The organism is Deltaproteobacteria bacterium, from assembly GCA_028818775.1.
In the GTDB taxonomy this organism is placed as follows: domain Bacteria; phylum Desulfobacterota; class Binatia; order UBA9968; family JAJDTQ01; genus JAJDTQ01.
Genome location: JAPPNE010000033.1, coordinates 1 through 55504 on the forward strand (window position 1 = coordinate 1; position 55504 = coordinate 55504).

Annotated in this window: 56 protein-coding genes, 1 tRNA gene and 3 pseudogenes (1 of these 60 cut by a window edge); 27 read left to right on the plus strand and 33 right to left on the minus strand. The window is 67.2% G+C overall.

The window, feature by feature from the left end; genetic code table 11:
* The first annotated feature begins 126 nt into the window (after positions 1-126).
* Together OXU42_02355 and OXU42_02360 are read left to right on the plus strand one after the other, a co-directional pair.
* Complete coding sequence (locus OXU42_02355) at positions 127-507, plus strand: hypothetical protein (protein ID MDE0028233.1); 381 nt, start codon at positions 127-129, stop codon at positions 505-507.
* A 164-nt stretch (positions 508-671) separates the two neighbouring features.
* Positions 672-2114: a UbiD family decarboxylase gene (locus OXU42_02360; GenBank protein MDE0028234.1), complete on the plus strand. Its 1443-nt coding sequence runs from the start codon at positions 672-674 to the stop codon at positions 2112-2114.
* 22 nt (positions 2115-2136) lie between these two features.
* Here OXU42_02360 and OXU42_02365 read toward each other — a convergent pair whose 3' ends face one another.
* The 8 genes and pseudogenes from OXU42_02365 to OXU42_02400 all read right to left on the minus strand — a co-directional run bounded on the left by OXU42_02365 (position 2137) and on the right by OXU42_02400 (position 11053).
* Complete coding sequence (locus OXU42_02365) at positions 2137-2919, minus strand: DUF151 domain-containing protein (protein ID MDE0028235.1); 783 nt, start codon at positions 2917-2919, stop codon at positions 2137-2139.
* A gap of 90 nt (positions 2920-3009) precedes the next feature.
* On the minus strand, positions 3010-3942 hold the full coding sequence (locus OXU42_02370; protein MDE0028236.1) for a DUF6282 family protein: 933 nt from the start codon (positions 3940-3942) through the stop codon (positions 3010-3012).
* Between the two features lie 118 nt (positions 3943-4060).
* Positions 4061-4717: pseudogene (locus OXU42_02375) on the minus strand (peptidase dimerization domain-containing protein).
* A 567-nt stretch (positions 4718-5284) separates the two neighbouring features.
* A complete protein-coding gene (locus tag OXU42_02380) occupies positions 5285-6526 on the minus strand; it encodes an amidohydrolase (protein ID MDE0028237.1) in 1242 nt (413 codons plus the stop codon).
* A gap of 97 nt (positions 6527-6623) precedes the next feature.
* Complete coding sequence (locus tag OXU42_02385; protein ID MDE0028238.1) at positions 6624-7586, minus strand: LLM class flavin-dependent oxidoreductase; 963 nt, start codon at positions 7584-7586, stop codon at positions 6624-6626.
* 69 nt (positions 7587-7655) lie between these two features.
* Complete coding sequence (locus tag OXU42_02390; GenBank protein ID MDE0028239.1) at positions 7656-8765, minus strand: NAD/NADP octopine/nopaline dehydrogenase family protein; 1110 nt, start codon at positions 8763-8765, stop codon at positions 7656-7658.
* A gap of 7 nt (positions 8766-8772) precedes the next feature.
* Positions 8773-9930 (minus strand): mandelate racemase, encoded by a 1158-nt coding sequence (locus OXU42_02395; GenBank protein MDE0028240.1) that lies wholly within the window; start codon positions 9928-9930, stop codon positions 8773-8775.
* 10 nt (positions 9931-9940) lie between these two features.
* Positions 9941-11053, minus strand: coding sequence for a Xaa-Pro peptidase family protein (locus tag OXU42_02400; GenBank protein MDE0028241.1), 1113 nt, complete (start codon positions 11051-11053; stop codon positions 9941-9943).
* A 233-nt stretch (positions 11054-11286) separates the two neighbouring features.
* Here OXU42_02400 and OXU42_02405 point away from each other — a divergent pair, with 233 nt between their 5' ends.
* The 3 genes from OXU42_02405 (at position 11287) to OXU42_02415 (ending at position 14744) form a co-directional block, all read left to right on the plus strand.
* The gene (locus OXU42_02405) at positions 11287-12375 is read left to right on the plus strand and encodes an ornithine cyclodeaminase family protein (GenBank protein MDE0028242.1); all 1089 of its coding nucleotides are present in this window, start codon (positions 11287-11289) and stop codon (positions 12373-12375) included.
* A 115-nt stretch (positions 12376-12490) separates the two neighbouring features.
* Positions 12491-13612: an MltA domain-containing protein gene (locus OXU42_02410; GenBank protein MDE0028243.1), complete on the plus strand. Its 1122-nt coding sequence runs from the start codon at positions 12491-12493 to the stop codon at positions 13610-13612.
* Between the two features lie 70 nt (positions 13613-13682).
* Positions 13683-14744, plus strand: a complete 1062-nt coding sequence (locus tag OXU42_02415; GenBank protein MDE0028244.1) for an ornithine cyclodeaminase family protein — start codon at positions 13683-13685, stop codon at positions 14742-14744.
* Positions 14745-14793: 49 nt separating this feature from the next.
* On the opposite strand, the gene OXU42_02420 is transcribed toward OXU42_02415, so the two are convergent.
* Positions 14794-15192 carry a VOC family protein gene (locus tag OXU42_02420; protein ID MDE0028245.1) on the minus strand — a complete coding sequence of 133 codons (399 nt, stop codon included), beginning with the start codon at positions 15190-15192 and terminating at the stop codon, positions 14794-14796.
* A gap of 97 nt (positions 15193-15289) precedes the next feature.
* Positions 15290-16537, minus strand: coding sequence for an MFS transporter (locus OXU42_02425; GenBank protein MDE0028246.1), 1248 nt, complete (start codon positions 16535-16537; stop codon positions 15290-15292).
* A gap of 155 nt (positions 16538-16692) precedes the next feature.
* On the opposite strand from OXU42_02425, the gene OXU42_02430 reads away from it, so the two are divergent.
* The 4 genes from OXU42_02430 to lgt are packed head-to-tail and all read left to right on the plus strand — an operon-like array spanning position 16693 to position 19702.
* The gene (locus tag OXU42_02430) at positions 16693-17058 is read left to right on the plus strand and encodes a hypothetical protein (GenBank protein ID MDE0028247.1); all 366 of its coding nucleotides are present in this window, start codon (positions 16693-16695) and stop codon (positions 17056-17058) included.
* A complete protein-coding gene (locus tag OXU42_02435; protein ID MDE0028248.1) occupies positions 17055-18122 on the plus strand; it encodes a cytochrome c oxidase assembly protein in 1068 nt (355 codons plus the stop codon). Before OXU42_02430 ends, OXU42_02435 begins: the two co-directional genes overlap by 4 nt.
* A 19-nt stretch (positions 18123-18141) precedes the next feature.
* Positions 18142-18822, plus strand: coding sequence for a TlpA disulfide reductase family protein (locus OXU42_02440; GenBank protein ID MDE0028249.1), 681 nt, complete (start codon positions 18142-18144; stop codon positions 18820-18822).
* 31 nt (positions 18823-18853) lie between these two features.
* Positions 18854-19702: a prolipoprotein diacylglyceryl transferase gene (gene lgt, locus OXU42_02445; GenBank protein ID MDE0028250.1), complete on the plus strand. Its 849-nt coding sequence runs from the start codon at positions 18854-18856 to the stop codon at positions 19700-19702.
* Here the strand turns inward: lgt and OXU42_02450 are convergent.
* Positions 19671-19916 (minus strand): hypothetical protein, encoded by a 246-nt coding sequence (locus tag OXU42_02450; protein MDE0028251.1) that lies wholly within the window; start codon positions 19914-19916, stop codon positions 19671-19673. The genes lgt and OXU42_02450 overlap by 32 nt on opposite strands.
* Positions 19917-20080: 164 nt before the next feature.
* Positions 20081-21352, minus strand: coding sequence for a class I SAM-dependent RNA methyltransferase (locus OXU42_02455; GenBank protein MDE0028252.1), 1272 nt, complete (start codon positions 21350-21352; stop codon positions 20081-20083).
* Positions 21353-21472: 120 nt separating this feature from the next.
* Between OXU42_02455 and OXU42_02460 the strand changes: the two genes are divergently transcribed.
* Together OXU42_02460 and OXU42_02465 are read left to right on the plus strand one after the other, a co-directional pair.
* A complete protein-coding gene (locus OXU42_02460) occupies positions 21473-21838 on the plus strand; it encodes a DUF309 domain-containing protein (protein ID MDE0028253.1) in 366 nt (121 codons plus the stop codon).
* Between the two features lie 42 nt (positions 21839-21880).
* A complete protein-coding gene (locus OXU42_02465; GenBank protein MDE0028254.1) occupies positions 21881-22744 on the plus strand; it encodes an EamA family transporter in 864 nt (287 codons plus the stop codon).
* Positions 22745-22759: 15 nt separating this feature from the next.
* On the opposite strand, the gene OXU42_02470 is transcribed toward OXU42_02465, so the two are convergent.
* Genes OXU42_02470 through OXU42_02485 form a run of 4 tightly spaced genes read right to left on the minus strand, consistent with a single transcriptional unit; the run spans position 22760 to position 26067 of the window.
* Positions 22760-24061, minus strand: coding sequence for an MFS transporter (locus tag OXU42_02470; protein MDE0028255.1), 1302 nt, complete (start codon positions 24059-24061; stop codon positions 22760-22762).
* A 23-nt stretch (positions 24062-24084) separates the two neighbouring features.
* Positions 24085-24540 carry an outer membrane lipid asymmetry maintenance protein MlaD gene (locus OXU42_02475; protein ID MDE0028256.1) on the minus strand — a complete coding sequence of 152 codons (456 nt, stop codon included), beginning with the start codon at positions 24538-24540 and terminating at the stop codon, positions 24085-24087.
* Positions 24537-25277: an ATP-binding cassette domain-containing protein gene (locus OXU42_02480; protein MDE0028257.1), complete on the minus strand. Its 741-nt coding sequence runs from the start codon at positions 25275-25277 to the stop codon at positions 24537-24539. The genes OXU42_02475 and OXU42_02480 overlap by 4 nt, the downstream gene beginning before the upstream one ends.
* Before the next feature lie 19 nt (positions 25278-25296).
* Entirely contained in the window at positions 25297-26067 is a 771-nt protein-coding gene (locus tag OXU42_02485; protein ID MDE0028258.1) for an MlaE family lipid ABC transporter permease subunit, read from the minus strand.
* Positions 26068-26083: 16 nt separating this feature from the next.
* Here OXU42_02485 and OXU42_02490 point away from each other — a divergent pair, with 16 nt between their 5' ends.
* Positions 26084-26866: a tRNA1(Val) (adenine(37)-N6)-methyltransferase gene (locus OXU42_02490; GenBank protein MDE0028259.1), complete on the plus strand. Its 783-nt coding sequence runs from the start codon at positions 26084-26086 to the stop codon at positions 26864-26866.
* A gap of 27 nt (positions 26867-26893) precedes the next feature.
* On the opposite strand, the gene OXU42_02495 is transcribed toward OXU42_02490, so the two are convergent.
* Positions 26894-27391, minus strand: a complete 498-nt coding sequence (locus OXU42_02495; GenBank protein ID MDE0028260.1) for a DUF721 domain-containing protein — start codon at positions 27389-27391, stop codon at positions 26894-26896.
* Between the two features lie 176 nt (positions 27392-27567).
* On the opposite strand from OXU42_02495, the gene OXU42_02500 reads away from it, so the two are divergent.
* Complete coding sequence (locus OXU42_02500; protein MDE0028261.1) at positions 27568-30315, plus strand: vitamin B12-dependent ribonucleotide reductase; 2748 nt, start codon at positions 27568-27570, stop codon at positions 30313-30315.
* A gap of 95 nt (positions 30316-30410) precedes the next feature.
* Here OXU42_02500 and OXU42_02505 read toward each other — a convergent pair whose 3' ends face one another.
* Both OXU42_02505 and OXU42_02510 read right to left on the minus strand, forming a co-directional pair.
* Positions 30411-30746, minus strand: coding sequence for a helix-turn-helix domain-containing protein (locus OXU42_02505; GenBank protein ID MDE0028262.1), 336 nt, complete (start codon positions 30744-30746; stop codon positions 30411-30413).
* Positions 30721-30873 (minus strand): annotated as a pseudogene (locus tag OXU42_02510) (BrnT family toxin). The gene OXU42_02505 and the pseudogene OXU42_02510 overlap by 26 nt, the downstream one beginning before the upstream one ends.
* Positions 30874-30976: 103 nt before the next feature.
* Here OXU42_02510 and OXU42_02515 point away from each other — a divergent pair.
* Positions 30977-31219: a HigA family addiction module antitoxin gene (locus OXU42_02515; GenBank protein ID MDE0028263.1), complete on the plus strand. Its 243-nt coding sequence runs from the start codon at positions 30977-30979 to the stop codon at positions 31217-31219.
* Between the two features lie 18 nt (positions 31220-31237).
* Here the strand turns inward: OXU42_02515 and OXU42_02520 are convergent, their stop codons facing one another.
* Positions 31238-32818 (minus strand): hypothetical protein, encoded by a 1581-nt coding sequence (locus tag OXU42_02520; GenBank protein MDE0028264.1) that lies wholly within the window; start codon positions 32816-32818, stop codon positions 31238-31240.
* Between the two features lie 224 nt (positions 32819-33042).
* Positions 33043-35469: a penicillin acylase family protein gene (locus tag OXU42_02525; GenBank protein MDE0028265.1), complete on the minus strand. Its 2427-nt coding sequence runs from the start codon at positions 35467-35469 to the stop codon at positions 33043-33045.
* On the opposite strand from OXU42_02525, the gene OXU42_02530 reads away from it, so the two are divergent.
* Complete coding sequence (locus tag OXU42_02530; GenBank protein MDE0028266.1) at positions 35468-35944, plus strand: phosphatidylglycerophosphatase A; 477 nt, start codon at positions 35468-35470, stop codon at positions 35942-35944. The genes OXU42_02525 and OXU42_02530 overlap by 2 nt on opposite strands.
* Positions 35945-35960: 16 nt before the next feature.
* On the opposite strand, the gene OXU42_02535 is transcribed toward OXU42_02530, so the two are convergent.
* A complete protein-coding gene (locus OXU42_02535; GenBank protein MDE0028267.1) occupies positions 35961-36929 on the minus strand; it encodes an amidohydrolase family protein in 969 nt (322 codons plus the stop codon).
* Here OXU42_02535 and OXU42_02540 point away from each other — a divergent pair.
* The 3 genes from OXU42_02540 to OXU42_02550 all read left to right on the plus strand — a co-directional run bounded on the left by OXU42_02540 (position 36928) and on the right by OXU42_02550 (position 38766).
* Positions 36928-37926, plus strand: coding sequence for an LLM class flavin-dependent oxidoreductase (locus OXU42_02540; protein MDE0028268.1), 999 nt, complete (start codon positions 36928-36930; stop codon positions 37924-37926). The two genes, OXU42_02535 and OXU42_02540, sit on opposite strands and share 2 nt — an antisense overlap.
* 178 nt (positions 37927-38104) lie before the next feature.
* Positions 38105-38464 carry a RidA family protein gene (locus OXU42_02545; GenBank protein ID MDE0028269.1) on the plus strand — a complete coding sequence of 120 codons (360 nt, stop codon included), beginning with the start codon at positions 38105-38107 and terminating at the stop codon, positions 38462-38464.
* Positions 38465-38559: 95 nt separating this feature from the next.
* Positions 38560-38766: a hypothetical protein gene (locus OXU42_02550; GenBank protein ID MDE0028270.1), complete on the plus strand. Its 207-nt coding sequence runs from the start codon at positions 38560-38562 to the stop codon at positions 38764-38766.
* Positions 38767-38812: 46 nt separating this feature from the next.
* On the opposite strand, the gene OXU42_02555 is transcribed toward OXU42_02550, so the two are convergent.
* The gene (locus OXU42_02555) at positions 38813-39292 is read right to left on the minus strand and encodes a hypothetical protein (GenBank protein MDE0028271.1); all 480 of its coding nucleotides are present in this window, start codon (positions 39290-39292) and stop codon (positions 38813-38815) included.
* Between the two features lie 91 nt (positions 39293-39383).
* On the opposite strand from OXU42_02555, the gene OXU42_02560 reads away from it, so the two are divergent.
* Genes OXU42_02560 through OXU42_02575 form a run of 4 tightly spaced genes read left to right on the plus strand, consistent with a single transcriptional unit; the run spans position 39384 to position 42285 of the window.
* Positions 39384-40373: an RNA polymerase factor sigma-32 gene (locus tag OXU42_02560; protein ID MDE0028272.1), complete on the plus strand. Its 990-nt coding sequence runs from the start codon at positions 39384-39386 to the stop codon at positions 40371-40373.
* A gap of 33 nt (positions 40374-40406) precedes the next feature.
* On the plus strand, positions 40407-40859 hold the full coding sequence (locus OXU42_02565) for an SRPBCC domain-containing protein (protein MDE0028273.1): 453 nt from the start codon (positions 40407-40409) through the stop codon (positions 40857-40859).
* A 3-nt stretch (positions 40860-40862) separates the two neighbouring features.
* Positions 40863-41732 carry a xanthine dehydrogenase family protein subunit M gene (locus OXU42_02570; protein ID MDE0028274.1) on the plus strand — a complete coding sequence of 290 codons (870 nt, stop codon included), beginning with the start codon at positions 40863-40865 and terminating at the stop codon, positions 41730-41732.
* 58 nt (positions 41733-41790) lie between these two features.
* Positions 41791-42285, plus strand: a complete 495-nt coding sequence (locus tag OXU42_02575; protein ID MDE0028275.1) for a (2Fe-2S)-binding protein — start codon at positions 41791-41793, stop codon at positions 42283-42285.
* 96 nt (positions 42286-42381) lie between these two features.
* On the opposite strand, the gene OXU42_02580 is transcribed toward OXU42_02575, so the two are convergent.
* The 5 genes from OXU42_02580 to dtd form a co-directional block, all read right to left on the minus strand.
* Positions 42382-43311, minus strand: coding sequence for an ABC transporter permease subunit (locus OXU42_02580; protein ID MDE0028276.1), 930 nt, complete (start codon positions 43309-43311; stop codon positions 42382-42384).
* Between the two features lie 2 nt (positions 43312-43313).
* Complete coding sequence (locus tag OXU42_02585) at positions 43314-44246, minus strand: ABC transporter ATP-binding protein (GenBank protein MDE0028277.1); 933 nt, start codon at positions 44244-44246, stop codon at positions 43314-43316.
* Entirely contained in the window at positions 44243-45475 is a 1233-nt protein-coding gene (locus OXU42_02590; GenBank protein MDE0028278.1) for an NEW3 domain-containing protein, read from the minus strand. The genes OXU42_02585 and OXU42_02590 overlap by 4 nt, the downstream gene beginning before the upstream one ends.
* A gap of 102 nt (positions 45476-45577) precedes the next feature.
* Positions 45578-46030, minus strand: coding sequence for a tRNA (cytidine(34)-2'-O)-methyltransferase (locus OXU42_02595; GenBank protein MDE0028279.1), 453 nt, complete (start codon positions 46028-46030; stop codon positions 45578-45580).
* Between the two features lie 16 nt (positions 46031-46046).
* A complete protein-coding gene (gene dtd / locus OXU42_02600; GenBank protein ID MDE0028280.1) occupies positions 46047-46505 on the minus strand; it encodes a D-aminoacyl-tRNA deacylase in 459 nt (152 codons plus the stop codon).
* 122 nt (positions 46506-46627) lie between these two features.
* On the opposite strand from dtd, the gene OXU42_02605 reads away from it, so the two are divergent.
* From OXU42_02605 to OXU42_02620, 4 genes are all read left to right on the plus strand, one after another.
* Positions 46628-47614, plus strand: a complete 987-nt coding sequence (locus tag OXU42_02605) for an SDR family NAD(P)-dependent oxidoreductase (GenBank protein ID MDE0028281.1) — start codon at positions 46628-46630, stop codon at positions 47612-47614.
* A gap of 167 nt (positions 47615-47781) precedes the next feature.
* Positions 47782-47874: transfer RNA gene (locus OXU42_02610), tRNA-Ser, on the plus strand.
* 88 nt (positions 47875-47962) lie between these two features.
* On the plus strand, positions 47963-49147 hold the full coding sequence (locus tag OXU42_02615; GenBank protein MDE0028282.1) for an MFS transporter: 1185 nt from the start codon (positions 47963-47965) through the stop codon (positions 49145-49147).
* Between the two features lie 5 nt (positions 49148-49152).
* The gene (locus OXU42_02620; protein ID MDE0028283.1) at positions 49153-50061 is read left to right on the plus strand and encodes a tRNA (adenine-N1)-methyltransferase; all 909 of its coding nucleotides are present in this window, start codon (positions 49153-49155) and stop codon (positions 50059-50061) included.
* A gap of 33 nt (positions 50062-50094) precedes the next feature.
* Here OXU42_02620 and OXU42_02625 read toward each other — a convergent pair whose 3' ends face one another.
* From OXU42_02625 to OXU42_02640, 4 genes and pseudogenes are all read right to left on the minus strand, one after another.
* Positions 50095-50451: a hypothetical protein gene (locus tag OXU42_02625; protein ID MDE0028284.1), complete on the minus strand. Its 357-nt coding sequence runs from the start codon at positions 50449-50451 to the stop codon at positions 50095-50097.
* Between the two features lie 76 nt (positions 50452-50527).
* On the minus strand, positions 50528-50992 hold the full coding sequence (locus tag OXU42_02630) for a hypothetical protein (GenBank protein ID MDE0028285.1): 465 nt from the start codon (positions 50990-50992) through the stop codon (positions 50528-50530).
* Between the two features lie 671 nt (positions 50993-51663).
* Positions 51664-51879: pseudogene (locus OXU42_02635) on the minus strand (YfhL family 4Fe-4S dicluster ferredoxin).
* A gap of 113 nt (positions 51880-51992) precedes the next feature.
* On the minus strand, positions 51993-54218 hold the full coding sequence (locus OXU42_02640) for a xanthine dehydrogenase family protein molybdopterin-binding subunit (protein ID MDE0028286.1): 2226 nt from the start codon (positions 54216-54218) through the stop codon (positions 51993-51995).
* A 342-nt stretch (positions 54219-54560) separates the two neighbouring features.
* On the opposite strand from OXU42_02640, the gene OXU42_02645 reads away from it, so the two are divergent.
* Positions 54561-55262 (plus strand): hypothetical protein, encoded by a 702-nt coding sequence (locus OXU42_02645; protein ID MDE0028287.1) that lies wholly within the window; start codon positions 54561-54563, stop codon positions 55260-55262.
* A 28-nt stretch (positions 55263-55290) separates the two neighbouring features.
* On the opposite strand, the gene OXU42_02650 is transcribed toward OXU42_02645, so the two are convergent.
* Positions 55291-55504 carry the end of a DMT family transporter gene (locus tag OXU42_02650; protein ID MDE0028288.1) on the minus strand. 659 nt of this gene lie beyond the right edge of the window, so only the last 214 of its 873 coding nucleotides appear in the window; its start codon lies off the right edge, out of view; its stop codon occupies positions 55291-55293.

Below are 55504 nucleotides of genomic sequence, written 5' to 3' on the forward strand. Positions count from 1 at the left end.
GGGGACATCTTAGCTTTGTTGAAAAGGGGACATTATCGCTTTGCGCTAACACCGGTGACTTGCGCGTTGTGTTTTGCTCCGGGCCATGTTAAGGCGTAGGAAACAATTCAGTCACGGGGGAGTCAAATGGCGTTGGACTTGCGAGACAGCGTTCGGAAGCAGATCGACCTACTGAAGAAGGAACTGGCCTCGGCCAGCGAGCGCGTGAACAGCTTGAACGATGAGATCAAGCGGCATGAGGTTATCTACGGAATGCTGACCGGCGACGCCAAGCCGGCGGCGCGTCGAGGCCGTCCCCGCGGGCCGCAAAAGCGCGGTCCGAGCGGTTCCATGATCGACTGGAACGCCATTTTCGCAACGCTGCCCAACGAGTTTACCCTCGACACCATCGGCGCCAACGAGACCGCCCGGGAGAAGCCCCGCGCCTACCTCAGGCAGGTGGTCGTGCGCTGGTCCAAGGAAGGCCGTATCAGCCGTACAGGCAGAGGGCAGTACCGGAAGGCCTGATTCCCGCTTTTCAAGCGCGTCATGCGCACGCCGGCCCGAGGCCTTTCCCGTTTGCGCCTCGCGCCCGCGCCGGCTGGGCCGCCGGCCGGGACTCGCTCCCGGCCGCATGCTTTCCGGCGAACGGCAACAACCAACGTAATCTACCGTCAGGGATTGGAGGTCCTATGCAGTTCAATGATTGTCGTGAATGGATCGAGAAGGCGGACGCCATGGGCGAGCTCAAGACCCTCAAGGGGTGCAACTGGGACCTTGAGATCGGCGCCATCACCGAAATGGTCATGCGCAGGGAGGACGGCCCGGCCGTATTGTTCGACGAGATCAAGGACTATCCCGCGGGCTACCGGGTTCTGTCCAACACCTTGACCTCGCGCAAGCGTATCGGCCTTACTCTGAATCTGCCGCCGGGCGACAGCAAGATGGAGTTCGTCAATACCTGGCGCAATCACTACAAGAACATCAAGCCCGTCCCCGCCAAGGTGCTCAAGGACAGTCCCCTGTTCGAGAACGTCTTCGAGGAGGGCAACATCGACCTGCTCAAGTTCCCCACGCCCCGCTGGCATGAACGGGACGGCGGCCGCTACATCGGCACCGGCAGCATCGACATCACCTCCGACCGTGACGAGGGCTGGACCAACTGGGGTACGTACCGGGTGATGGTGCACGACTCGGATACGGTGGGTTTCTACATTTCACCGGGCAAGCACGGTCGCATTCACCGGGACAAGTATCAACAGACGGGCGAATCCTTCAAGATGGCCATGTCCTTCGGGCACGATCCGCTGGTCTTCCTGGGGGGCAGCATCGAGGTCCCTTACGGGGTGCCCGAGTACGACTTTCTGGGCGGAATCCGCGGCGAGCCGCTGGAGGTGGTGAAGGCGCCGTACTCCGGCCTGATGGTCCCGGCCAACGCCGAGATCGTGGTGGAAGGCGACGTGGTCTTCGGCGAGGACCGCGTGGAAGGTCCCTTCGGCGAGTGGACCGGCTACTACGCCAGCGCCGAGCGGAACGAGCCCATCGTCAAGATCAAGCGGCTCTACCACCGCAACGATCCCATCATCCTGGGGTCGCCTCCGGGCAGGCCTCCGGCCGAGTTGGGCTGGTACCGCTCGTACCTGCGTTCCGCGCTGATCTGGGACGAGATGGAGAAGGCGGGGGTGCCGGACGTGAGGGGCGTGTGGCTGATGGTGGCCGGCGGCAGCCGCCTGGTCATGGTGGTTTCCATCAAGCAGCGCTACCCGGGACACGCGCGCCAGGCCGCGGTGGTGGCGTCGCAGTGCCATGCCGGCGCCTATCTCGGCCGTTATGTCATCGTCGTGGACGACGACATCGATCCCTCCAACACGGACGACGTCATCTGGGCCATGGCCACGCGTTCGGATCCCGACGCCGACATCGACATCATCCGGCGCTGTTGGAGCGGTCCCCTGGACCCGATCGTGCATCCCACGAAGAAGGGTTTCAACTCGCGCGCCATCATCGACGCGTGCCGTCCCTACGAGTGGATGGACCAATTCCCGCCGGTGGCGGAATCGCCCCGGGAAGTGCTCGATGCCACCGAAAAGAAGTGGGGCAAGGTCCTGTTCAGCACCAACGGCACGGGCGCATAGCCCGATATCGAAGGTTCCGCGTTCATCGAGACGGCGGGTTCGTCACAATGGTGACGAACTTGCCGTCTCTTTGTATGTTCAAGAGGCGGAACCGCTTCGTCGCCGGGGCGCGCAGCTTGTCCAGCAGATCGCGGGAATTCTTGACGGGCGCGCCGTCCACCTGGATGACCACATCGCCGCGCCGGAGCCCAAGCTCGGCGGCGGGGCCGCCGGGCTCCACGTGCGCCACCAGGGCGCCGGCGTCGACGGTCGCGGCAAACAATGTCGCCAAGTCCGGGGTGAGGTCCTGCACCTGCATGCCCAGGGTCCGCGAAACCCGGTTCCGCAGTTCCGATTGCCGCCCGCCCAGGGGCATGCCCTGTTCCAGGACCTCGGGCGTCGCATAAATCGGCGCGCCCGTCCGTAGCGCCACGGCGATAGCGTCGCTCGGGCGCGCGTCGAGGCGAACGCGCCGCCTGTTCCGTCTCAGGGTGACCTCCGCGAAAAAGGTGTGTTCGCGCAACTCCGTGATGGTCACCTGTTCCAACTCGGCCTTGAGGCCCCGCAACACCTTTTGGATCAGGTCGTGCGTATCGGGTCTGGAGAGCCTTTCTCCGGCCAGCGCACGGGCGATGGAGTTGGCTTCGGCTTCGCCGATCCAGATGGGCAGCAGCCGTCCGCCGCCGGCCAGCAGCACCACCGGCGTCCCCCGCGTCGGGTCCACGATGACTTGCCGGACCTCCATGCGGACGGGTTCCGCACGCGCGCTCCCGTCCTCGAGCACCGGTCCCAGGAGCGCCCCGAACAGCAGGGTGCGCGTGAGCACCCTCGTGATACGGCGGCTCCGGAACCCGCGCCGCTCGGCTGGCCAAACGCCCCGCATGCCGCGGAGCTTAGTCACCGGCGTCGCGCGGTGTCAACAACGTTCCACCAGGAACCGCGGGTTGCCTTTCATGGCGGTGTCGATGTCTTCGCGCGGGATCCCCTCGGCGAGCAGCCCCGCGCCAAGCCGCGCCAGTCCCTCCGCCGGGGCCGCCCGGTCCACTTGACCCACGTCCGTGGACAGGATCGTCCGCTCCGCGCCCGCCTGCGTCAGGATCGACGCGGTTTCCTTGAACGATACCAACCCCATGTCCACCAGGATGAAGCTCAGCTCGACGTAGGCCCCGGCGCCGGCAAGCTCGACCAGCTCGGGGACGCCGATGGCCGGAGGATCGTAGCACGGGTGCGTGACAATGACCTTCCGGACGCCCAGGGCGCGAGCCCGTTCCATCACGTAGAACACCTCGTCCCGGCCCACGTGGCCGGTGGCGAGCACCAGGTCGTGATCGGCGGCGATGCGCAGGATCTCGTCCAGCGGCGGGCGGAGGTGGGCGGCGAGTATGTTGATGGGTTCCACCTCGCCGAGCCGCCGGGCCAAGGGGGAGACGGTGCCGCCGCACCACTCGGGCGGGATATCGTACCGCTCCCCTTCGTGGTGCCGCGCGGTGAGATGCGCGGCCGCATGGACGGTGGGCAACCACACCACCTTGAGATAGGGCTCGCCGTTCGCCGACGGTCCCAGCGCGCCCCGCACCGCCGCGGGATTGATGCCGCCGACGTAGTGGTTCAGCACCACCGAGCCGTGGAGCCGGACGCCGGTGACGTCGTGGGCCATCTGCGCCCAACTCCCGGTGGCCGTCATGTGCGACTTGAGCACCACGCCGCCGAGCCCGGTCTCCCGCACATGCCGGGCCAGCGAGACCGCATCGAACCGCCGCGGGATTCCCTCCGGCCCGCAGTGCACGTGCAGGTCCACCGCCCCGGTGACGTCGTAACCAGGGTCCGGGATGTTGGCGGGATTTTTCATCGGAGACTCGAGCATCATCGCGTCCTTCGACTTCGCTTCGCTACGCTCAGGACGGCCCCAAAAAACCGCTCGTCCTGAGCGTAGCGTAGCGCAAGCGGAGCGAAGTCGAAGGGCGCGCTCATGCCGTGCCGCAGACGTCCATGGCCGTGTGCGCCAGCACCTCGGCGCATGTCGCCATCTCGCTGATGAAGATGTAGCCGCCATCCGGGCCGGGATCCAGGAAGCCGCCGCCGGGACCGTAGTGGAGACAGGGGATGCCGTGCTTCCACAGCCAGCAACTGTCGCCGGCCGAGTAGGACATGGGCAGGTGGGCGCCGATCAGCCTTGGCGGTGCGCCCGTGACCTTCTCGTGGTTCCGCGCCACCGCCCGGACGATGGCCGCATCCGCGGGCACGTCCAACGGGTCCATCACCAGGCGCCGGCAGCCCTTGAAGAAGGGCGGCGGCGGGATCTCGATGGCATAGTCGAACTCCGGGTCACCGTCCTTCAGAGGGTCCAGCGTACGCCTCACGTCGGCGATGACCGAGTCCGCCGTCTGTCCGGGCACGAAGTGCACGTCCACGATGACGGTGCAGAGGTCGGGCACGTAGGGCGGCTCCGTCAGCACGTAGCCCTCGCCGCGCCCGCCGATGATGCTGCCGACGTTCAGGCGGGGAAGAGCGGGCAGGTCGGCCCGGGGGGTAAACGTAAACTCGACCCGACCCAGAGCCTCGACGACCCGCGTCATCTGTTGCACCGCGTTCACCGTCTCCTCGACCTTGCTCACGTGGCCGGTGACGCCGTAGGTGGATGGCGAAGTGCACGATGCCGCCGTGCACGGTCACGAGATTGCCGATGCCGAAAGGCTCCGGCAGCACCGCCATGTCGGTGCGGAAGCCGCTCTCCATGAGGAAGTGCGTGCCCTCGCCACCCTGGGTCTCCCCCACCACGCAGGCCAGCACCAGGTCTCCGCGGAGCTTCACTCCCGCCCGTCGCACCGCCTCGGCGGCGCCGATCATGGCGGCCACGCCGCCCTTCATGTTCTGCACCCCGTGGCCGTATAACCGGTCCCCCTCCACCAGCGGCGTCCACGGGTCGCGCTTGCCGCCCCGGGTGAGGGAGTTGATATCGATGTGGCCGTTGAACATGAGGCTCGGGCCGCCGCCCGCGCCCTTGAGGGCGGCGATGGTCTGGTATCGGCCGGGCGCAACCTCCTGCAGCGTGACGTCGTAGCCACGCTCGGAGAGATAGTCTCGCAGGAACAGTGCCACCGGGGTCTCGTCGGGGCAGAAGCTCGGGATCTTGATCAGCTCGCCGGCGAGCTCCACGAGTTCCGTGGCGCCCACATCAATCTGACGAGTCATCATCCGCCGGCGCCCGATCCGGTGAGCCGCAGCACGAGCCCGGCCATGAGCATGGCGCCGTGGGCCAGGGCGCGCTCGTCCACGTCGAAGGTGGACGTGTGGTGACCCGTGGGGGTGCTGCCGCCGAGCAGGAAGTAGAGGGACTTGCCGCCGTGTTCCTGGACCCGGCGCATGAAGTAGGTGGCATCCTCGCCGCCGCCCAGGGGCCGGGCGTCGTGGACGCGGAAGTCCACGGGCGAAGACCCGGCGACCTGGGCAAGGTGGTCCTTCATCTCGCCGTCGGACTTGGCGCCGATGGTGCGGCCGGTGATCTCGCTTGCGACCTCGAGCCCCTGGAGCGTGGCCGCTCCCTCGATGCAGCGGCGCGCGCCTTCCTCCATGAGCTCGCAGATCTCGTCGGTGCCGCCGCGCACCTCGTACTTCATGTGCGCCTCGGACGGCACCACGTTGGTGCCGGTGCCGGCGTTGAGCACGCCGACGTTGACGAAGGTGGCGCCCTGGCCGTTGCGCGGCAGGGCGTGCAGCGCCAGGGTGGCCTGGCAGGCCGCCAGCAGCGCGTTGCGGCCCCGTTCCGGCGCGCCGCCCGCGTGGGAGGCCACGCCGCGGAAGCGCGCCTCCATCTTCACGGACGAGAGGAAGTGGGTGGCCTCCAGCGCCACCTCGCCCAACGGCAGCGTCGGCCCGCCCATGTGCAGGCAGGCAAAGTAGTCGGCGTCGTCCACCACTCCGGCCTCCACCATGGGATGCGCGCCGCGGCCGCCTTCCTCCGCCGGCTGGAACAGGAGCTTCACGCGCCCGCGCCAGTCCGGGTTCGCGGCAAGCAGCTCGGCCGCGCCCAGGCCGATGGTCACGTGGGCGTCGTGGCCGCAGGCGTGCATGATGGCGGGCTTCCCGGAAGCGAAGCCGTGAGCCACCGGCGGGTGCGTTGGGTCTTCGGACTCCGAGACCTCGGTGGCGTCCATGTCGAAGCGCAGCGCCACGGTGGGGCCGTCGCCGCGCTCGAGAATGCCCACGGCTCCCGGCACCTCGATGTCACGCGCGAGGTCGCCCGCTTGGGCGCGGCTCTCCTTCACCACCGCCTCCTCGGGCCAGCCGCGCACCGCGTCGGGATGGACGCAGTCGGAATTCGTCTCCACCCGGTAGCCCAGTTCGCGCAGCCGGTTCACCACCATGCCGGTGGTTCGGAACTCGGTCCAGCCCGCTTCGGGGTGGCGGTGCAGGCTGCGCCGGATGTCGGTCAAGTAGGGGAGCTTTGACTCGGCTTGGCGCGCCAAGCGATTCAAGTATTCATTGAGATTTTGTGGCATAACTTTCCAATTTCACTTAGTCGGTAAGGGTCTACTCGTTCCGCGCGATCTCCACAACGCGCCTGCGCTGCTCCTGGGTGCCCAAGGGCATGAGCAGAGGCAGGTCGAGACCGCCTCGAACGAACTCGTCCAGGCGCCGGCGGCATTCGTCCGGCGTTCCGGTCACGGAGTGCGCGTACACCACTTCGTCGCTGATGAGTCCCTTGGCCTCGTCCCACGCGCGCCGGCCGATGGCGTCGGCGAGGCGGTCCTGGTCGACCGCGCCGCCGCCGAGGCGGATGTTCTCGGCGTGGTGCTTGTTGCGGAAGATGTACGCCAGGAACGTCTTGGTGGCGTCCATGGCCTCCCGCGGATCGTCCGACACCGACGCCGCAATGAAGCCCGCGACTTCTCCCTTGGCGGCCTTCCCGGCGCGGGCGGCGCCCGCCTCCACCTCGTCCACGCAGCGCCGGATGTACGCCGGAGTGCAGCCCGCGGACAGCAGCGCGCCGTCGGCCATCTCGCCCGCCAGGCGCAGCATGCCGGGCCTTACCGCCGTCATGTAGATGGGGATATCGGTGCCGGGCGTGAGCCCCATGCTCGCCCCGTTGATGGTGAACATTTCCCCGTCGAACCGTACCGTCTCGCCGGCCAGGAGCGCGCGCAGCAGCGTCATGTACTCGCGCATGGTCCTGAGCATCCGCTCGGCCTCGATGCCGATCTCCCGGAGGGCCGTGGGGTTGGCCGTGCCCGCGGTGGCCGCCACTCGCCCCGGAGCGAACTCCTCCATGGTGGCTAGAGCCATGGCCGTGACCATGGGGTGGCGCGAATAGGGACTGAGGGGGGCCGGGTTCACCTTGATGCGGGGAGTCCGGGCCAGGAACGCCATGGCCGACGCGATGGAGTCCCGGAAGCAGATGTGGTCGGACATCCAGATGGAGTCCATGCCGATCTCGTCGGCCAGTTGCGCCAGCTCGATCATCTCCTGGATCGAGTAGAAACCGTCGAAACACAAGCCTGCGTGCATGGCCGACAGAGTAGAACAACGGGGACGGGAATGAAAGAAGACGAGAGCGGCAGTGGCTTATGGGAATCCTTCCTCAAGGATGGTCTGAAGTTCCGCCGGACTCGTCCCCTCCAGGCCCATGTCCGCCAGGGTGAGGCCGGTGCGGCGGTAGTCGGTGCGGTTCATCTCCGACGCCAGGGTGATGAGGGCGTCGATGACTGGGGTGTCGATGCCCAGCAGGGCGGCCAACTCGGCCATGGGCACGAGTCCGTAGCCCACGTCCTCGTGCACGTAGCGGTGGTCGTGGGTCGTGGGCGCCACGATGGTCTTGTTGGGCTCGCTCTCCTGCGTCGCCTGGTAGACGTTGCCGCTTGCGAGGGCCGCGTCGGAGGTAAGGCCGGCGGCATGGAATATCTCCACGAAAGTGCGGGGCGGCAGCCCCAGCGCGCGCACGATGGCCAGCCGTTCCCGGTCCACCCCCTCGATCATGCGCGCCACCGAGGGCGAGAGGGCCTCCCGGTAGAAGAGCATCGCGCCGCCGTGCTGCTCGATCCAGCCGGCGTTCCCCACCATGCCCGCGGGGTGCATGATGGCGTTGATGTTGGACAGGCCAGTCTCCAGCACGTTGCGCGTGGGCACGACGTTGGGGAACACCACGGCCATCTCCGGCAGGATCTCCGCCCCGTGCACGGCCGGGAACGCCGCGCACCCCAGGTTGGCCGTGCGCCGGTACACTTCCACCCGCGCCGCTCCCGCCATTCGGCAGATGCAGGTCAGGGTCACGGTCTCGCAGCAGCGGACGGGCACGCGGCAGCCCGCGAGCCGCAGTTCGTGAACGAAGTGCAGGCTGCCCCCGGTCTGCCCGGGGTTCAGGTGCACGATCTGGTCCCCGGTGAGGAGCGGCGCCAGCGAACGGGCCATGAACGCGTGGGCCACCGCCGGCGCGGCGATGGTGACGAGGTCCGCGCCGGCAACGGCCTCTTCCAGCACGGTCGTGATTAGGTCCGGCCGTCCCAGGCTTTCCCGGCCGGCCTCCACCAGCTCAATGCCGCCGCGCTGCAACAGCGGCGCCAGCGTCTTCTCCGAACGGGAGTAGAGCCGTGTCTCGAAACCCCGATTGGCCAAGTCCGCCGCGGTGGCGCACCCGCCGTTGCCCGCGCCGAGGACGGCTACCTTCGTGATGCCCATGTCCGCGTCACTTGTCCAACCGGTACCGCTCAACCTTCTCCTCGTCCAGCTCCACGCCCAGCCCCGGACCCTGGGGCACCTTGACCGCGCCGTCGACGAACTCGAAGGGCTCGGTGACGATGTCGTCCTTGTAGTAGATGCCGGCGATGCGTCCGGTGGCCTCCGCGTCCGGGGTGGTGACGGGGATCACGCAGCCCAGGTTCGCGGCGGCGGTGGAGGCGGCCAGGTGGACGTTGGCGGCGTTGCCCACGCCCATCTCCACCGAGCCGTTGACGTTGCACGGGAACCCGGCGGCCTCGGCGATGGCCGCGACCTTCTTGGCCTTGAGCAGGCCGCCGGGCTTGGTGGTGTAGATGGAGATGATGTCCGCGGCCTTCTTCTCGATGATCTCCAGGACGTCCCATGTGGTCCAGGCGCTCTCGTCGGCCATGACCGGCGTGTCCACCCGCCGGGTGACCTCGGCCATGGCGTCGAGCCCCTCCACGGGCTGCTCCATGTAGAGGATGTTGTACGGCTCCATGTCCTTCGTGGTCCGGACGGCCTCCTTCGCGGACTTGTAGCCGTTGTTGGCGTCCACCGTGAGGTTCATGTCCGGCCCCAGGGCTTCGCGCACGCGCCGCAACAACTCGACGTCGCGCCCGGGTTCCACTCCGCCCTTGAGCTTGATGGTCTTGATTCCTTCTTCCTGTACCCGCCGCACCTCGGCCACCGCCTCGTCCATGCCCATGAGGCCGATGCTGTGGGAGATGGGTACGGCCTCGCGGTAGAGCCCGCCCAGGAGCTGGTAGGCCGGCACTCCGGCCGCCTTTCCCACCACGTCGTAGAGCGCCATGTCGATGGCCGCCTTGGAATAGGGATACCCCTTGACCGCTTGGTCCATGAGGGTATGGATCCACTCGATGCGACGCGGGTCCTCGCCCTCGATGGCCGGCGCCAGGATGTCGTGGATCACGGCGGCCACCGAGGTGGGGGTCTCGCCGTAGTAGCGCATGTGGTCGCCGCCCCAGTCCTTGAGTGCGGGGGCCTCGCCCAGCCCGGTCAACCCGTCGTCGGTGACGAGCTTCACCACCAGGTAGACGCCGATGGGAGTCTTGAGGTTGGCCCACTGGTGCGCCCGTCGCGTGGGCAGCCGGACGGGAATGGTCTCGATGTTCTGGATCTTCATCTTGGCTCCGTTAGCCGATGCGAATGAGCTTGTCCGTGTCGGTGGCGTCCGAGAGCAGCTCGCAGCCGTCCCGGGTCACCCGCAGCATGTCCTTGTTCTGGAGCCCCATGCGGCCGGGGATGTATACCAGCGGCTCGATGGCCACCACCATGCCTTCCTCCAGCACTTCCTCGCCGTAGCGCCCCAGGTAGGGCTCCTCGTGCAGGAACACGCCGATGCCGTGGCCCACGAAGCTGATGGGCTGCAGCCCCAGCTCGTCGAACTTCTCCAGGAACCGGCGGTAGACCTCCTGGGCATGGGCGCCGGGCTTGATCAGGTCCATGACCAGGTACTTGCACTCCACCAGGTTGTCCCAGATGCGCGCCTGCTCCCCGGTGGGCTCGCCCACCACCGCCGTCCGGCACACGCCGGCGTGGTAGCCGTCCAGGACGCCGAAGATCTCCATGCGGACCAGGTCGCCTTGCGAGAGCGCCCGGTCGGTGGGACCCACGTTGGGGAACTGGCTGCGCTCGCCCGAGGCGATGATCATGAGCTTGAAGTGCTCCGCGCCGTTCGCGAAGATCCGCCCGGTCAGGTCGCCCGCCATCTCCATCTCGGTCATCCCTGGCCGGGCGTGTGCCAGGGTCCCGCCGATGGCCGAGTCCGTGATGCGGCTCAGCCGGCGCAGAAGTTCGATCTCCCGCGCGGTCTTGACCTGACGCAGCTTCCCGAAGATGCCGTCCGCGGCCACGAAGTCGACCCTGGGCAACAGCCCGCGCAGGGTGGCGAAGTCGCCGGCGGGGAGATACTCCATCTCCACCCCCACTCGCGCTCCGGCGAGCCCGCGCGCCTCCAGGGCGGCGGCCACCTCGCGCATGGGATCGTCGGTGAACTCCCGGTACACTCGGATGTCATCGAAGGTGGCGTGTGCCTTGACCGTGGTCTCCTCCATGTCGATGGCCACCATGGTCGTGTGTCCCGACCGGTCCACGAGGCACATGGCGTGGCGCCACCGCATCAGGAGTTGCGAGGGCACCACGAACCCGGTGGTGTAGGCGAGGTTTTCGGGGGAACTGGCGATGAGGGCGTCGAGGTCCCGTTCCTTCATGGCGTTCTGCTGCTTCGCGATGATGTCGGCGTCCATGGCATCTGCTCCGGGTCTCTGCCCCGAATCGGCGTCGGCCTGAGAGCATACAGGCCGCACCCGTGATCATCAACTGCGGGGCACCCCACCACCGCCCCTGGATTCCCGCTTTCGCGGGAATGACGTTCAGGGGGTTGTTGCCTTTCTCAGATGGCGGGAGTGGCTTTTCAACAGGGGTTCCATCGTATAGGAAGTATGCTTTGACGAGATCCATTGACCGAAAGGAACACCGCATGCTGCTCATCAACAACCAGGAAGTCGAAGAGCTGATGGACATGAAGGCCTGTCTCGAAGCGCTGGAGACGGGTTACGAGGACCTTGCGCGCAACGACGCGGTGTACCGGCCGCGGCTCGACGTGTGGGTGCCGTGCGAGCGTCCCGACGGCTATTACCGCTGGGGCACCATGGAAGGTGCGAGCCGCACCATCGGCACCTTCGCCATCCGGATGAAGTCCGACATCGTGCACTGGCCCGGCGGCGACACCGAGGAGAAGTACTGCATGGAGCCGGGCAACTACTGCGGGCTCATCATGGTCTTCAGCGTGGCCAACGGCGAACCCTTGGCCATTATCAACGACGGCGTTCTCCAGCACATGCGCGTGGGCGGGTGCGCCGGGCTGGGCGCCAAGCTGCTGGCGCGCGAGGACGCGTCGGTGGTGGGCATGTTCGGCTCCGGCGGCATGGCCGAGACCTATCTCATGGCGTTCAACGAGGTGCGGAAGCTCGAGGAAGTGCGGGTCTACAGCCCCACCAAGGCCAACCGGGAGCGGTACGCGGGCAAGATGAGCAAGATGCTCGGGCTCAAGGTCACGGCCATGGACCGGCCCGAGGACGTGGTGCGCGGCGCGGACATCATCTCCGCGTGCACGGATTCCACGCGGGTGGTGTTCGACAATCCCGAGTGGCTCAAGCGCGGCGCCCACGTCACCTGCGTGCGCGCCTGCGAGATCGGCCCCCGGGTCGTGGAGGTCTGCGGCGTATCCGTCAAGCTCGGGCGCAACACGGTGGTGACGACGGACGAGGGCATGGTACGGCTCCACGGCAACGTGGGCTACGTGGCCGGGCAGCCCGAGGAGATCGCGCGCATCCCGGACCCGGTGCAGGACAACTACACCGGGGACTACTTCCACTACTTCATGGACGTGAAGCTCGGCCGGCAGCCGGGCCGGACGAATGACGACCAGACCACCTTCTTCATCAATGCCGGCACTCAGGGGCTCCAGTTCGCGGCCTGCGCCGGCCGCGTCTACCAGATGGCGAAAGAGAAGGGGATGGGGCGCGAACTGCCCACGGAGTGGTTCACCCAGGACATCCGGGACTGAGGCGGGATCCTGGAGGACCGGTGTCGCGGCGGGTTTCAAGCCCGCCGGTGCCCGTGACGTGATGTTCGCCGATCAAGGCTCCCGGTGGCGCGGAGTGTCCAGGGCGTGCCTCTGGATGACGCTGTCGGCCGCCCTCTTGTTGCCCGGCGGCTGCGGTCTCCAGCAGCGAGGCCCGGCGCCCGTGACGCCGGAAGCGATCGCCGACGATCTGGAACCGGGGTCCCTCCGCCGAGCCGTGGCGGAGAGCCTGCGGTTTCTTCACGAGGTGCCCGGAGAGTCGCGGCTGGGCGAGTGGCCCCGGGCGGTTACGGCGGCGGACCTGCGTGCGTCCCTGGCCGAGTTCCTCGAGATCCTGGACCGGACCGCGGAAACGGACGTGTCCTGGCTGGACCGGGTGGCGGAGCGTTTCGATTTCCATCCCGCCCCGGCGCGGCCAACGGGGACATCGGTCTTGTTCACCGGCTACTATCAGCCCGTGATCGATGCGAGCGCGGTTCGCACGGAGGAGTATCGCTACCCGGTGTACAGTGAACCCGGCGCACCGGCCACGCGGGCCGGTACGGCGGGGGATGAGCCGGCGGCCTCTCACCCGTCGCGGCACGACATCGACGTACTGGGGGTGCTCGACGGCAAGGGCTACGAGATCGCCTGGCTGCGAGACCCGGTGGACCGCTTCTTCCTGCATATCCAGGGCTCCGGGCTCCTGCGCATGACCGACGGGCGCGAGTTGCCGCTCAACTTCGCCGCCTCCAACGGCCGGCCCTACACCAGCATCGGCAAGGTGCTGATCGACGAGGGCAAGGTCGACCGTGCGTCGATGTCGATGCAGCGCATTCGCGCGTGGCTGGCCGAGTTCCCGGAGGAGCGCGAGGCGCTGTTCGCGCGCAACGAGCGCTACATCTTCTTCCGGCTGGGGGAGGATGGTCCGCTGGGGAGCCTGGGAGTGCCGCTGACCGCCGGACGCTCGGTGGCCACCGATCCCGCGGTCTACCCCAAGGGCGCGCTGCTGTACGTCGAGACCCGGACGCCCGTGGTGGACGAAAGCGGCGCCCTCGCGGGTTGGCGTCCGGTGCGGCGTTTCGTCGTCAACCAGGATGCCGGCGCGGCCATCCGCGGTCCCGGGCGCGCGGACCTTTACTTCGGCACGGGCGCCCCGGCGGGAGCGCAGGCGGGTTACATGCAGAGCGAGGGAAGGCTTTATCTCTTGATGAAGCGACGATCGGCGCCCCTGGGCTGAGGGACGCCGGGTATTACCAGATAACCGGGAGGCAGTTATGGCATCGGTCTTGTTGTTGGGTCCGGAGGACATGAACGGACTCATCACCATGAAGGAGGCGGTGGAGGCCATGGAGCGGGGCTACCTGGACTGGGCGAAGAACCGCGAGCTCGGCGCGCTTAGGCGCCGCGTCCACTCGGTGGCCAACGCCCGGGTCACGGTGCACCAGGGGGCGCCCGACTCCGCGGGGGTGACGGGAATCCTGACCCACTGCGAGCACGTCATGATCCATGACAACGGCATCCAGACCTACCAGACCCGGGGACGTCCGGTGCGGGTGATGTTCGACGGCAACAACGCCGAGCTCAAGTGCATCACGGTGGGCGAGGTGCGGGTCGCGGAGCTGCCCGAGGCCAACAACGTGGTCAACGTCCAGACCGCCTGCTCCACGGCCGTGGGCATCAAGCACCTGGCGCGCCAGAGCTCCAGGGTGGTGGGGGTCCTGGGTTCCCGGGCCCAGGCGGAGTGCCAGTTGCTCGCCGCCAAGGCGGTGGTGCCCGGCATCGAGGAGGCCCGGGTCTACAGCCCCAATCCGGAGAACCGCACCCGGTTCGCCGCCAAGATGACCGAGCTGCTGGACATGGAGGTCCGCCCCGTGGCCACCAACCGCGAAGCGGTCCAGGACGTGGACATCCTGCTGTCGGTGACCAACTCCAACGTGCCCACCTTCGACGGCGACTGGCTGGAGCCGGGCGTGCACCTGTGCTCCATCGTCTCCAGCAACATCGGCCTCATGCGCGGCGGCTTCATCCAGGTGAAGCGGCGCGAGGTGGACGACAAGACGCTGCGGCGCTGCGACATCATCGTGTGCAACTCCAAGCGCCAGGAGATCCTGGACGAGCCCGGCGTGCTGTGGGACCCGGTGCAGCAGGGCGTCATCACCTGGGACGACGTGTGGGACCTGGGCGAGGTGCTCGCCGGACAGGTGCCCGGCCGCACGTCCGAGGAGCAGATCAGCTTCTACAAGAACAATGCCTTCTGGGGCGTGGGCGACCAGGTCATCGGCCAGTTGCTCTACGAGCGCGCCGTGGAGAAGGGGCTCGGCACCGAGTTGCCCATCGACGGCGCCGAGTACCGAGAAGCGGACGCATAGGCCCGCGTGCGCCGTGAACCATTCACTCGCCACGTAGGGGCGGCCGCCCCTACGTGGCGTTGTTCTTTCTTTCGACGATCTCGATGCGCACGTCGTCCGGGGCGCGCACGAAGGCGATCTTGAGGCCGGGCCGGAGCAGCCGGGGCTCGGAGAAGAACTCGGCGCCGCGCTGCCGCAACTCCGCCGCGGCCTCCTCCAGGTCGTCCACCTGAAGCCCGAAGTGATCGAGGCCGATATACGGCCGGTCCGGCGCGGACGGGACGTCCTGGTCGGGCTGCGCCCTGGCGATGCAGATGGTCATGCCGTCGATGTCCAGGTCGACACGGGGGCGCCCGTCGGTCTGGGTGGTCTCGACGATCTTCGCGTCGAACACGTCGTGATAGTACTTCGCCGTGGCCTCGGGGTCCCGGCTCCTCAGGTGGATGTGGTCTCGTCTGTACCTGGACATGGTGTCCTCCTCGTCCCGGCGCTTCCTCGCGTTCCGCCTGCGTTCCGTATCGTATAGTCCGACGGGTGGAACATCAACGGGGTTCCCGCCCGAATCGTCATTCCCGCGAAAGCGGGGATCCAGGGGTGGGGAGGGGGTCCTTGGCCGCGTCCCCCGACCGCAACGCCAGCGGCGCCATCAGGCCCACGCTCGCGAAGGACAGGACGGCCATGGCCTGGAAGAGCGTGGACATCTCCGTGTACGCCAGCAGCAGGCCGATGCCGGACACCCCGGCGGTCTTGGCGACCTGCTGGCTCAGGCGGTCGAGGGAGATGACGCCGCCGCGCAACTCCAGCGGCGCGTTCTGCGTGAGCAGGCTCTTCTGCATGGGCGAGATGATGCCGTTGGCGAGGCCGTAGAGCACCAGCGCCGGGACCAGAATGCCCGTGCCTTTGGCGAAGGACACGGCAAGCAGCGCGAGGCCGCTCACCACGAAGGCGCCCAGCACCAGCCGTCCCTTGTCCCAGGCACCCGCGAGCCGTCCGGCCTGGCTCGACGTCACCATGGCGCCCACGGCGTGGAAGGAGCGCAGCAGGCCCGCGCCCGCGGTGGAGAACCCGTGGGCGCGCACCAGGTACAGCGGCAGATAGGTGAAGAAGGCGTAGTCCAGGAAGAAACGCAGGAAGCCGGCGGCGAAGGCCAGCAGCAGGCGCGGGTTGCGCACCACCCGGGCCACGTCCCTGAGATACTGGCCCGTCGACGCCGGCGCCTTGCCGCGGGTCTCCGGCATCCACGCCCAGGCGAGCAGCCCCAGGGGAATGGCGGCGGCGTAGACGAGGAAGGGCCAGCGCCATCCCACCAGGGCCAACGCGCCGCCAAGGGGCGGCAGCACGACTTCGCCCACCCGGTCGATGAAGACCTTCAGCCCCTGGCCCGATACCTCGCGGCGGTCTTCGAGAAGGTCGCCGATGAGGACGATTGTGAGGGGAATCACCGCGCTGAAGCCGACGCCCTGGAGGGCACGCAGCGCCAGCACCCACCCGAAGCTCGGCGCGAACGCCACCGCGGTGCCGGCGGTGCCGAACAGCAGCAGCCCGCCCAGCAACAGCGGGCGCCTGCCGTAGCGGTCGGCGGCGACCCCGAGAAGCGGCGCCAGCACGATGGCGGGCGCGGTGTAGACCGCGATGACGAGCCCGACCTCGGCGTCGGTGATGCCGAACGGCTCCAGCATGACCGGCAGGACCTGCTGGACGATGTTCACGCCCATGATCACCAGCAGGCTCGAGGCGTAGACCAGTCCCAGGGAACGCCGCAGATCCGGCGGAAGCTCGCCCAGGTCGAACAAGGACGTGGCAGAGAATCGCATCGGTCTCCTTCTGATCTGTCCTTACGCGTGAACCTGCGTTACGGCAAGGGCGCCTTGCCGGTAACGCGAAATCCTGGGCATATTATAGTCATGGGTTTCCATTCCAACGAGCCGGTTGCCGCGGTGGCGAAGACGGTGCGATACGGGGCGCGGGCATGACGCTTTCGGTGTGGGTCGGCATACTTGGGGTGCTCGCCGGTGCGGTGGCAGCCTGGCGTTTCCGCGACCGCCTCGGAAAGCCCGAGTTCCTCTGGATGGTGGGGCTCGCGGCCATGGCGCCGGCGTGGCTGATCGCGCTGACCGGCCTGCTGGACGGCCTCTCCGGGGAGAATCCGGACAAGGGCCTCAAGGCGTTCCTGGCCCTCTCCTCGGCCGCGGCGCTGATCGGCGTCATCGCCACCGAGTTCTGCGTGCGCTGGCTCAAGACGCGGGCGGCGTGGGCGCCGCGCGTGCTGCACTGGTTGCTCGGCACCGTGGCACTGCTGCCGTCCTGGGGGCTGATCCTGTGGAGGGTTTCGTGACGTCGCTTGCGAGGCCGGCGCGGGCGCACGCGGGCGTACGATTCGCCTCGGATGTCAGTGGCGGCGGGCGCCTTGGGCGTGTGGCGGCCGTCGCGGCAGTGCTGGCCATGCTCTCTTGGCCGCGGTTCCTGCTGGCTCACGGAGGCCACGGCGGGCCTGATGAGCCGCTGCCGTTCGACGCGCTGATCCTGCTGTTCGGGATGATGCCATCGGGCCTGCGCCTTGACATCGTGCTGGTGCTGGCCGTGGCGGCGGGCATCTATCTCACCGGCTGGGTGCGGCTGCGGGGGCAGGCGGAGGGCGCCGCCACCGTGACCGGGTTGCTGCTCTACCTCGGCGGCATCGCGGCCCTCGCGGTGTCGCTGGTGTCGCCGGTGGACCGTCTCGCGGCCGAGCGCCTCAGCATGCACATGGTGCAGCACATCCTGCTGCTGATGATCGCGCCGCTGGGCATTCTTCTGGCCAACCCCTTCCCGGTGGTGTTGTGGGGTCTCCCCGGAGGGCTTCGGGAGAGCTTCGCCGGGCTGTTTCGCGACGGCCGCCCGGGGCGGTCCGTGCTGACCGCCCTCACGTCGATACCGGTGGCCTGGACCCTGTACGTGGTCAACCTGTGGGGGTGGCACCATCCGGCGCTGTACCAGGCGGCGCTGCGCTACTGGTGGGTGCATGACCTGGAGCACTGGCTGTTCTTCGCCACCGCGGTGCTTTTCTGGTGGCCCATCCTCAACGCGGCGCCGCTCTACCGCCCGGCGCGGCCGCTCGGGACAAGGGTGGTCTACCTCCTGGCGGCGACGCTTCAGAACACGCTCCTGGGCATGTCCATCGCCGTGCCCGAGCGCATCCTCTATCCGTTCTACGCCGCCGTCCCCGGGCTTGCGGCGTTGAGCCCGATCCAGGACCAGGGGCTCGGCGGCGGCATCATGTGGGTCAGCGGCCACATGTACGTGATCCCGATCCTGGTGCTGGTGGCGCGCCGGCTCATCTCCGAGGACGAGGCGGCCAACGCCCGGGACGGGGCGGCCAACGGCGGCGTGCCTTTGGGGTCGGGCGGCTCGGTCCGTTAGGGCACGGGAGTCTGTCGAGATGAAGGCTTGGCTGATGTTTCTGTGTCTCGTGGTTCTCGGCGCACCGGCTTCGGGCGCGGTTGATGGAGAAGACCTGCGCAAGCTCGGCTTCCTGGTCCCGGAGGCGTTCGAGGAAGCCCCGGCCTTCACGACGACGGACGCGGCCGGGAACAAGGTCGCCTCGGAGGACTACCGCGGCAAGGTGGTGCTGCTCAACTTCTGGGCCACGTGGTGTCCGCCGTGCCGGCTCGAGATGCCGGACATGGAGCGCCTCTACCAGGAGTTCCGGGGGCAGGGCCTTGAAGTCGTCGCCATGAACTTCATGGAGACGGCCGAGGAGGTGACGGCGTTCGCCGAAGAGCAGAAGCTCACTTATCCCATGCTGCTGGACCCGCGCAGCGAGATCGCCGGGCAGTACGGCGTCATGCGGCTGCCGGAAACGGTTCTCATCGGCCGCGGCGGCGAGGTCCTCGGCAAGAGCATCGGCTTCAAGCCCTGGTACAAGGACGACGTGCGTGAGCTGATGGCGGCGCTGCTGGGCAACGGCGCGGCGCTGGCTGCCGCTCCCGCGGGCGGCGTCGCGGACTCGGAGCCGCCGGGCAACTACGATTCGGCGTATCTTGCCGGCGCCGTCGTCCTGGTGATCGGGATCTACCTGGCGTTTCGGCGCCGGCGCGGCCGCGGCGGTCTGGACGGCTAGGGAGACTCTTTCGCTCCGGTAGCAACGGCCCATGTGGACCTTCCCCAGCATTGATCCCGTGGCCTTTCAGGTAGGCCCGGTGGCGGTCCGGTGGTACGGGCTGATGTACCTCTTCGGCTTCGTCGGGGGCTACTTCATCGCCGCGTGGCTGGCGCGCCGGCGCGGCTTGGCCCTGGGCGGGGAGAAGCTGGTGGAACTCATCAGCTACGTGGCCATCGGGGTCGTGCTGGGCGGGCGGTTGGGCTATGTGGTCTTCTACAACCTCCCGTACTACCTGGGGCACCCGCTGCAGATCTTCGCGGTGTGGGAGGGAGGCATGTCGTTTCACGGCGGCATGCTGGGGGCCGCGCTGGCGGGCTGGTGGTACGTGCGGCAGCAGGGGATACCGTTCTATTCCGGCTCCGACTGCATCTTCGCGGCGACGCCTCTGGGTTTGGGTCTCGGCCGGTTGGGTAACTTCATCAACGGCGAACTGTACGGGCGCACAACGGAGGCGCCGTGGGGCATGGTGTTCCCGGGCGGCGGGCCGCTGCCGCGCCATCCCTCCCAGCTCTACGAGGCGTTCCTCGAGGGCCCGGTGCTGCTGGGGGTGCTGCTGTGGCTGGGTACACGGACGCGCGCGCCGGGCATTGTCACCTGGGCGTTCGTCGGCGGCTACGGCATCGCCCGCTTCCTGGTGGAGTTCGTGCGTGAGCCCGACGCCCACCTGGGGCTCACGTGGGGCCTGTCACGCGGGCAGTATCTCAGCGCGGCCATGATCGTCGCGGCCGCGGTCTTCTTCTGGATGCTCGCGAAGCGTTCGCCGACACGGCCCGTTGAAACCGGACGCGCGTCCGCGCGAGGCGCGGCTACTCGTCCATCTCGCCGAAGTAGTCCCTGAGAATCCGCTCCTTTACGTACTCCAGGGCGCCGAGATCATGCAGAATGTCGCCACCGGTGTCGTAAAAAAAGATGTCGCCGTTCTTGTTGCGGCCGACAGCCATCAGCCACTCCAGCTCGTCACGGTCCTCGAGCAGGTAGTTGATGGTCTGACTGGCGCCGTTGCTGTCGATGATGGTGACCTTCGGAGTTACCCGTTTCTTCGGCTGGGTCATTGCTTCCTCCCAGCACGCAGTCTACACCAGCGGGCGCCCCTGACTCAAGGGTCGGCCGCGGCCGGCCGGCAGTTTTCGCGGGACCGGCCGCATTTCAAGTAACAACGCAGCAAAACAACCGTAACTCGCTGTATTCTTGGGTGTTGCGAAGCGCCGCGAGGCTGCTACTCGCGTACCAGTTCGGCGATCGTTTCCACGTGGAACGTCTGCGGGAAGAGATCCACCGGGCGGACGCGCCGCAACGCGTAGCCGCGGGCCGCGAGCTGACGCAGGTCCCGCGCCAGTGTCGCCGGGTCGCACGAGACGTAGAGTATCTTCCCCGCTCCAAGCGCCGCCAGTCCGGGAGCGGTCCGCTTGGCCCCGGCGCGGGGTGGGTTCAGGACGATGGTGGTGAAGCGGCGCTCTTGGCGGATGAACTCGTCCACCGCGGCCGGGACGTCGTGGCGCCACCAGCGGACGTTGCCGAGGTCGTTGTCCGCGGCGTTGCGCCGGCCGTTGCGCACCAGCCGCGCGTCCGCTTCCACGGCCGTCACCCGCCTGACCCTCCGGGCGGCGGGCAGCGTGAGGTTGCCGGCGCCCGCGTACAGCTCCAGCACGTCATCCTCGGCGGCGAAGCCTGCCAAGGCCATCACCTCGTCCACCAGCCGGCGGTTTCCTTCCGGGTTGACCTGGCTGAAGGTGCCCGCGTCGTGGGTCAGCCGCAGGTCGCCGTCCACGACGCAGGAAAGCGCGGTCTCGCCCCACCTCCGGCGCCAGCCGGGTCCCGCCATCATGATTCCCGCCACCCGGTCGCCCACCAACCCGGCGCACGCGTCGCCGTCGGCGCTCTGGTACGCATGCCGGCTTCGGGCCGAGAGGATGACCTGCCCCGGCCGGTCGGCGCTCAGTATCTCCACCTCCGACACGTGCGTGGCCAGACGCTCCACCCATTGGGCGGCGAGCTCGATGCCGCCGTCCGCATCGGCTTCGGCGATGTGGCAGCGGCGCACCTCCACGATCTCCCGGGAGAACGCCCGATGGAACCCGATCCTCCGCTCGCCGTCCACGTGCAGCACGATGCGGCGCCGGTAATGGAACTCGCGGGGTGCGGGCAAAACGGGAAGCATCTCGAATTCCGTGAGGCCGCCGACCCGCGCCAGCGCGTCCGCGACGTTCCGCTGCTTGGCTTGAAGCTGCGTCTCGTAGACCGCTTCCTGCCACGAGCACCCGCCGCAGGCGCCGGTGTAGGGGCAGGGCGCCGCCCGGCGCGCCGGAGACGGTTCCACGACCGACGCCAGCCGGGCCACGGAGTAGCGCTGGTGCTCCTCCACCACGTCCGCCGCCACCCGGTCCCCGGGCACGGTCAGCGGCACCAGCACGACCTTGCCGTCGCTCCGGCCGAGCCCGAAAGGACCGTGGGTGAGGGTGTCGATAGTCAGGGCGAGTGGGGCCGTCACCGTGTCATACCGGAGCCCTTGCCGGGCAGGGCTTTGCCGAGCAGGGGATATGGGGTAGGAATTGAGAATTCAAACGGACCCGTGTGCATGGGTTCACCAAGGGGAGGTCGCCTTTTCGTCATGGAACACGACCCACGCTTTCTCGCCGCCATCGACGAGTTCAACCGCGGGCTCTACTACGAGGCCCACGAGACCCTGGAACAGCTTTGGCTCGAGGACCACGGCCGCGAGCGCGAGTTCTACCAAGGCATTATCCAGGTGGCCGCGGGCTACTTCAAGTGGGAGCAGGACGTGCCCCAGGGGGCCGTCAAGCTGCTGCGCTCGGCCATCCGCAAGCTCGAGCCCTACCGGCCGGCTTGCCTCGGCGTCGACGTGACGCGGTTCATGGCGGACGTGGAGGCCGACCTGGCGGCCATCGAGGCGGCGTGCGCCGAGGGCGGCGCCGCCCCCGAGCTGCGCATGCCGCGGTTGCCCCTTCCCGAGTGAGCCGCGGCCGGTCTCCGGGCCTTCCGCGGCATACATCGTCTCATGGCCATCCCCGCCCAGGTCATCGCCCTGTGCGCCTCGCTTTCCTACGCCTGCGTGCTGGTCACCTCGCGCCGGGGCATGCAGTACTCGACGCCCAAGACGGTCACGCTGATCTCCCTGATCGTCCACACGGCGAGCCTGTGGACCGCGGTCTTCCTCACCGGCGGCATTCCCCCGGTGGACGCGGCGGCGGTCTACGTCTTCATTGTCGCCGGCGTGCTCCAGCCCATCATCCGGCTGTGCACCTACACCGGCGTGCACCGGGTCGGCGCGTCGCGCAGCGGCCCGATACGCTCGACGCACCCCATGTTCGGCGTGTTCGTGGCCATGACCGTGCTGGGCGAGAGCGCCACCATCGTTACCCTCCTGGGCGTCGTGTCCGTGGTCTGCGGCATCGTGCTGATCACCTGGAAGCCCGCGGAGGAGGTGCTTTCGTTTCGCTGGTGGGAGTTCCTGTTTCCGCTCACCGCCGCGTTGCTGGCGGGCATCGTCCATCCCATGCGCCGCTACGCCCTGGCCATCTCCCACGAGCCGCTTTTTTTCGCCGCGCTGGTGGGCATCGTCTCGCTGCTCTGCTTCCTTGCCTACATGCCGTTCAGCCGTGAGCCGCTCGTGTGGGACCGCCGCGCCATGCTCCCGTTCTTCGCCGCCGGCGCCGCCGAGACCTGCGGCATCCTGCTGGTGATCACCGCCCTGGGCGTAGGCAGCGTCGTCACCGTCTCGCCGCTGGTGGGCATCAGCCCGCTGTGGGTGCTGCTGGGAACCGTGATCTTCCTGAGGGACCTGGAACAGGTGAGCCTCAGGACCGCGGTGGGCGCCATCTGCGTCATCGCCGGGACCGCCGCCATCTCGCTGGGCGGGTGAAGCCGGAATCCAGGTTCACGAGTTCGCCTGGACGGCGTTCACGCGCGCCAGCCAGGGCTTGCTGAGGCACATGTAGAGGCCGGCCGAGATCACGTACAGGCCGACGATGCCCAGGAGCGCGGGCTTGTAGCTCTGGGTGGCGTCGAAGATGGCGCCGGCCAGGGCGGGTCCGAACAGGCCGCCCCATTGGTAGAAGAAGCCCATGTTGCCGCGCACCTTGGCGAAATGGCGGCGCCCGTAGAGGTCGCCCACCATGGCCCAGGTCACCGGGAACACCGCTTCCACCAGAGAGAAGAGGGGCAGGAAGAGCCAGATCCACAGCGGGTTCCGCGCATAGGTCAGCAGCACGAGTCCGCTGGCCGCCACCAGCATGCACACGGCCATGAGCCGTGCCTTGTTGAACCGGTCCGCGAGCGAGCCCACGATGAGGTGGGTGGGAAGGGACAGGGCCGCGAAGGCGCCCAGGAACCACCGGGTCGAAAGCTCAGCCACACCTTTCCACACGAGGATCGGCACGAACGCCTGGATCACCGTGCTGAGACCGAGCACGCGGAAGAGGGTGGCGAATACGAGGAGCCAGAAGGGGGAACCGCGGAAGGCGTCCCAGATGCCTACTTCGGTGTCGGACGGCGCCGCGCGGTCCGTCACCTCCCGGCCGGATGCGGGCGCCTCGCGCGAAGGGATGTCGCCGTCCGGGGACAGGCCCATGTCCTCGGGGGAGCGGCGGACCACCGCGGCCAAGGGCATCCCCAGGAGCAGGAAGGCGGTCCCGGCGAATACCATTCCCAAGCGCCAGCCGTAGTAGTGCACCACGTAGGCAAGGACCGGGGCCAGCACGGCGCCGCCGACGCCGATGGCGCAGCTCACGAGCGCCATGGCCCGGGCGCGGTAGCGGATGAACCAGCTATTGGCCAGCACCATCGGGCAGTGCATGAAGCCGGCGCCGAAGGCCAGCGAGACGACGCCCAGGTAGATGACCAGGAGCATCCAGTAGGACTGGACCCAGTAGAGCAGAATGTAGCCGATGCCGGTGAGAATCACCGCCGCCATCATGATGGGCCGCGGTCCCAGGCGGTCGATGAGATAGCCGGCCAAGGGGCCTTCGATGGCTCCTTCGGCGCGGGCGAGGCCGAACACCAGGCCGGTGGCCGCGCGGTTGATGCCCAGGTCCTTCTCCAGCGGCAGGACGAAGACGGTGAAGCCGTAGAAGTGGAAGCCGCCGCCGAGAAGCCGGAAGAGACAGCCCACCAGCACCATCCGCCAGCCGTAGAACGAGAGATGGTGACGGCACCACTCGATTGGATTCCGCAAGCGCATGCGACGTTTCGCCGGGCCGGCGGTCAGGGTGTGTCGCCCGTGACGTTGCCGCCGATCATCCTGCCGATCAGGTCGGTGATGTCCGGCGGCGACTCGGTGTCGCGGATGCGGCCGCCGTCCGGCACGTTCCGGTCGGAGGCTCCGGGAGAGATGGCGATGAACTTGTCGCCGATGAGGCCGCGGGCGCGCACCGAGGCGATGGCGTCTTCCTGGATGGCCACGCCCGGGTCGATGCGCAGGGCCAGGCGCGCGCGGTCCTCCACCAGGGTCAGGGAGTCCACCCGGCCGATGCCGACGCCGGCGATCTCTACCGAGTCGCCCCGGCGCAAGCCCGCCACGTTGGCGAAGTCGGCGTACACGACGTATCCCGAGTTGCCGAAGGCTTCGAGCTTGCCCAGGCGGATGGCGAGATAGCCGGCGCAAAGGATGCCCGCCACCACGAAGAGGCCGACGACAATTTCCGTAGCTTTGTGGTTCACTGGACCGCCTCCTCGGCATCGCCGTGCAGGAACCGCCGTACCACCGGATTTTGTGATTGGAGGAACTCCGCGGCAGGGCCGCTCTCGACGATGGCCCCGTCGGCCAACATAGCGACGCGGTGGGATATTGTAAACACTTCCGGGATGTCGTGGCTGACGATGACGCCGGTGAAGCCGAGCTGGCTCTGCATGGCGGCGATGAGTTGATGGATGCTTTGGCCCAGGCGCGGGTCGAGGCCGGTGGTGGGCTCGTCGAACAGCACGATCTCGGGATCGGTGGCCAGCGCGCGGGCGAACCCGGCGCGCTTCTTCATGCCCCCGCTGACCTCCGCCGGGTACTTGTAGCCCATGTCCCCGAGTCCCACCTGTTCGAGCCGTTCCCGCACCTTGCGGCCGATGGCGTCCTCGCCGAGGCGCGTGCGCTCGCGCAGCGGGAAGGCGATGTTGTCGAAGAGCGTCATGGAGTCGAGCAGGGCGGCGCCCTGGAACAGGAAGCCGAACTTGCGCCGGATCTCGTTCAAGGGCCGTTGTCCCAGGCCCGTGATGTCGGTGCCGTCCACCAGGATGCGCCCGCTGTCGGGGAGCAGCAGCGCGATCATGGTCTTGAGCAGCACCGTCTTGCCGCTGCCGCTGCCGCCGATGATGGTGGTGATGCAGCCGTCGTCGATGGTCAGGTTGGTGCCCCTCAGGACCTCTTGGTGGCCGAACTTCTTGTGGACGTCGATGACCTGGATCATGAAAGGCTCCGGACCATGGCTACAGCAGGACCGAGGTCAGGAAGTAGTCCGACAGGAGGATCAGCACGAACGACAGCACCACGGCATCGGTGGTGGCACGTCCCACCCCCGTGGCCATGGGGAGGGCGTGGAACCCCTTGTAGCAGCACACCCAACTGATGATGACCCCGAAGGTGGCGGACTTGAGCAGCCCCTCGCCCACGTCCCGGAGCTGCACGCTCTGCTCCATGCCGGCCATGTAGCTGCCCGAGCCCAGGTCCAGCAGGCCCACGCCCACCATGTAGGCGCCGAAGATGCCGATGACGTTGAACATGCAGGTCAGGAGCGGCATGGCGATGAGGCCCGCGACCACGCGCGGCGACACCAGGTACTTCACCGGATTGATGGCCATGGAGTGCATGGCGTCGATCTGCTCGGTGACGCGCATGGAGGCCAGTTCCGCCGCCATGGCCGACCCCGTCCGCCCGGTGACCATGAAGGCCGACAGCACCGGTCCCAGCTCCCGCAGCAGGCTCAGGGCCACCACCGCCCCGAGGAAGCTCTCGGCGTTGAACTTGCGCAGGCTGTAGTAGCCCTGCAGCCCCAGCACCATGCCGGTGAACAGGCCCGCGAGCAGCACCACCAGCAGCGAATCCACCCCGATGGCGCGGATCTGTTGTATGATGAGGCGGAACTTGGCCGGCGGGCGCAACGCCCATACCAGCGCGGATCCGAGAAAGATCACGCCCCGGCCCATGCCGGCCAGATGGCCGAGGGTGCGCGCGCCGACGCTGGCGAGGAGTGTGGTCATGCCTGGAGATGAGTCGATGGAATCCGGATACCCTGCCGGTACGGACCCTTCCATCTTAGACGACACGCACCCATCCGCCAAACTCGAAACCGTCGACCGGGTGTTCGACGGCCGCGTTGCGGTGGTGCAGCGGCGGGACGGCTACCGCTTCTCGCTGGACTCGCTGTTGCTGGCGCGTTTCGTCGAAGCGCGGGGGAGGGCGCACATCGTTGACTTGGGGGCGGGAAACGGCGTCGTGGCGCTGTCCCTGGCCGTTCTGCACCATGGCGTGGAAGTGGTCGGGGTGGAGCTGCAGGAGGCCATGGTGGATCGAGCCCGGCGCGGCGTGGATTTGAACGGGGTCGGCGAACGGGTGCGCATGGTGATGGCGGACGTGCGTGGGCTGGACAAGGAGTTGGCGTCCGGGAGCTTCGACGTCGCGGTGTGCAATCCGCCTTACCGGCCGCGCCGGAGCGGCCGCGTCAATCCTGATGCCGAGCGTTTGCTGGCGCGGCACGAAGTGGAGGGCGGACTCGCGGACTTCGTCCGGGCCGGAGCCTCCTTGCTGCGGCACCGGGGCCGGATGTGCCTGGTGTACCCGGCGGAGAGGGCGGTGGAACTGTTCTCGATGATGCGCCGGCACCGCCTCGAACCCCGGCGCGTCCGTTTCGTCCATTCGTTCGCGGACGCTCCCGCGACGCTGGTGCTGGCGGAGGGCGTCAAGGGAGCGCGGACGGGCCTCACGGTGGTGCCGCCGCTGGTCATCTACCGCGGCGAGGACGCGTACACGGACGAGACGGCGGGTTTGCTGAAGCCGTGAGCGTGCCGGACTTGAAGCGGGAAGGGGTCAGCCCCGTCTCCTGAGATGGTTCAGCAGCAGGCGTCGCAGGGAGTCCCGAAGGTCCGGGTCGTCGATGTCGTCCAGCGCCTGCTCCGGGAGGCGCGTCGCATCCACGGCCGGAAGCTCGACCGGATCGGCGGGATCTTCCCGAGGCGGATCGGCGGACACTTCGCCCACCACGAAGAAGATGTTGGTGATCACCTCGCGGCCGAGTTCCCGGTTGAGCTTCTCCAGCATGATGTCCCTCATGTAGTGGAGCTGCTGCATCCAGGCCGCCGCCCGCACGCGCACGAAGAGGGTGCCGTTGCGGAGCTTCTCGGGGCGCGCGTTGCGCGCGATGGCCGGACCCACGGTCTCGTCCCAGACCGTCCACACCGCGTAGTCCTCCAGGCGGCGGCTCAAGGGCAGCCGCTTCACCGTGCGGTCGACAATGTCGCCAAGCCGTTCCATGGTCCCCGGATCGTTCACTCTCGCGGGCGGCAACCCGTCGCCCGCTGCCGCCATGATACCCGCCGGCGCCGCCCGGCGGCAAGCGAGGGGAGTAAACTTTTTGCTTGACAGCACAACATGTGGTGGGTAAATTGGGGATTCGGCACTACATCCGGAACAAATCAACAGGAATTCAACAGGACATCAACAGGAATTTAACAGGACGTTTCCAGCGCAGAAGGGGAGTATCCATGTCCGTTACGACCACCACCCAGCCCGCCGAATCGCTTCCTGAAGACATCGTTCGAGACAAGGGCGCGGGCATCCGCGTGCGGCGCTATTTCACCAAGCCGGGGGTCGATCCCTACGACGAAATCGAGTGGGAGCTGCGTTCCGCGACCATCCAGAACGAGAGCGGCAACACCGTGTTCGAGCAGAACAACATCGAGGTGCCCAAGGCCTGGTCGCAGATGGCCACCAACGTCGTCGCCTCCAAGTACTTCCGCGGCCCCCTGGGGACGCCCCAGCGGGAGCGGACCGCGCGCCAGCTCATCAGCCGGGTGGTGGACACCGTCACCGGATGGGGCCGGAACGACGGCTACTTCGCCAGCGAGGACGACGCCCGGGCCTTCTCGGACGAGCTGACCCACATCCTGGTGCACCAGCGGGCCTGCTTCAACAGCCCGGTGTGGTTCAACTGCGGCATCGAGGAGCGGCCCCAGTGCTCCGCCTGCTTCATCCTGTCGGTGGACGACACCATGGAGTCGATCCTCGACTGGTACCGCAAGGAAGGCGTGATCTTCAAGGGCGGCTCGGGTTCCGGCGTGAACCTCTCCAACATCCGGTCGTCCAAGGAGCAGCTCGGCGGCGGCGGCACCGCCTCGGGGCCGGTCTCCTTCATGCGCGCGGCCGACGCGTCGGCGGGAGTCATCAAGTCCGGCGGCAAGACCCGGCGCGCGGCCAAGATGGTGATACTCGACGCGGACCACCCCGACCTCGTGGAGTTCATCAACTGCAAGGTGGAGGAAGAGAAGAAGGCCTGGACCCTCATCGAGGCAGGGTACGACGCGAGCCTCGACGGCCCGGCCTACGGCAGCGTCTTCTTCCAGAACGCCAACAACTCGGTGCGGGTGACCGACGAGTTCATGCAGCGGGTGCTGGACGACGGCGAGTGGAGCACGCGCTTCGTCACCACCGGCGAGGTGTCCGAGACCTTCCGCGCCCGGGACATCCTCAGGATGATCGCCGAGGCCACGCACCTGTGCGGCGATCCCGGCATGCAGTTCGACTCCACCATCAACAACTGGCACACGTGCGCCAACACCGGCCGCATCAGCGGCTCCAACCCGTGCTCGGAGTACATGCACCTGGACAACTCGGCGTGCAACCTGGCGTCGCTCAACCTGCTCAAGTTCCTGCGCGACGACGGCGGCTTCGATACCGAGTCCTTCCGTCACACCGTGGACATCATGATCACGGCCCAGGACATCCTGGTGGACAACTCCTCGTATCCCACCGAGGAGATCACCGAGAACGCGCGCGACTTCCGCGAGCTGGGGCTGGGCTACGCCAACCTCGGCGCGCTGCTCATGTCCCTGGGGCTGCCCTACGACTCCGACGCCGGCCGCTCCTACGCCGCGGCGGTGACCGCGCTGCTCACGGGCGAGGGGTATCTCCAGTCCAGCCGCATCGCCGACCGGCTGCAGCCGTTCGGCGGCTACGACGTCAACCGCGAGCCCATGCTCAAGGTGCTCGACATGCACCGCTCCCACGCGCACAAGATCTCCACGTCCCACGTGCCGCTGGATTTTCTCGCCACGGTGCGCGAGGTGTGGGACGCGGTGTGCGAGGAAGGGGAGGCGCACGGCGTGCGCAACTCGCAGATCTCCGTGCTGGCGCCCACCGGCACCATCGCCTTCATGATGGACTGCGACACCACCGGGGTGGAGCCCGACATCGCGTTGGTGAAGTACAAGAGGCTCGTGGGCGGCGGCATGCTCACCATCGTCAACAACACCGTGGCGCGCTCGCTCAAGCGGCTCGGCTACGACGCCCGGCAGACCCAGGAGATCGTCGAGTACATCGACGAGCAGGGCACCATCGAAGGGGCGCCGCACCTGCGGGAAGACGACCTGCCGGTGTTCGACTGCGCCTTCAAGCCCGCCAACGGCAGCCGCTCCATCCATTACATGGGACACATCCGGATGATGGGCGCCACCCAGCCGTTCATCTCCGGCGCCATCTCCAAGACCATCAACATGCCCATGGACGCCTCGGTGGACGAGATCGCCAAGGCCTACGTGGAAGCCTGGAAGCTCGGGGTCAAGGCCGTGGCCATCTACCGCGACGGCTCCAAGCGCACCCAGCCCCTGAGCACCAGCGGCAAGAGCGACTCGCCGGGCCAGTCGGCGGACTCGCGGCCGCTGCGCCACAAGCTCCCCGACGAGCGCCGCTCCATCACCCACAAGTTCGATATCGCCGGGCACGAGGGCTACATCACCGCGGGCATGTACGAGGACGGCCAGCCGGGCGAGATCTTCATCACCATGTCCAAGGAAGGCTCCACCATCTCCGGGCTCATGGACTCCTTCGCCACCGCCATCTCCATGGCCATGCAGTACGGCGTGCCCCTCCGGGTGCTGGTGGACAAGTTCAGCCACATGCGCTTCGAGCCCTCGGGCTTCACCCGCAACCCCGACATCCCCATGGCCAAGTCCATCATGGACTACATCTTCCGCTGGCTCGCCACCAAGTTCCTCGACGGCAAGGCCCAGACCGAAGTAGGCGTCGTCAATCGCGATGCCGACGAACTCGCCGAGGTCCCCGCGCCGGCACCCGCGCCGAAGCCGCTCGACAACTCGGGCGACGGCTACGCCATGTCCGCCGAAGGCTTCTACCAGCAGGACGCCCCGTCCTGCTCCGACTGCGGCGCCATCATGGTCCGCAGCGGCGCCTGCTACAAGTGCATGAACTGCGGGTCGGTGAGTGGGTGCTCGTAGGGCTATCGTGGCTTATGTAGTGGACTCGATCTTGCGTTCTTCCGCCAGATTATAAGCGACCTGCATCCGGTGGCCGGCGTCGCTCCAGGGCTAACTCAGGTCAGAACGCGGAGCGCGGTTTCGGGGGCCTTGTCGAGAACCCGCAACAGGGCGCGCGCGGCACCGGTCGGGCTGCGCTTCCCCTGTTCCCAATTGCGGATCGTTTCATGCGGCACGTCGATTCGCCGCGCCAACTCTACTTGGCTGAGCCCCAGCCGCCGCCGGATCCGACGAGCATAGCGTGCCATGTCCTGCATGGCCTCGGCGTCGTCCTCCTGCTGCTGCAAGGCGATTTCCGTCTCGGTGGTGCCATCTACCACAGCGAAGTCGATTCGCCCCTTTGGGAGTGTCGCGGAATCCTCTGGATCAATCCTGACGCGCGTAGTGCTCATAATCCCCGACCTCCTTCTCGCTGGCCTTGCGGGCTGAAATGATGCGGATGGCAGAGCCCCGCACGGTGTAGACGACGACGTAAACCCGTCCGTCGATCATGCCGAGCATCTGGTAGCGCTCTTCGCCATAATCTCGCCGACGATCCTACCTGCGTCAAGCACGTCCTCGATACCCTACGTCGGACTGGAAGGTACCCTGCGACCGGACTTCAGTTTCTCACGCATAGCGACTGGGCAAGACACAGCAAACTCCTGTCACGGAAGCGGCCAAGCGCTTGGGCGTTAGCCGCAAGCAGCTTTCCGATATTGTGAACTGTCACGCGGGCATCTCGCCTGAAATGGCAGTCCGTCTCCACAAGGCATTCGGGGGCGGTGCCGACACGCGGCTACGGCTCCAAGCTGCCTACGACTTGGCGCAAGCGATGAAGCATGCGGATGAAATCAAGGTCGAACGGCTGTCACCCGCAGCCTGATGCGGTGAAGCTCCGTCCTCAGCGCTGACCGCCGAAACCCGCGATCAGGTTGACGGTGGCCGTACGGTCATCCAGCACCCCGGCCATCTCCTCGTGCGCTGGTCCGAAGAACCCGCCGCTGACGTGGCCGTCGGCGTCCGAGAAGGAGTTGCCGGTGACGGCGATGGCGTAGTCCAGGCTCGGAGTTCGGAACGCGCTGGGCACTCCGTCAACGTGGACCGTGAGGTCGTCGAACGAGGCGGTGCCCCGCAGGCTCGACAGTTCCACCTGGAGCTCTGCATCGCCGAAGACCGGCGGCAACATCGCCCGCCCCAGGTCCACGCCGATGAGGGAGCCCGACCAGGTCGCGTTCCCTTGCAAAGTCGCGTGTGCGTCGGCGAAGGCCGCCCCCGGGGCCATGCCGAACGCATCGGCGCCGGCCCGCAGTCTATCGGTCGCCTCGACGCCTTGCCCACCCCGGTAGCGGATGGTGCGTTCCACGCCCGCGCCCCAGGTGCTGTAGCGGCCCCAGGCCCCGTAGCCGTATAGCTCCGGCTCGGAGGCCGTCGCGGCGTCGAGAGTCTCATAGCCGATGTCTCGGAGGAACGCGAAGTCGAGCTCCGACGGCCCATAAACTCGCCTATGGTCACGGCAGTACGCCATCAAGGACGAGCACACCCCGAGGTGATGGTAATCCACTTCAGCACCGGGAGTGCCGGGGGCCACAACTTCCCCTTCCTCGTTCACCCACTGGAACGGCAGCGGTTCTCCACCGTTGGCCCTCACGGATTCCGGCCCTTCGAAGGTGTGGTCCACCCTGTTGATGTGGCGGCTCACCGGCGGGACGGAGTCGATACTGATGCCCAGCACGTGCCCGATCTCGTGCGCCATCACATCGGTGCTGTCGACAGCCCCGCGTGCCAGCAGGATGGATCCCAACCACGCCTCGTAGTCATCCCAGTTGTCGTATTCGTGCGAAGGGACCGGCCCTTCGTAGAAGAGACTGAATTCCTGAGGGCCCCCGGTGGAAAAACGGCCGTCGTCGGTCCTGACACCCACAACGATGAGAACCCCGTTGGTCGACACGTCCTCGTCGAATACCACTGAAAAAGAGCCGTATTCACTATTGGCGCCGTGCACCACCTCCGTTCCCTGTCGGGCCACGTGTGTGACGAAGTCGTCCAGGATTCGCCAGGACCAGGACTTGCCGGCGCGCTCCATCCGCGCGCGTTGCTCCGGCGTGGTTTCCGGTGCGGCGCGCCAGTCGAACTCGATGTTGAGCGTCCCGGCCGGGCCGCCGGTCCAGCGCCCGTAGGTAATCCCGTCCCGCTCCCCGATGATCTCGATGTCCTCGGGACGGACGTTGCGGAGCTTGGTGCCGGTCTGGGCCGGATCGCCACCGGCCGCGTTGATCAGATCCGTGAGGACTCGGGTTCGGCTTGCCACTTGCGCGGCATCGACCGGTGACAGCCCGAATGCCGCCCGCATCTGCTCCGGTTCGTTCCAGTGATCCAACAGGTCTTCGGCCAAGGGATTGCTGCGCGAGTAGCTGCCATGAGCCGGACTCGCACCGCCAACGCCGGCATCACCGCCCCCGCCGCCACAGCCTGACAGTGCCATGGCGAGAAGTATCGCTAACGTCAAGGTTCCAAGTGCTTCACATTTCGCCCTGGTCATAGGTCTCATCCTCCACGATTCGCCTGCCCTCGCAGACTATGTACGCACTTTCCGCGACCGCGTTCCATATAAGGCAACGGGCACATCCCCGCAACCACTTCGCTTGTCCCGTGAGCGGCGTACGAGGCTCTTCGGGCCACCGCCTCAGTGTTGCCGGGTGCCCTGACCTACCCCTGACCGTTTGCCCGTAGCACCAGCAGGGGCCAATCCTTCATCTCCGTCTCGGATTCGCTGAAAGGGATCGTACCGCCGCTCCGCCACGGCTCGACCTGATCGCGGTAGTGCGGCGACGCCGGATTGCCCGCCTGTCCTGGGACGATGACGAAGCGGGAGCGGATGGGGTCGCTCAGGGTCACCAGCATACGCATGGATACGCCGACCACCTGGTCGTAAGGGCGGGAGTGGCGGTAGTAGGAGTTGCGGACGGTGACGCCGTCGCCGTCGGCGGGGAAGGGGGCCAGCGAGAAGAACGGTGCCAGCGGTTTCCTGTTTCCGAGGCCGTGGGCGAGGGTGAGGGTGTGGAGGCGGCCCCAGGACCAGTTGCGGGGGTCGGGGCCCTGTCGTTCCGTCAACTCGGCTTGGGCTTCACGGAGGCTTGCAGCCAATACCGCCTTGCGGGGGGTGTCCCGGAACCACACGGATCCGGGGTCCGTGAGGATGTCGTCCAGGGGCGCCACGGCCTGGTTCAGGATCTCCGTGTAGCTCAGGTACAACTCCTCGCCGAGGTCTCTTTCCCAGAGGTTGCGCATGAGCCGGTGGTAGAGGACGTGGAAGAGGGCGGCGCCGGCGGATGTGGCGTGGCAGTCGTAGTCCCATTCCTCCAGCAGTTCCACACATGCGCGTAAGGATGGTTCTTCGCGGGCGATCTCCAGAAGCTCTGGGCGCAGGGCGTCCAACAGCCGCTCGGCCTGCACCGATCGGGTGTCGAGCTGTATCCGGGCCATGTCTTCCATGTTCATGCGCGTCTCGCGCGTGAGCAGGTGCCGGATGCGCTCGATGCGGTACGGGGGCTCCAGCAGGTCGGACAGGTAGTAGGGGTAGCCCGGGTCCGCCATGCGGTTGTTGGCGCTGGCCACGATGCCCTCGGGAGGGTTGTAGAGGCGCGGCATCTCGTCGAACGGGATGGTGCCGGTCCAGTCATGATCGGCGTTCCAGCCCTCCAGGGGCAGCCACGAGGGTTCCTGGCGCGGACGCAGAGGCACTCTTCCCGCCAGGGCGTAGCCGATGTTGCCCCGGGTGTCGGCGTAGATGCAGTTGAGCGAGGGTGTGACGTGATGTGCCATTCCGGACAGGAACTCGCTCCAGTCCCGCGCCCGGTTGACGCCGTCCAGCAGTCCCAGCTCGTTGCCCGGCGTATGCGCGATCCATTGGAAGGACAGCACCTCCCGGTTTGGAACATCGGGATCGTGGGGCCGCGGCGGAAGGATATCCGACAGCACCGGTCCGTGCCGGGTGTGCCGGATTTCGGTTTCCACCGGGCGGCCGCCTCGAACCGCGATGGTCTCGGGCCGGCGCTCGAACCCGGCCCAGCCGCCGGGGGTGCGGTACAGCTCCGGCTGTTCGGGATGGACCTGTTCCCGGTAGAGGTCACCGTCATCGCACAGGGCGGCGACGAAACCCCAGGCCATGTCCCGGTTGTGTCCGACGTAGACGAAGGGGGAGCCCGGCAGCGACAGGCCTGACGCTTCGAAGGGTTGAGTTCCTCCTGCGTCGGTCACGGTGCGGAGATGATTGACGTACCAGATGCCGGGCACTGTCATTCGCAGGTGGATGTCGTTGCACAGGAGCGCGTGCCCCTCGTCCGAGTGCCCGGCGTCGACGGCCCAGCCGTTGCTGCCCTGGCCTCTGGGGGTCAGGGGGTTCTCCGCGAAGCTGCCGTTGACGAAGCGCAGCAGCGCGGCGCCGTGGTCGCTGAGGGCGCGAGTGGTGGTGGCGCCCCAGGAAGGATAGCGCGGCATCAGCGTCCGCAGTTTGTCGGGGTCGTTCTCCAGGCGGCCGTGGAGTGCTAGAAAGGTGAGCCGCGTGACCAGGGCGGACGACAGCATCAGCGCGAAGCCCTTGGCGAGGACGAGGCAGTCCGCCGGCTCCCACGGGGCGGGCCGGTGGCGCAGCAGCCGGAACTCCACCGGCAGGCGGCACCGGTGCCGGTCCATGTAGGCGTTGACGCCGGCGCAGTAGGCCTCGACCGCGCGGGCGGACCGCTCCGACAGCAAGGGCAGGGAGAGCGTTGCCGTGTGCCGGATCCCCAGCAGCCGGATGAAGTGGTCGACGCTCGCCATGCTGCCGGACCGCAAGTGCCGGGTGAAGTCGCCGCGCGGCAGCGGCCGGTCTCCGAACAGTTCGGCCAGCCGTCCGCTGAAGAAGCGCCGGTTGAGGTCCATCTGCCACAGGCGGTCCTGGGCGTGGAGGTAACCCTGGGCGAAGAACAGGTCGCGTTCGGTGCGGGCGGTGATGTAGGGGATGGCGAAGGGGTCCCAGCGGACCCGGACGTCGTCACCGAGCCCCGGCAGGTGAACGGTGCCCCGGCGTTGCGCGCGAGACCGGCGTGCCCAATGGCGGAGCAGCGGCGAGAGCAGGGATGACAGGAGGTTCATGAGATCACGCCCCACGAGCGGCTGGGCCACGGCCGTTGCCAGCGTCGGCTATATCGGGTTCTTTCCGGTGGCTCCGGGCACGGTTGCCAGCGCCGTGGCGGCGCTGGCGTACGGGCTTTTCGGCCCGCTCCGGCACGTTGCCGTGCTTGCGCCGGTGGCCCTTGCTACGTTTGTTGTGGGCGGCGTGGCCGTGGGCGCGGTCGTGCGCGGCGGTGGGCCGAAGGACCCGTCGCACGTTGTGTGCGACGAGGTGGCGGGGCAGTGGATCGCGCTCCTGACCTTCGCCCATGCGGGCCGCTGGGAGTTCATTGTGCTTGCGTTCCTGCTGTTCCGTTTGTTCGACGTCTGGAAACCGCAGCCGGTGGCGTTTTTCGACCGCCGCCCGGGCGCCTGGAACGTCATGATGGACGACATCGTGGCGGCGGTCTACGCCAACGCGGCGACCCACCTGTGCCTGCTTCTCGCGTGGGGCTGAGAGGTCCGGCCCGCCGCTACTGCCCCAGCCGCAGCAGCCGCGCCGCGTTGTCGCCGAGGATCTTCTGCTTGTCCGAGTCCGCGAGGCGCACGTCGCGCACAGCGTCCACCGAGCGCTCCAGCGGGATCGGCACGGGCGGGAAGTCGCTGCCGAAGAGCACGTGGTCGGCGCCGGCGGTCTCTACCGCGCACATGACCGCGGGGGCATGCAGGCTCACGGTGTCGTAGTAGAGCTGCTCGATGTACGTGCTCGGCGGCCGTGGGATCACGTCCGGTTCCCACGGTCCGAAGCTGTCGTCCTTGCGCAGCTCGTAGCCGAAGTCCAGGCGTCCGGGAAGCATGGGCAGGGCGCCGCCCACGTGGGAGCAGATCATCACCAGGTCGGGGAAGCGCTCGAAGCCGCCGGTGAGGATGAAGCGCGCCAGCGACAGGGTGGTGTCGAAGGGCCGTCCCACCATTTCCGGCAGCCGGAAGATCTCCATCTTCTCCGCGCCGATGGTGACCCGCGGCGGATGCACGAACAGCGGCACGTCGAGGTCGGTCACCAGCTCGAAGAAGGGCACGGCGTTGGGCGAGTCCAGGTACTCGCCGGCCACGCTGGAGTTGATCATGATGCCCTTGAGGCCGTACTCGCGCACGGCCCGCTCGGTCTCCTTGAGGAAGCGGTCGTCGCCGAAGGGCACGGCGCACGCCAGCCCCAGGAAGTGGTCGGAGTGTTTTGCGGTGGTCTCCGCGGCGAACGCGTTGAACTCCGTCACGATGTCGTAGGGGTCTTTCCCCTGGGGCGTGCGGATCCAGTTGTTGCCGAAGATGGTCAGGTCCACGCCGGCCCGGGCCTGCTCGTCGATGACGCGCGGGATGTCGAAGATGGCCTGCGGCGACTTGGGATGGTACCAGCTCTGCGGCACGAGATGGGCATGGGCGTCGATGATCATGCACACGTAACTAATGGACTTTTCGTAGTGTTTCAAGTACGGACGAGCCATGAAGCTCGACATCGAATTCAACTCGGGCGCCCAACTGCCCATGGACGCCATCCCCCCGCTCGCTCAAGCGGCCGAGGACAGCGGCTTCGACTGCGCGTGGGGAGGGGAGGCCAACAACAAGGACCCGACGGTGATGCTGGCGGCGGTGGCCGCGGTGACGAGCCGGCTCAAGGTGGGCACCGCCGTGTACCACATGCTCGGGCGCACGCCGGTGAGCATGGCGCTGCACGCCGCCGGTCTCGACGAGTTGTCGGGCGGGCGCTTCCTGTTCGGGCTCGGCATCTCCAACCCCACCATCGCCAACTGGCACGGGGTGGCGTTCGACCGGCCGCTGCGGCGCATCCGCGAGTACCTGGAGGTTGTCCAGGGGGCGCTGCGCGGCGACAAGCTGGACTACGAGGGGACGTTCTACAGCGCCCGCGGCTTCAAGCTGGCGTTCAAGCCGTCGCCCCGTGGCGTTCCCGTCTATTTGGCGGCCTTCGGGCCGCGGATGAGCCGTCTGGCGGGGCGGCTGAGCGACGGCGTGCTGATCAACATGGCGAACCCGCCGGAGATCCGCCGGATCGCCGAGAACGTGCGCGAGGGCGCGCGGCTTGCCGGCAAGGACCCGGACGCGCTGGAGATCATCTGCAAGGTGCGCTGCTGCGTGGCCCGGGACCGGCAGGCGGCGCGCCAGGCGCTGGGGCGCATCCTCACTTACTATGCCCTGGCGGACTACTACCGGGACCTGCTGACGCGCATGGGGTTCGGCGAGGAGGTGACGGCGATCCGGGACGCGTGGCGCGCGTCCGGTTTCCACGCGGCGGCCGCGCAAGTCACCGACCGGTTGTTCGACGGCCTGCCCCTGGTGGCGGGCGCGTCCGTGGACGAGGTCCTCGACAAGGTGCGGGCCTACGGCGAGGCCGGGGCCACGCGCGTGATCCTGCCGTATGTCCCGTGCACCGACGACGTGGTGGGCGAGATCCGGGCGTTCATCGAGGCGTTCGGACGGCGCTGAGGCGTCCACGCAAATGTCCGGAAAAATTCTCGTGACCGCCTTGACTAACGGTCAAGGCGTGCTTGACTATACGCAGGACGATGCTTATTGAAGGGCAGGTTTTCGAGAGTCGAAACATGCAATAAGGAGAACGGTCATCGCATTCGAACTCATCAATCCGAGCGGGCTGGAGAACCCGGTGGGGTACTCGCACTTGGCGAGCATCTCTTCCGGCCGGCTGGTGCTCGTGGCGGGACAGGCGCCGTTCAACGCCGACGGGGAAGTCGTCGGCAAGGGAGACTTCGCGGCCCAGTTCCGGCAGGTGTGGGAGAACCTGCGCACGGCCGTCGAGGGGGCGGGAGGGAGCCCCCGGGACTACGCCACGTTGACCATGTACGTCACCGACGTGGACGCCTATCACGGGCACCGCAAGGAAATCGGCGCTTCCTACCGGGCGATCTTCGGAAAGCACTTTCCCGCGATTACGCTGGTTCAGGTATCAGGTCTTTACAACCCGGACTGTATGGTCGAAGTGTCCGGGCTGGCCGTCATCGATTGATGGCTGGAGGGATAGCGGGAGGGCGTGAAGCGGCACTCCGCTCCCGCCCCTCGCAGCCGTTCCACCATCTCCACCGCCATGGGAGTCGCACGCAGATGCACCACATACAGATAGCCGGCAACGGCGTCCTGGATTCCCTGGACTCCTTCGACCCTCCCACCGAGACCGAGATCATCGGCCTGTGGCAGTCATTTCGTTCGGCCGGGTTGTCCGCAAGGCAGGCCTGGGACGCCATCGTTGCCGGAATCGCCCTCGACATGGTGTTCTCGGACGGCCGCAAGCGGCCGCGCCTGGAGCAGTAGTGGAGGTATCGGGCGGAAGGCCCCGGCGTTCCGGGGCCATGATGGGTCAGGTCTGTTCGGCCTGGGGGTCGGCGCGCACCAGGAGGTCCGTCAGGGCTTTGTTGTGGCGGCGTTCGACCTCGACGAGCCGGCGGAGCAGTTGGCTCTGTTCGGGCGCTTCGAGAGCCAGGTACGAGACATCGTCCACGAGTCGGGCTTCGACGCGCTTTTGATCCTCGACGTCCTGCCGCATCCGGTCCCAGTGGTTCTTGCCGGACGGGATGCTTGAATCGAACTTGGCGACGCGGCCACCGAGCCTCTCCACTTCCTCAAAGAGCCGCGCGCTGCTCTTTTCCTTCTCCGCCGCCATCTCCTTCAGACGTTCCTCCACGAACGGATAGGGCGCCTTTTCCGCGTGCAGCTTGAGCTGGTTGGCGAGCCGGGCCAGCTCCCGGTAGCCGTCGGCGAGCACGGTGCGCGTGTTGCGCTCTTCGCGCTTCGTCCGGTTGCGATCGAACCAAGCCGTGATGGTCTCCGTCAGTGCCATGGTGGTAAGATAGGGGCCGCCGGGAGTTGTGTCAAGGTGCCCGGGCGTTCTTGAAAAACGCCTGCAAGAACGGTAGATTCACGGTATCCGCATGGCTGAATACCCGCCCATCGAAGTCGTCGACGACAGCGAAGAGCCGTCCGAGGACGCGCCCGTCGAAGCGGTTCTGCTCGACGATGTCGACGCACCCGTGGACGACGCCGAAGCGGAGGAGCCGTCCGGCGCGCTGGTTCCGTTCGACGCGCTGCAGCGTTACCTGTCCGAGATCCGCCGCTATCCCATCCTGACCCGCGAAGAGGAGCACGAGCTGGCCGTTCAGTACAAGGAACTGGGCGACATCGAGGCGGCCTACACGCTGGTGCGCTCGAACCTCCGGCTCGTGGTGATGATCGCGCGGGAATACGAGCGCGCCTTCCGGAACCTCCTGGACCTGATCCAGGAGGGCAACATCGGGCTCATGGAGAGCCTGAAGAACTTCGACCCCTACCGCGGCGTGCGCTTCCCGTCCTACGCGGTCTGGTGGATCCGCGCCTACATCATCCGCTACCTCATGAACAACTGGCGCATGGTGAAGCTCGGTACCACCCAGGCCCAGCGCCGGCTGTTCTTCAACCTGCAGAAGGAAAAGGAGAAGCTCGAGGCCGAGGGCTTCGTGCCCGGCGCCAAGCTCATCGCGCAGCGCCTGGACGTGAAGGAGTCCGAGGTGATCGAGATGGACCAGCGGCTCTCCGGCCGCGACGTCTCCACGGACGCACCCATGGCGCAGGGCGAGTCCCTGACGCTGCTCAATACGCTCACCGACGACAGCCCCACCCCCGAGGAGCAACTGGCCGAGGACGAGTACCGCGAGGCGGTCAAGGAGCGCCTGAGGACCTTCGGAGAGAGCCTCAAGGACAAGGAACTGGTGGTCTTCCGCGAGCGCCTCATGGCGGAGCAGCCACTCACGCTGCGCGAGATCGGGGAGCGCTACGGCATCAGCCGGGAGCGCGTCCGGCAGATAGAGAACCGGATCAAGAAGAAGCTCAAGAGCTACCTGTCGGAGGAGTTCGAGGTGCTGGAGGGCTTCAACGAGCGCGCTTGATGTGGCGCGCGCGATTCTGCTAAGAACCCCGCTATGAACTTCGAGAACAGCATTGAAATCGGCGTGCCCCGGGACACCGCCTGGGAGTTCCTGTGGGACGTGGACCGGCTCATCGCCTGCGTTCCCGGCTGCGAGGAGGCCTCGACGGTGGAGGCCGGCAAGCTCTACAACGCCACGATGGTGGCCCGGGTGGGCCCCTTCAAGGTCACGTTCCCCATCAAGATCGAGGTGCTGGAGAACGAGCCCAAGGACCGGATCAAGGCGCGCGCCTCGGGCAGCGACAACAAGATCGGGAGCCACCTCAAGGTGGACCTGGACGTCTCGCTGGAGGACAAGGGCGACGCCACCCTGGTGTCCCTGGTCGCCTCGGTGGACATCCTCGGCAAGCTCGCGACCCTGGGGCACAGCATCATCAAGCGCAAGGCCGACAACGACATGGCCAAGTTTGCCCAGGCCGTCAAAGCGGAACTCGAGGGAGGAGCCTGACCCATGCTGCGTCCGTTCCGTCTGGAAGAGCCGGAGAGCGTCAAGGAGGCGTCGGAGGCGCTCGCCCGCTACGGCGATTCGGCCAAGGTGTACGCCGGCGGCACCGAGCTGCTCCTGGCCATGAAGGAAGGGCTGATCCACTTCGAGTGCCTGGTCAACGTCAAGAAGATCCCCGGTCTCGACCAAGTCCGGCGCGACAACGGCAGCTTGAGAATCGGCGCCCTGAGCACGCACCGGGAGCTGGAGCGTTCCGAGACGTTGGCGGACGCGCTGCCGGTGCTGGTGGAGATGGAGCACAACGTCGCCAACCTGCGCGTGCGCGAGGTGGGCACCCTCGGCGGCAACCTGACCTTCGCCGAGCCCCACGCCGACCCGGGTACCCTGCTGCTGGCGCTGGACGCCACGGTGGTGGCGCAGAAAGCGGGCGGGGAACGCGAGATCCCGATGAACGAGTTCTTCGTGGACGCGTACGAGGCGGCCATCGAGGAGGATGAGGTTCTCACCGAGATCGTGGTGCCGGTGCCCGGCGCCAACGCCGCGGTGCGCTACCGCAAGTTCGGCTACCTGGAGCGCCCGAGCGCGGGGGTGGCGCTGCACGTCATGGCGGACGACGCGCGGCGGTCGGTGCGGGACGTGCGCGTCGCCGTGGGTTGCGTCGGCCCGAAGTCGATGCGGGTGGAAGAGGCAGAGGCGGTGCTGCGGGGGAAGAGCCTCGAAGAGGCGGCCAGCGCCGTGGCCGAAGCCGGCGACATCGCCGGGCGCGCCGCGGACGCCATCAGCGACCTCCACGGATCGGCCGAGTACAAGGAACACATCGTCAAGGTGCTGCTGACCCGCGCCTTCAACGACATTCGCGCCGAGCTGGCCGGCTAGCCGGCCGGCTTCGTCCACCACGGCTTTATCGAACAGAATCCAGCGGAGACCAACGGCTATGGCAGACACGGGACGGCAGACTCTTCCGCTATCCTTCACCGTGAACGGGACGCGCTACGACATCGAGGTGGAGCCGCACGAGCTGCTCCTGGACGTGATCCGCAAGCGCCTGGGACTCACCGGAGCAAAGCGGTCCTGCGACGTGCAGGTGTGCGGCGCGTGCACGCTGCTGCTGGACGGGCGCCCGGTGAGCTCGTGCACGCTGCCGGCCTTCGAGGCGCGGGACAAGGACGTCCTCACCATCGAGGGCATGGCCAAGGACGGCAAGCTGCACCCGATCCAGGAAGCGTTCATCGAGTACGGCGGCTTCCAGTGCGGTTTCTGCACCCCGGGCATGATCCTCACGGCCAAGACGCTGCTGGACGAGAACCCGAACCCCACGGAAGAAGACGTCATCGAGTACATGAACGGCAACATCTGCCGCTGCACCGGCTACAAGAAGATCGTCGAGTCCATCATGGGGGTGGGGAAGCCGAACGCCGAGGCGTCCTGATCCTCCATTCGACTCTTTGCCGTCCAAGGACGCGCGGAAATGGAAAGGGCAGGTGTCAAGCGACACCTGCCCTTTTTCGTTTTACGGAGACACGCGTCAGGCGCGGATCTCCGTCCTCATGAACTTGATGTAGGCGATGCCGAAGCACACCGCCACCAGCGCCAGCAGCGTGAAGAACATGGGCAGGATCAGGCGCATGCTCTGCCCCAGGCTCAGCGGCGTGACGATCAGGCCTTGGAGCTGGCCGAGCTGCTCCGGCAGGACCGGGACCAGTGTCCGCGCCACCGGGTTGAGCAGCAGCCGCACCGATTCGCTGTAGAGCGTGCTCGGCGACATGCGCCCCAGGACGGTCTCGACGGTCGCCAGCCTGGCTACGTCCTCGGTGGTTGCCGGGTTAGGGACGATGAGTCCGGCCGCGAAACCGGCGAGCACCCCGATGAACAGCCCGAGGAACAGCCACAGGGCGATGGAGGCCAGCGCCGCGGTGACGGTTCTACGGAGCAGCATGGAGAGCAGCATGGCAAGGGCCAGCCAGAAGCCCGTGTAGGCGATGCCGACGATGGCGAAAAAGAGCATGCGCCACAGTTCCTCGGCGTTGGGGAAATACCCGATGAGCGTGGTACCGAGACCGATCACCACCAGGAGGATGGACACCCACAGGATGGCCAGCGTGGTCAACCCGGCCAGGAACTTGCCGTTGATGAGGCTGTCCCGGTAGATGGGCTGCGAAAGCACCCGGCTGAGGGTCCCCCGGCCGTACTCTCCGCTGATGCTGTCGAATCCCAGGGTAATGCCCACCAGCGGGCCGAAGAACCCCAGGAAACTGGAAAGCGAGAAGAAGATGGACTCCGTGGTGAGGAGCCTGAGAAACACATGTTCGGTCGGGTCTTCTCGCAACGACGCTTGGAGCCCCTGTCCGGCGAAGTAGACGGACAGGATTCCCGGCAGGATGATCAGGGCGAGCAGGATCATGAAGCGCAGGCTGCTGAAATGATCCTGAAGCTCCTTCCAATACACGACGAGCATCGCTACGCCTCCCTGAAGTACTTGAGGTAGATCTCTTCGAGCGTCGGGTTCTCGGAGCGGAGCTGCAACAGGTCCAGCCCCTGCTCCCGGATCAACGCCATCAGCTCCGGCCGCACGTCGCGGGTACAGCGGATGAACCATCCCGCGTCCCGTTGCTCGCATTCGCTCACGCCGGGCACCGCGCTCAGCATGTCTTCCATGGGATGGTCGCCGCCGACCTCCACGAGGAAGTTCCACTGGTGCTCGTTCAGGATGGCCTTGCCCAGCTCGTCCGGACTGCCCTGCACCACCATGCGGCTGCTGACGATGATGCCGATGCGCTGGCACACCTGCTGCACCTGGTGCAGCAGGTGTGAGCACAGCAGCACGGTGAGGCCGCGCTCCTCCTGGAGCGCGCTGATCAGGCCCAGGAGCCGCGTCACCCCGTCCGGATCGATGCCCAGGGTGGGCTCGTCCATGATGATGACCTCGGGCTCCTTGATGAGCACCTCGGCGATGCCCAGCCGCTGCTTCATGCCGCGGGAGAACTCCCGCACCGGACGGTCCCCGTCATCGGCGAGGCCCACCTGGTCGAGCACCTGCCGTAGCATCCCGGGGATGCGGTCCTCGGCGGCGCGGTTGAGCCGGGCGATGTACGCCAGGTTCTCGTTCGCCGTGAGGTCCTCGTAGAACCCCGGGTTCTCGGGCAGATAACCCACGCGCCGCTTGACCTCCAGCGGCTGGGTCTTGGGATCGAAACCGCACACCGACGCCGTCCCGTCCGTGGGCTCGGTGAGTCCCAGGAGCATCAGGATGGTCGTGGTCTTGCCGGCCCCGTTGGGACCGAGGAAGCCGAACACTTCGCCCCGGGGGATCTGCAGATCCAGCTCGCTGACCGCGATCTTGTCCCGGTAGCGCTTGGTCAATCCCTTGGTTTCGATGATGTAGTCGCTCATCGCCTTCCCAACCGGATGAAGACCGCCGCCAGTCCGAGCACCACCACGCCGACGATGAACGCCCCGATCCAGCCCCAGATGGTCGGCGTCGACACGGTAACCCTGAAGTCGATGGATTGGCTGACGTCCGGGCTGTTGGTGGTCACGGCCAGCATGTAGTCGCCCGCCACGGCACGGTTCGGCGCGGTGACCTCCATCTTTACCTCGCGTACCTCTCCGGGATTGAGATTGTCGACCTTGTCGGGGCGGAAATTGACCTCCCAGCCGTCGGGCTTGCTCGATAGGAAGGCCAGGTTGGTGAGGGGCGCGGTGCCCGCGTTGCCGATGAGGAAATCCACCTGGGACATCTCGCCGGCGGTGGCGGAGGCATTGAGCCGGCCCGTGGCCGTGCCCACGTTCAGTTCCTGTGTTCCGGCCAGCGCGACCTTCAGGTCCGCCTGAGCCGACAGGCCGGCCGAGCGCGCCACGACCACCACCGGGTAGTCACCCGGCTCTCCCTGGAGCGGCGGCTGGATCTCGACGCTCAGGGTCTCGGTGGAGTCCTTCTTGAGCGCGATGGAGGAGATCTGGGTATCCTCGAACTGGGGCTTGATGCGCACGACCCAGCCCGGAGGCGCCTGCGCCCCCAGCGCGGTCGTCACCGGGTTGTCCGTCTCGTTCTTGAGGTCGATGCTGAACTTGAAGACCTGGCTCGAGTTGCCGCTCAACACCGGGTACTGGCTCTCCATCTTGAGCCCGCCGGTGTCGACCTTCTTGGCCGAGACGCGGAAGGCGATCTTGGCGTCCTCCGTCTTCTCGCCCTTGCTGTCCTTGGCCGTCACCGCCACCTCGTAGTCCCCCGGCTCCACGTCGTCGGGGAGCTTGACCTTGAGTTCAAGGGTGGTGGATTTGCCCCCCTGGACCATGATGCCGCCCACCGGAAAGCTCGGGTACCTGGAGTGAAAAGCGGCGGTCCAGCCTTCCGGCAGCGACGTCGCCTCCAGCGCGACCCGCACCGACGCCTTCCGCGGGTTGACGACCTCGGCGTCCATCTCGAATTCCTGACCCGGCCCCACGGTGATGCCCGTGTACGCCATGATCAACTCGAACGGCTCCTTCTCCTCGTCCGGTATGCTGTCGGCTTGCGACGCCCCGGTCTCCGAAGTCTCGTGCGCCGTACCCGACAGCGGCCAACAGACCGCCAGACCGGCCAGCAACAGCCAGACAAGAAAAGCCTTGCTAATCCTCATAGAAACCCCCCGTAGTGTGGTTTTACAAAGTTCCGATAAGTAAAGCACGCCCGGTTGGCGAGTCAAACCCAAACTATCCCAACTTCGCCCAAGCCCGTGGTTTCATAGCCTGTCGAGTTGCCGCAGTCCCTCGTAGAGCACGATGGAAACGGCATTGGCGAGGTTCAGGCTCCGCACCGCCGGGCTCATCATGGGTATGACGTAGCAGCGCTTCGCGTTGGCGTCGAGGAGGCTCTCCGGCAGGCCCCGGGTCTCGGGTCCGAACACGAGGAAGTCGTTTTCCTCGAACCGCGCGGAGACATAGGACAACGCTGCTTTCTTGGAGAAGAAATGCAGCCGTTCCTCGCCGTGGCGGTGGAGAAATTCCCCCCAGGAACCGTGCACCCGAAGGTCCACGTGCGGCCAGTAGTCCAGGCCGGCGCGCTTGAGGTGCTTGTCGTCGAGCTGGAACCCCAGCGGCTTGATGAGGTGCAGGGGACTCCGGGTGGCGGCGCACAGGCGCGCCACCGAGCCCGTGTTGGGCGGGATTTCCGGTTCGAAGAGCACGACGTTCATGGTCTTCCGTCGCCCGTCACTTTTTCCCGGTCGTGGCGTTGTCGATGAGGAAGGTCACCGGCCCGTCGTTGACCAGCGACACCTTCATGTGCGCCTGGAACGTCCCGGTGGAGACCCGCGGCCCCACCGCGCGCGCCAGCCGCTCCACGAAGTCTCCGTACAGCCGGTCCGCCTCCTCCGGCGCGGCCGCGTCCGTCAGCGAAGGGCGCCGCCCCTTGCGGCAGTCGCCGTACAGCGTGAACTGGGACACCACCAGGATCTCGCCCCCGGTGTCCAGGACGGAACGGTCGAAGCGGCCGGCGCCGTCCGGAAAGATCCGCAGGTTCAGCAGCTTGTCCGCGAGAAACGCGCAGTCGTCCTCCGAATCCCCCTTGCCGACCCCGAGGAACACGCAGAGCCCGGGTCCGATGGCCGAAACCGTCTCGCCGTCGACGCTCACGCCGGCCCGTTCGACGCGCTGCAGCAGGATTCTCATGTGGTGCGTGTTGTGACGTCCCGTTCCCAGGGAGACGTTGACTTCCGAACACCGTTCCGACTAACAACAGCCGGACGATTGTTCAAGCGGCGCGGGTTCGCGGAGGCCCGGAAATCCATCCCATGAGTACCATCCTCGTCACCGGAGCGTGCGGCTTCATCGGCTGGAAGGTGTGCGAGTTGCTGCTCGCGCGCGGCGATGCCGTCATCGCCGTCGACGACCTCAATGCCGCCTACGACGTGCGCCTCAAGGAATGGCGCCTGGAACGGCTCCGGGGGCGGCCGGGCTTCGCGTTCATCCGCGCGGACATCAGCGACCGCGGGGCGTTGCCGGCCCTGACGCGGGCGGTGGAAGCAACAGGGCCGGTAAGCGCGGTGATCAACCTGGCGGCCCGCGCCGGGGTGCGCGCCTCCGTCGACGACCCCTGGGCCTATGTTTCCACCAACGTCACGGGAACCCTGAACCTGCTGGACCTGTGCCGGACCCGGGAGATCCGGAAGTTCGTGCTCGCGTCCACGTCGAGCCTCTACGGCGGCGACAACCCGCGCCCCTTCCGGGAGGACGCCGCCACCGACCGCCCGCTGTCGCCCTACGCCGCCTCCAAGAAGGCCGCCGAGGTCATGGCGCACACGTACCACGCCCTGTACGGCATGGACGTCACCGTCTTGAGGTTTTTCACCGTGTTCGGCCCGGCCGGCCGGCCGGACATGAGCCTCTTCCGCTTCGTCCAGTGGATCAGCGAAGGGCGGGAGGTCACGGTGTTCGGCGACGGCACCCAGCAGCGCGATTTCACCTACGTCGACGACGTCGCCCGCGGCGTCCTGGCGGCGCTGGCGACCGCGCCCGGGTACGAGATCATCAATCTCGGCTCCGACCGGCCCATCGTCCTCAACGACGCCCTCCACTTGGTAGAGGGCCTCCTGGGCCAGCGCGCCACCATCCGGTACCGGGACCGTCACCCCGCGGACGTCGACGCCACCTGGGCCGACATCTCCAAGGCCCGCCGCCTGCTGGGCTGGCAACCCGAGACCGATTTCGCCGCGGGCGTCGGCGCGCTGGTGGACTGGTACCGCCGCAACCGGGACTGGGCCAGGGACGTTGCCACCTGAGGGGAGAGGGTGGTTATCCGCGTCCGTGCCGTTCCGTACAGTCGCCAACTCCTCGCCTTAATGCTACAAACTTCGGTGTGGACCGGCTGACACGGTGTGGACCGGCTGACAGACGCCTTGTCCGCCGGGGCCGGACGATACGGACGGCCCGATCCCCCACGTCCAACGGAGAGGTGACCGAGTCTGGCTTAAGGTGCACGACTGGAAATCGTGTGTACCCCAAAAGGGTACCAGGGGTTCGAATCCCCTCCTCTCCGCCATCCAACTTGTCGATATCACGAACATTTCGGCCGGGACCTTGGCTTGAGAGCCGTCTCGGAGGACGGCGTTGCCTGGACAAGGAGAGCCGTGCAATCCGACCATAAGAACGTCCTGGTTCTCGGAACCTGTCAAATGCTGTCCGGCACGGGGCGCGGCCTCTTCATGGTGACATCCCCGGTCGTCGCGCTGCTGATTGCACCGCATCCCGCGCTGGTGACCTTGCCGACCGGTCTGATCGTGGTCGGCGCCGCCTTGGCCGCCATGCCCACCTCGCTATTCACGCGCCGGTTCGGGCGGAAGATCGGTTTCCTCTGCGGCACCGTCCTGGCCGCGGCCAGCGGGATATCCTGCACCTCCGCCGTCCTCTTCGGGAACTTCTGGCTGCTTCTGCTGGGCGGTTTTCTGTACGGGTTGTTTTCCAGCTTTTCCCAGCTCTACCGGTTCGCGGTGGCGGACGCGGCCTCGAAGGAGTTCCGCCCCAAGGCCATTTCGTTTGTGCTCGCCGGCGGCGTGTTCGCCGGGTTCGCGGGCCCCAATCTGGCGAACTGGGGAAAAGGGCTCTTGAACAGCCACCTTTTCGCCGGCGCATTCCTGTTCATGATCGGGACCGGGCTTCTGGCGGCGCTGGCGCTGATGTTCCTCAACATCCCGAACCTGACCAGGGAGCAACGGGAAGGGGAGCAGCGGCCGCTGCTGGAAATCATCAGGCAGCCGGTGTTCGTCGTCGCGGCGGTCTCCGCGACGGTGGCCCAAAGCGTGATGAACTTCCTGATGACGGCGACGCCGGTGGCCATGATCGCCCACGGCGGCCATGCTTTCGGTTCCGTGGCCACGGTGATCTCGTCACACTCCGTGTCGATGTTCGCGCCCGGGTTCTTTACGGGTTCGCTGGTCAAGCGGTTCGGCGAAATACCGATCATCGTGACCGGCCTCGTCCTCCAAGGCGCCTGTATCACCGTCGCCCTGGTGGACGACCACGTCTTCCATTTCTGGCTGGCGATGGTGTTGCTCGGGGTCGGCTGGAACTTTACCTACACGGCCGCCACGACCCTCATGACCACCGCCTACACCCCGTCGGAACGCAACAAGACCCAGGGAATGATGAATCAGATCATCTACACGGTGGTGGCCATCGGGTCCCTGTCATCCGGCGCGGTCATCCATTTCCTGGGCTGGACCTGGGTGAACATCGGTGCCGCACCGATGCTGCTCCTGGCCGTGCTTGCAACCATCTGGCATGTCGCCGCCAAGTCGAACACGGTCGAGGCTTGAGCGGTGTGTCCACGCGCTGGGTCACAACGGCCGGCGTGGCGCTTCAAGGAGCAACCATTCCCGATTCAAACAAGTCCCACGGCCTTCGCGCCACCGGTGAGCCCCTCCGCGACGGCGACTCGGTCGTTTTCTTCGACCGCAAGGACCGGGAGTACCTGAAGACCCTCCGCGCGGGCGAGACCATCTCCATCCGGGGCGGGACCATCGCGGTGGACGACCTCCTGGGTCGGCCCGACGGTTTCAGCGTGCGGTCGTCGCTCAGGGAGCGGTTCGTGGTGCTGCGCCCGACCCTTGAGCGCCTGATCCCGAACCTGCCGCGCAAGGCGCAGGTGATCTATCCCAAGGACCTGGCCCTGATCCTGATGTGGGGCGACGTGTATCCGGGAGCGACGGTGGTGGAGGCCGGGGTCGGCCCGGGGGCGCTCACGCTGGCGCTGCTGCGGGCGGTGGGGCCCGAGGGGCGGGTCATCTCCTTCGAGACACGGGAGGAGCATGCCCGTGCGGCGGAACGGAACGTGGCCCGTTACTACGGCGCCGCGCCCCAGTGGACGCTGGAGGTGGCGGACGTGGCCGACGGCCTCCGGGAACTCACCGTGGACCGGGTCTTTCTCGATCTCCCGGAACCTTGGCGGCACACCGACCTGGCTTGGCGCGCGCTGCGGCCCGGCGGCGTTTTCCTGGGCTACGTGCCGACGGTGCTGCAGGTGAAGGGCTTCGTGGATTCCCTGAAGGACCACGGCGGGTTCGCGTGCATCGACACCATGGAGACCCTGGTCCGTTACTGGCACGTCAAGGAGATGAGCGTTCGGCCGCAGCACCGCATGGTGGCGCACACGGGGTTCGTCACCACGGCCCGGCGCGTGGAGATGATGGAAGGGCCGGAGCGGCAGGGTCCGGCGGATCAGGCGGAGTAGGGGAGTTCGGCGCCGGACATCGACGCCGGCGGGTCACTTCCTCTTGCGGCAGCCTTCGCAGTAGCAGATGTTCGTTCCGGAGTCCTGCACGAGACCTTCGTCCAGGTTGTGGCAGATTTTCTTGCACTCGAGGCAGATGAAGTAGATGCCCTCGATGGTCTTGTTGATCTTCTCCCGGTTGAGGACGCGCCCCTTGAGCTTCTCGATGCGGATTCCCAGGAGCTCTTCGTACTGCCGCTTGATCTTGAGCCGGCCGGCGGCGTCGCTCGGCAGGTCCTGATCTTCGGTCTCGTCGGGTTCGTTGACCGCGCCCTTGGATGCCGTCGTTTTCCGAACCGGTTTTCTTGCCCTGGAAGCGGGCTTTCCCGTGCTGTCTTTGGCAGGAGTCATGCGCTGGTACCGGTGACGAATAGCCCTTCGGTCCCCCCTTGTCAAGCTGGACCGGGAACGAAGGGGACGGGGGGACCTACAGCGAGAGGGCGACCCACACCGTGGCCGCCAGAAAGATCAGCATGAGCACCGACGAGTGGTCCAGCTTGCGCAGTAACCGATCCACCGCTTGGGCGGTGACTCCCTCCGGAGACTCGGTTTGCCGGACGAATCGATGGGCGATGCCCATGCACTGCCAGGTCCCCAGCATGATGACGAAGAAGGCCAGCAGCAGCTTCAGCGACAGGGCGGCACCGAATTCCTCCGAGTAGGCCGTCCCGTGCAGTGCCTTGAGGTCGGTGATCCGCGAAGCCCCGGTCAAGGTCGCAATCCCCAGCAGGGCGATCTGTGCCGGGTTGTACACCCGCAGCACGCGCACGAGGAACGCGGTCCGGGCCTCGGTCGCGGTCTCGCGCCGCAACGCCGGCAGCAACACGCGCCACAGCGCCGCCACCAGCCCGATGTGAAGGGTCAGCGAAACTATGTGGAAGTCCGCGGCCAAACCCTACGGCGGAGCCGAGGCTAGCCGGCGGCCTTGGAGCGCCAGCTCAGGAGCGCCCGCTTGGGGATCTGCTTGCCCGGGGCCTGGTAGTCTTCGGTGAGCTTTGCCAGGCGCTTGCCGAACTCGTCGAGTTGCTTCTTCTGGAGCTTCTCGAACGCCTTCAGCTCGCGTTCGCGCCGTTCCTGGAACTGCTGCAGTTCGCGCTGCCGGCTCTCCAGAAACGCCGCGAGGTCGGCGTTCCACTGGTCGTGGAACTGTTGCACGGTGGTGCGCACCAGGTAGTTGAGGTCGTCCTTTACCACCGTCGACTTGAAGCATTCCGGGCAGAACAGCACGTTGCCGATGGTCAGGCGGCCGGTTTCCACCTCGTAGGTAGCGCCGCACGCAAAGCAGTGCAGGGACACGGGCCACGCGTCCGGGGCCGGCACCGAGACGGAGGGTTGCGACGTGTCGGCGTAGACGGCGGCCGGAGCGCCGGCGGGCTGGGGTGCGGCTGCCGGCGCGGCCGCGGCCGGCGCGGCGGCTGCCGGCTGCGGGGCTGCGTCGGGCTGCGGCGGTGCGTCGGCCGCCTCCGCGGCGGCTGGGGCGCCGGCGCCCGCGCCGGGCCGGAACCGAGATTCGAAGCTGTCGCCGAAGTCGGTATCGGCGTGAATCTCACGTGCCCGGCCGATAAGCACCTCTTCGGTCTCCACGTTGTTGGGGTCGGTCACGCAGCAGTCCACGGGACACACCGCGGCGCACGCTTCGTAGTCGTGGAAGCCCACACACTCGGTGCACAAGACTGGATCGATGACGTAGATCTCATCGTTCTGAGTGATGGCTTCGTTGGGGCATTCGGGTTCGCAAGCGCCGCAGTTGATGCACTCGCTGGTAATCATGGTGGCCATGGACTCGAAGACCTCCTGTGTTCCGGCCGGTTCCGGGTGACGTGTGGGTCGCGCAAGGGCACCCCGTACGGCGTCCTCTTGGGATAACAGCGGCTGGAGGACGCGTCAAGGTTTCATCGGGCGCGCCTGGCCTGGAGCGCCGCGAACACCTTCTCGGCGGTCACCGGGAGGTCCATGATGCGCACGCCCACGGCGTCTTCCACCGCGTTGGCCACCGCCGCGGCCGTGGGGATCACCGCGGTCTCGCCGATGCTCATGCTGCCGTAGGGACCGCTCCCCACCGGCGCTTCGGTCACCTCGGTGCGCAGCGCCGGGATGTCCTTGATGTTGGGCAGCTTGTAGTCGCCCAGGTTGGCGGTGACCACCCGGCCGCCGTCGGTGACGATGTCCTCGCAGCGGGCGAAGCCCAGGCCCATGACCACCGCGCCGTCGATCTGACCCTGGTGCCCCAGGGGATTCAGCACGGTGCCGGTGTTGTGCGCGGTGGTGAGCCGGCGCACGGCGAACTGCCCAGTCTCCGGGTCCACCTCCACCTCGGCCACCTGCGCCACCATGGAGGTCTCCGGGCCGTCCGTGGGGTTGGCGTAGTGGCCCGTGACGGTCACGGGGCCGCCCGCGGCCTCCACCAGCTCGGCGAAGGTCATGCGCCGCTCCGAGCGCAGGTGCGTGATGCCGCCGTTGACGACCCCGAGTTCCCCGGCGGGAACGCCCATGCGCTCCGCGGCGATCTCCAGGAGCGCGGCGCGGGCCTTGTCCGCGGCGTCGAAGGCCGTGTTGCCGTGGACCCGGGTGCTGCTGCTGCCGCGCACGCCGGTGTCCTTGGCCACCCGGGTGGTGTCCACGGTCTCGAAGCGCACCTGCTCCAGCGGCAGGTCCAGTTCCTGCGCCACCACCTGCTGCATCATGGTGTAGGCGCCGGGGCCCACGTCCACCAGCGACGCCCCCAAGGTCGCGGTCCCGTCGGCATCCATCCGCAGGTCGACGTACGATTCGCCGCCCTTGGACATCCAGTGGCCTAGGGCGATGCCGCGCCCGACGTTCGGTTGCCTGGATGCGTGGTAGTTCGATGTCTCGATGACGTTGTCCAGGGTCTCATCCGGCTGAATGTGCCCCACGGGTATGCCGGTGGGGTCGACGTCGCCGTCGTGCATGAAGTTGATGCGGCGCAGCTCCGCGGGGTCCATGCCCAGCCGGCGCGCCACGAGGTCGAGCTGGCTCTCGTTGGCGAAGAACCCCTGCGGGTGTCCGGGGGCGCGCATGTAGCCGCACGGCACCTTGTTGGTGTAGACGTAGCGCTCCACCAGCAGGAAGTGGGCGATCTTGTAGGGGCCGCCGGAAGAGTGGGCGCCCACCAGGTAGCCTTGGGGACGGTACGAGCCGTAGGCGCCGCTGTCGAAGAGCAGGTCCATGTGCTGGGCGACGATCAGGCCGTTCCTCTTGACGCCGGTCTTGACGGTGGTCACCGAAGCGTGGCGCGGGTTCCCCGCGATCAGCTCCTCGGTGTAGTCCATGACGTACTTGACCGGCTTTCCGGTGTTCTTCGAGAGGACGTAGCAGAGGGCGAGGTCATTGGCGTCGCCCTTGCCGCCGAAGTCCCCGCCAAGGTAGCCGGGATGGGCGACGATCTTGTCGGCCGGGATGCCCAGGGCGCCGGCCATGTGGTCGCGCAGGGCGAAGAGGCTCTTGGTGGAGGCCCACACGTCCACGCCTTCTCCCTTGGCTTCCACGATGCAGCAATGCGGCTCGATGTAGCCGTGGTGCACCGCCGGCGTGGTGTAGGTGTTCTCGACGACCAGGTCGGCCTCCCGGAACGCCGCCTCCACGTCGCCCTTGCGCCACTCGAGCCGGACGGCCACGTTGCTGGGGGCGTCCATGGGTTGGAGCAGGCCGGGGTAGGTGGTCACCTCCGGGTGGATCAGCGGGGCGGACGGCTCGGCCGCTTCCACCGGGTCCAGTACCGCCTGCATTTCCTCGTACTCGACATCGATGAGCGCCGCCGCTGTCTCGGCTTCGGCCTCGCTGTCGGCGGCAACGGCCGCGACCTTCTCGCCGATGTAGCGCACCACCCCGTCCGCCAGAAGCGGCATGTCCACGAGCTTCTTGCCGATGCGCGCCCCGGAGAGGTCCGCTCCGGTCACGACGGCGCGCACGCCGGGCGCGGCCAGCGCCTTGCCGGCATCGATGCGCGCGATGCGGCCATGGGCGATGGGGCTGCGCAGCACCTTGCACCAGAGCATCCCCGGGACCGCCATGTCCGCGGTGTAGCGCGCCCGGCCCGACACCTTGTCCTCGCCCTCGCCGCGCGTCGCCGGGGCGCCTACGATCCTTCCGTTGGCCATGGTTCACCTCGTTTCCGCTGAGGGATTCAAAAGGGTCGGGCTCGCAAAGTCAAGCCGGAAGACGGGACATCGGCGCCGGCGCGACGGTGCAAGAGGCGCCAAAAGGATTCTTGACAGCGAAAGTCGGCTCTGGTAGGCGTCCTACAGCCGGACGGGCAGCGCGGGTTCCCCGTTGTTCGCACCGGCCGCAACGCAAACGAGATGGTTGGCTGAAACGAACCGAGACGAACCAGCCGCTTCCTGGCCCGGCCGGGAGGACGCGCTGGTTTTTTTGTGGACGGTACCCGACGCGGAAGGGAAGCGGCGGGGCGTTCGGCCAATGCGCATTCGATGGAGGACTTGATGAAGACTTTGGGTCTGATCTCGCCCAATCTGGACGATCCGACCGTTCAGGAGTACTACCGCATACTGCCGGAAGGCATCGAGATAAAGGGGCGGCCTCTCCATGTCACCTCGTTCACGGACGAGACCTTCGCCAAGGTGGAGGAGGCCTTCGCCGACGTCGTCCGCGACCTCACCCGAGACCCCCTGGATTTCCTCATGATTACGGGCGAGCTGTTCCTGTCCTACCGCGGGCCGGGTTCGGACCGGCTGGTGCTGGACTCGGTGCGGGACATCACCACGGTGAAGGCCTCCACGGTGCTGACCGCGGTGGTGCGCGCCTTCAAGGCCCTGGACGTCTACCGCGTGGTGATGGCGTCGCCGTTCCCCCACGACCAGGACGAGAACCTCATCCGCTTCCTCGACCATTACAACATCGAGGTGGCGGCCAACCGCGGCCTCGGCTACGACAACACCCACGAGATCTGGGACCTCCCGCCGGAGACCGGCTACGATCTCGCCGCCGCCGTCCTGGAGGAATGCCCCAACGTGGACGGCATCTACATGCCGTGCAACAAGTGGCGCGTGTCGTCCGTCATCGAGCGGCTGGAGGCGGACCTGGGCAAGCCCGTCATCACCAACACACAGGCGTGGATCTGGGACGCGCTGCAGGGAATGGACATGAAACCGTCCCTGCCCGGGTACGGGAGGCTTCTCAAGTAGTCCCGTGCGCCGTGCGCACCCGTTCGCTTCAGAACGTGGTGAGCACGATCCCGCCGAGACAGATGGACGCCGCTCCCACCAGCACCTTGAGCGTCACGCGCTCCAGGGAGCGCAGGAAGACCGTGCTCAGGATCACGGTGAAGAGGGGTGTGGTGGCGATGAGCGGCGACACCAGCACGACGTCGCCCATCTCCAGGGCGGTCATGTTAAGCGACACGGCCACGCTGTTGAGCACCCCCGAC

Bases quoted from the DNA above. Each gene is read 5' to 3' on its own strand.
- OXU42_02355 (MDE0028233.1), top strand. From the start codon at position 127: ATGGCGTTGGACTTGCGAGACAGCGTTCGGAAGCAGATCGACCTACTG.
- OXU42_02360 (MDE0028234.1), top strand. From the start codon at position 672: ATGCAGTTCAATGATTGTCGTGAATGGATCGAGAAGGCGGACGCCATG.
- OXU42_02370 (MDE0028236.1), bottom strand. From the start codon at position 3,942: ATGAAAAATCCCGCCAACATCCCGGACCCTGGTTACGACGTCACCGGG.
- OXU42_02390 (MDE0028239.1), bottom strand. From the start codon at position 8,765: ATGGGCATCACGAAGGTAGCCGTCCTCGGCGCGGGCAACGGCGGGTGC.
- OXU42_02395 (MDE0028240.1), bottom strand. From the start codon at position 9,930: ATGAAGATCCAGAACATCGAGACCATTCCCGTCCGGCTGCCCACGCGA.
- OXU42_02400 (MDE0028241.1), bottom strand. From the start codon at position 11,053: ATGGACGCCGACATCATCGCGAAGCAGCAGAACGCCATGAAGGAACGG.
- OXU42_02405 (MDE0028242.1), top strand. From the start codon at position 11,287: ATGCTGCTCATCAACAACCAGGAAGTCGAAGAGCTGATGGACATGAAG.
- OXU42_02410 (MDE0028243.1), top strand. From the start codon at position 12,491: ATGACGCTGTCGGCCGCCCTCTTGTTGCCCGGCGGCTGCGGTCTCCAG.
- OXU42_02415 (MDE0028244.1), top strand. From the start codon at position 13,683: ATGAACGGACTCATCACCATGAAGGAGGCGGTGGAGGCCATGGAGCGG.
- OXU42_02420 (MDE0028245.1), bottom strand. From the start codon at position 15,192: ATGTCCAGGTACAGACGAGACCACATCCACCTGAGGAGCCGGGACCCC.
- OXU42_02425 (MDE0028246.1), bottom strand. From the start codon at position 16,537: ATGCGATTCTCTGCCACGTCCTTGTTCGACCTGGGCGAGCTTCCGCCG.
- OXU42_02430 (MDE0028247.1), top strand. From the start codon at position 16,693: ATGACGCTTTCGGTGTGGGTCGGCATACTTGGGGTGCTCGCCGGTGCG.
- OXU42_02440 (MDE0028249.1), top strand. From the start codon at position 18,142: ATGAAGGCTTGGCTGATGTTTCTGTGTCTCGTGGTTCTCGGCGCACCG.
- lgt (MDE0028250.1), top strand. From the start codon at position 18,854: ATGTGGACCTTCCCCAGCATTGATCCCGTGGCCTTTCAGGTAGGCCCG.
- OXU42_02450 (MDE0028251.1), bottom strand. From the start codon at position 19,916: ATGACCCAGCCGAAGAAACGGGTAACTCCGAAGGTCACCATCATCGAC.
- OXU42_02460 (MDE0028253.1), top strand. From the start codon at position 21,473: ATGGAACACGACCCACGCTTTCTCGCCGCCATCGACGAGTTCAACCGC.
- OXU42_02465 (MDE0028254.1), top strand. From the start codon at position 21,881: ATGGCCATCCCCGCCCAGGTCATCGCCCTGTGCGCCTCGCTTTCCTAC.
- OXU42_02470 (MDE0028255.1), bottom strand. From the start codon at position 24,061: ATGCGCTTGCGGAATCCAATCGAGTGGTGCCGTCACCATCTCTCGTTC.
- OXU42_02480 (MDE0028257.1), bottom strand. From the start codon at position 25,277: ATGATCCAGGTCATCGACGTCCACAAGAAGTTCGGCCACCAAGAGGTC.
- OXU42_02485 (MDE0028258.1), bottom strand. From the start codon at position 26,067: ATGACCACACTCCTCGCCAGCGTCGGCGCGCGCACCCTCGGCCATCTG.
- OXU42_02490 (MDE0028259.1), top strand. From the start codon at position 26,084: ATGGAATCCGGATACCCTGCCGGTACGGACCCTTCCATCTTAGACGAC.
- OXU42_02495 (MDE0028260.1), bottom strand. From the start codon at position 27,391: ATGGCGGCAGCGGGCGACGGGTTGCCGCCCGCGAGAGTGAACGATCCG.
- OXU42_02500 (MDE0028261.1), top strand. From the start codon at position 27,568: ATGTCCGTTACGACCACCACCCAGCCCGCCGAATCGCTTCCTGAAGAC.
- OXU42_02505 (MDE0028262.1), bottom strand. From the start codon at position 30,746: ATGAGCACTACGCGCGTCAGGATTGATCCAGAGGATTCCGCGACACTC.
- OXU42_02520 (MDE0028264.1), bottom strand. From the start codon at position 32,818: ATGGCACTGTCAGGCTGTGGCGGCGGGGGCGGTGATGCCGGCGTTGGC.
- OXU42_02530 (MDE0028266.1), top strand. From the start codon at position 35,468: ATGAGATCACGCCCCACGAGCGGCTGGGCCACGGCCGTTGCCAGCGTC.
- OXU42_02525 (MDE0028265.1), bottom strand. From the start codon at position 35,469: ATGAACCTCCTGTCATCCCTGCTCTCGCCGCTGCTCCGCCATTGGGCA.
- OXU42_02540 (MDE0028268.1), top strand. From the start codon at position 36,928: ATGAAGCTCGACATCGAATTCAACTCGGGCGCCCAACTGCCCATGGAC.
- OXU42_02535 (MDE0028267.1), bottom strand. From the start codon at position 36,929: ATGGCTCGTCCGTACTTGAAACACTACGAAAAGTCCATTAGTTACGTG.
- OXU42_02550 (MDE0028270.1), top strand. From the start codon at position 38,560: ATGCACCACATACAGATAGCCGGCAACGGCGTCCTGGATTCCCTGGAC.
- OXU42_02555 (MDE0028271.1), bottom strand. From the start codon at position 39,292: ATGGCACTGACGGAGACCATCACGGCTTGGTTCGATCGCAACCGGACG.
- OXU42_02560 (MDE0028272.1), top strand. From the start codon at position 39,384: ATGGCTGAATACCCGCCCATCGAAGTCGTCGACGACAGCGAAGAGCCG.
- OXU42_02565 (MDE0028273.1), top strand. From the start codon at position 40,407: ATGAACTTCGAGAACAGCATTGAAATCGGCGTGCCCCGGGACACCGCC.
- OXU42_02570 (MDE0028274.1), top strand. From the start codon at position 40,863: ATGCTGCGTCCGTTCCGTCTGGAAGAGCCGGAGAGCGTCAAGGAGGCG.
- OXU42_02575 (MDE0028275.1), top strand. From the start codon at position 41,791: ATGGCAGACACGGGACGGCAGACTCTTCCGCTATCCTTCACCGTGAAC.
- OXU42_02580 (MDE0028276.1), bottom strand. From the start codon at position 43,311: ATGCTCGTCGTGTATTGGAAGGAGCTTCAGGATCATTTCAGCAGCCTG.
- OXU42_02585 (MDE0028277.1), bottom strand. From the start codon at position 44,246: ATGAGCGACTACATCATCGAAACCAAGGGATTGACCAAGCGCTACCGG.
- OXU42_02590 (MDE0028278.1), bottom strand. From the start codon at position 45,475: ATGAGGATTAGCAAGGCTTTTCTTGTCTGGCTGTTGCTGGCCGGTCTG.
- OXU42_02595 (MDE0028279.1), bottom strand. From the start codon at position 46,030: ATGAACGTCGTGCTCTTCGAACCGGAAATCCCGCCCAACACGGGCTCG.
- dtd (MDE0028280.1), bottom strand. From the start codon at position 46,505: ATGAGAATCCTGCTGCAGCGCGTCGAACGGGCCGGCGTGAGCGTCGAC.
- OXU42_02605 (MDE0028281.1), top strand. From the start codon at position 46,628: ATGAGTACCATCCTCGTCACCGGAGCGTGCGGCTTCATCGGCTGGAAG.
- OXU42_02625 (MDE0028284.1), bottom strand. From the start codon at position 50,451: ATGACTCCTGCCAAAGACAGCACGGGAAAGCCCGCTTCCAGGGCAAGA.
- OXU42_02640 (MDE0028286.1), bottom strand. From the start codon at position 54,218: ATGGCCAACGGAAGGATCGTAGGCGCCCCGGCGACGCGCGGCGAGGGC.
- OXU42_02645 (MDE0028287.1), top strand. From the start codon at position 54,561: ATGAAGACTTTGGGTCTGATCTCGCCCAATCTGGACGATCCGACCGTT.